The following is a 55667-nucleotide window of genomic DNA, read 5'->3' as shown; positions in this document are numbered from 1 at the left end:
GGGCAGCGCGTCCAGCCCCGTCAGGTGCTCCACGATGGGGATGCCCGCCCGCAGCAGGATCGAGTGGGCGGGGCGTTCGCCGTGCGGCGGGGTGTCGTCGATGTTGAGCGAGTCGATGCCGACCAGTGCCGGGCCCTGCCCGGCCAGCCAGGCGGCCGACTCGGGCGCGAGGTGAGGGTGTCCGTGGGCGTAGGCGTCGGTGCCGAAGTGGCGGTCCCATCCCGTGTGGATCAGCACGGCCCGGCCGCGTACGTCCAGCGCCCGGTCGAGGCTCACCACGCGCTGCCCCGCGGACCGCACCACCAGGCCGGGAAGGTCGGCCAGCTTCGACAGCGGCACCTGCGACAGGTCGCCGCCGCCGGCGTACCGGTGGAACGGGGTGTCGACGTAGGTGCCGGTGTTGGCGGCCATCGTGATCATGCCGATGTGGAACTCCGTGCCCGGCGCGTACATCCCGCGTGAGTCCTCCCGGCTCAGGTGCACCCCGAGCTTCGGACCCGGGATGCCGGGGAAGGTCGTCATTCCCTCGACGACACGGTGGCTGAGTTCGACGATCACCGGCGCCTCCTCAGTCGGTCACCTGCGGGCCGCTGACCTTGTCCAGCAGCCTGGCCAGGCGCTCGCGCAGCCCCAGGCGCCGCTCCACCTCGCCGGCCGCCGCGCTCACCAGGTGCTGCGCGCCGTCGAACGTCACCGGCCCGCTGCGGGGCACCGCGATCGCGTCATGGGCGAGGCCCGTCAGCTCGGCGTCGCCGCCCTCGATCGCCAGGATCGTCGCGCCCGTGCGCCGGGCGTCGTCGACGCGTTCGAGCAGCGGGACAGGGGCCTGCTGCTCGGCCAGCACGAACAACGTCTCGCCCCGCGCCGCCCGCTCCAGGCGGTCGAAGCCGACGCGCAGGTGGGCGGGAGCGTCGCTCGGCGGGGCCCAGCGCACCAGGGTGGGCGTGAGCTGCGTGAGCCCGGAGTAGCGTGCCTCGTCGCTGAGATGCGCGGTCAGGTGCCAGGGTTCGTCGTCGGGCGGGCCGACCAGCAGCAGGCCGCCGGGCGAGCGGGTGGCGCGCAGGGCGAGACCCAGCTCGCGCGCGCGGTCGATCCAGCCGGTGTCGGCCAGGAGCTCGCGCAGGAGTGCCACCGATCCTGAGTCCATCCCTCCATGGTGCCCGACGTCGTCCTCGCGGGGAGGCTGATTCGGGAGTGGTGTACGGACACCAGGTGGCCGCCACCCGCCAGAACGGGCCTTGACAAGGGGTTACCAGCGAGTAACGATCGGCTCGCGGCGCCGCCCCCCGAGTGCGTGATCCTCAAGAGAGGGGCGGCACATGACCTCACGTGTGCGCGTCAGCATGTCCCTGTTATCGACCCTGTTGCTGGTCCTGTCCCTCGTCACCGCCCCCGCCCGCGCGGCGACCCCCGGCGACGTCGTCTCGGCCCGGCCCACCACCGTCTACCTGCTGCCGGGCAAGCTGCTCGAGGTGCCGGTCAACGCCTGGCACGTCCTCTACCACTCGACCTCCGCCACCGGCTCGCCCAACACCGTCTCCGGCACGCTGCTCGTGCCCAAGAGCCGCTACCCGCTCGGCACCCGCCCGATCGTCGGGTACGCCGTCGGCACCCACGGGCTGGGCGACCAGTGCGCCCCCTCCGTCAGCATGGCCCAGGGCCGCGAGGCCGAGCTCGCGCTGGTGAGCCTGTTGCTGCTCAAGGGGTTCGCGGTGGCGATCACCGACTACGAGGGGCTCGGCACGCCAGGGCCGCACACGTACATGGCGGGGATCTCCCAGGGGCGCGCCGTGCTCGACTCGGTCAGGGCCGCGACCCGCGTGCCGGGCGCGGGGCTGTCCGGCCGGGCGCCCGTCGCCGTCATGGGCTACTCCCAGGGCGGCGCCTCCGCCGGATGGGCCGCCCAGCTGCAGCCCGCGTACGCGCCCGAACTGCGGCTGCGAGCCGTCGCGGCCGGCGGCGTGCCCGCCGACCTGCACGCCGTCGCCGCCCACCTCGACGGCGGCGACGACTTCGGGCTGGCCGCGGCCGCCGGCGTGGGGCTCGACGCCGCCTACCCGGAGCTCGAGCTCGACGCCGACCTCAACGATCGCGGCCGCGCGCTGCTCGCCGACGCCGCCGACGCCTGCGTGGGCGACCTGGACAAGCTCGCCGGGCTCCGCTTCTCCGACCTGAGCCCGGTCGACCTGCTCGGCCAGCCCAAGTGGCGGGCGCGCCTGGCGGAGAACCGGCTCGGGTCCGTGGCCCCGGAGGTGCCGGTGTTCCTCTACCACGCCACTGGGGACCAGATCATTCCGCTCTCGGTGGGGTCGGCGCTGCGCTCGGAGTACTGCCGGGCCGGGGTGAACGTGCGCTGGGCCGGGCTGCCCGCGCCCGACCACGTCACCGGAGCCGTCGAGGGCGGGCCGCTGGCCATCGGGTGGCTGGCGCTTCGGTTGTACGGGCTGCCCGCGTCCGGCAACTGCTGACCCGCCGCCGGATCCGCCTTTCGCCGGTGGGCCGGGCTCGCCCTCGGTGAGCCCGGCTGCCGGTCCGGAGGGGCGGAGCTGGCATGATCTGGTTATGACTGACGTTAACGGCCTTTCCATCGGCATCCTCGGCGGCACCGGCGACCAGGGCAAAGGGCTGGCGCGGCGGTTCGCGCTCGCGGGGCATCCGGTGCTGATCGGATCGCGCAGCGCCCGGCGCGCCCAGGAGGCGGCCGAGTCCGTCGGTGCGGGTGCGACGGGCGACGAGAACGCCGCCGTCGCCTCCCAGGCCGGCCTTGTGATCGTCGCGGTGCCGTACGACGGGCACAAGGCGCTGCTGGAGTCCCTGCGCGCCGAGCTGGCAGGCAAGATCGTGGTCGACTGTGTCAACCCGCTCGGGTTCGACAAGCAGGGCGCGTACGCGCTCCCCGTCGAGGAGGGCAGCGCGGCGCAGCAGGCCGCCGCGGTGCTGACCGAGAGCCGCGTGGTGGCCGCCTTCCACCACGTGTCGGCCGTGGTGCTGATGGACCCGTCGGTGGAGAAGGTGGACCTCGACGTGCTGGTGCTGGGCGACGACCGCGAGGCCACGAGCACGGTGCAGGCCCTCGCCGAGGCCATCCCGGGAGTGCGGGGCGTCTACGGCGGACGGCTGCGCAACGCCTGCCAGGTGGAGGCGCTGACCGCCAACATTATCTCCATCAACCGCCGCTACAAGGCGCACGCCGGCCTGCGCGTCACCGACATCTGACCCGCGTGAGGCACCCGGCTCACAACCAGCCGGCGTCCTCGGCGATGCGGATGGCGTCGATCTTGTTGCGGGCGCCCGTCTTGGTGATGGCTCCGGTCAGATAGTTGCGTACGGTGCCGGGCGACAGGTGCAGGCGCGCGGCGATGTCCTCGGCCGACGCGCCCCCGGCCGCCTCCCTGAGCACGGTCGACTCCCGGGGCGTCAGCGGGCTCTCCCCGTGCTCCATGGCCGAGGCGACGAGCTCGGGGTCCAGCACGCGCAGGCCGGAGGCCGTACGCCTGATGGCGTCGGAGAGCCGGTCGCCGGGCGCGTCCTTGACCAGGAACGCCTCGATGCCGGCGGACAGCGCCCTGCGCACATGACCGGGCTGGCCCATCGCGGTGAGCACGAGGATCCGGCATGACGGCAGGCGTTCGCGCAGCTCGGCGGCGGCGGTGATGCCGTCGACGACCGGCAGGTCGATGTCCACGACGGCGACGTCGGGGCGGATCTCCATGGCCCTGCGCACGATCTCGTCGCCGCGGGTGACCTCCGCGACCACGTCGATGTCGGACTCGAGGCGGAGCAGGGCGGTGAGGGCGGCTCGGATCATGTGCATGTCCTCGGCCAGCAGCACTCTGATCACGTCGCCACCTCCACGGCCAGCAGCCAACCTCCCGCGCCCGTCGGGGCGGCGGCGCAGGAGCCGCCGGCCTGCGCGGCCCGCTCCGCCAGGCCCGTGAGCCCGCCGCCGGCCGGGCGCGAGCCGGTGAGCGCGCCGTCGTTCGCCACCTCGAGACGGAGTGTCGTGTCGTGCAGCGACGTCGTGATCGTGCAGGTCGTGGCCCGGCTGTGGCGCAGGACGTTGGTGACCCCTTCGCGCACCGCCCACGACAGCGCCTCCTCGGACCGCCGGGGGAGCGGCACGTCGGCCAGGTGCGCCTGCGCGTCCACCCCGGACGACTCCAGCAGCGCCACCGCCCTGTCGACCTCGCCGGTCAGCGACAGCGCCCGGTAGCCCTTGGCCACCTGCCGTACGTCCTTGGCCGCCTCCCTGGCCACCAGAACCAGCTCGCCCACCTCCGAGCGGGCTTGGCCGGGATCGCCCTCCATGAGGCGGACGGCCAGGTCGCCCTTGAGCGCGATCGCGGTGAGGCTGCGGCCGAGCCCGTCGTGCAGATCGCGGGAGATGCGCAGGCGTTCCTTCATCACCGCGGCCTCCGCCAGCTCGGCCCTGGCCGCCTCCAGCTCGGCCGTCACCCGGACGAACCGCACCAGCGCGTACGTCATCGCCCCCGTGGTCGGCACGGTGATCACGTAGAAGGCGACGATCACCGGCACCGCACCGGACACGGACAACGCGGCACCCTCGTAGACCATCATGAGCCCCACCAGCGCGCCGCCCCAGCGCAGCGGCAGGTACACCAGCAGGCTCCCGGCCAGCAGCGGGGCCGCCACGGCCGACCAGCCGCCCGGCAGCAGCTCCGGCAGGTACGTCGCGACCACCTGGAGCACGAGCGTGGCAGGGAAGAGCGGCGGGCGCGCATCGCGCAGCGCCGCCCGCATGTTGAGGGAGTAGGTGGTGATGACGGCGCTGATCGCCATGGTGGCCAGCACGCCGTAGACCGCGCCGTGCTGGAAGTAGAGCAGCGCGATCATCGTGTAGGCGCATGAGACGCCGACGATCAGCCCGGTCGCGAGCCGCCTGGCGGTTGACGAGGTCACGGTGACGATTATGACCTGCGGGGTTCCCAGCGGAACCACAGCCGGATCGCGGCCAGCCCGGCCAGCGTCCATCCGGCCAGGATCAGCAGGGGGACGACGAGCTCGCCGGTCCTGACGGCGTCGACGACGGCCGTGGTCGGCAGCAGGTCGAGCACGGGAGGCAGCCACGAGGGCAGCGGGATGGGGCCCATCGCGCCCGCGGAGACGCCCGCCACCAGGAACACCGGCGTGGTGAACGCCGCCGCCAGCTCCGCGCGCGGGACGGCGGCCGTGTACGCGGCGCCGAGCAGGGACAACACGGCCGAGCCTGCGATCACGACGGCGGCGAAGCCGACGGGGTCGGCCGGCAGCGGAACATCCGCCACGAGGTGCACGGCCAGCGTGCACGACACGGTCACGATCACGGTCTGGGTCGCCGTGCCGGCGATCTGGCCGGTGAGGATCTGCGCGTCGGTCAGCCGGCTCGCCCGCAGCCGTTTCAGCACGAGCTGGTCGCGGCGGCCGGCCAGGACGACGGTGACGTTCATGAACGCGGTGATCGCCAGCAGCAGCGCGAGCGCGCCCTGGAAAACGTGGGTGGCCGCGGCGACGCCGGTCACGTTCCGCATGAGGGCGGGCATCCCGACGGCCAGCCCGACGGGGGTGACCACAGAGGCGAACACCATGGACTTGTCCCGCCAGAACAGGCGGGTGGCGAGACGGCAGGTGGCGGCCATGTTCCTCGGGCCGGTCATCGGGCCGGTCATCGGGCCGGTCATCGGGCTGGTCATCGGGCTGGTCATCGGGCGCTCCTGGACAGGTCGAGGAAGAGGTCTTCGAGGGTGGCCGTACGGACCTCCAAGCCGGCCAGGCGCACGCCGCGCGCCGCCGCCCAGCTGAGGAGCGTCTGCGCGGCGAGATCGGGATCCTCGGCCCGGCAGACGGCGAGGTCGCCCTCCAGGGTGACCGCCAGCGGCAGGTCCGCGGGACGGACCTCGGCGGGCATCCGGAACGCCACCCGCCCGCGCCGCGCCGCGAGCGTCTCCGCCATCCCGCCGGAGGCCACGATCTCGCCCTGGTCCATGACGGCGAGGGCGGAGGCCAGGCGCTGCGCCTCCTCCAGGTAGTGGGTCGTCAGCAGGACCGTGGTGCCCTGACCGGCCAGGTCGCGGACCACCTCCCAGGTCCTCGACCGCGCCTCGGGGTCCATGCCGGTCGTCGGCTCGTCGAGGAACAGCACGTCGGGGCGGCCCAGCAGGGCGAGCGCGAGGTCGAGCCTGCGCTTCTCGCCGCCCGAGAGCTGGCGCACCCGCGTGCCCGACCGGTCCTCCAGCCCGGCCAGCTCCAGCGCCTCGTCGCGCGGGCGCGGCGCGGCGGTGAAGTCGCGCCAGATGCCGACGGTCTGGGCGACCGTCAGCTCAGGGAAGAACCCGGCCTCCTGCAACATGATCCCGACGCGCTGACGCAGGGCCGCCCTGTCGGACCAGGGGTCGAGGCCGAGCACCCGCACGGTGCCGCTGCCGGCGCGCTGGAAGCCGGCGAGCACCTCGACCGTCGTGGTCTTGCCCGCGCCGTTCCTGCCGAGCAGCGCGAAGACCGTGCCCTCGGCGACCTCGAACGAGACGTCCCTGACCGCGGGGAAACCCTGGTGGCTCTTGCTGAGCCCGCTGACTTCTATCGCTCTCATGGGTCCGACTATCGCGGGGCGCGATCACGGACGGCAGTGAAGAATTCACGACTTCCCGGACAACTTGAGCAGCGCGTCGGTGACACCCTCCGGATCGATCACCTGGTGCAGGTGCTGACCGGGCAGCCGGGTCACGGGCCAGCCGCGCCGCGCGGCCTCCTCGGCGACCGTGTCGTACGGCGGGCCGTACCACAACATGGAGCACCTGACGTCGTCCCACCCGGTGGGCACCGGCAGGGACTGCGTGTAGTAGTCGAGCGGCAGCCGGGGCTGCTCGGCCGCCACCCGCACGCGCGTCGCGGGGTCGGGCAGCAGGGCCACGACGTCCTCCTCGTCCCACCAGTCGGTCCAGCGCGGCAACATGCCGTCGGGGCCCGCCAGATCGCGCAGGAACGGCAGGAAGCCGTCGTCGGCGGCCTTGACCAGCCCGTCGCGCGGCGGGAGGTGCGCGTCGACGAACACGCAGGCCACCACCCGCCCGTCGAGCCCTTCCTTGATCAACGGCAGGAAGAGCCCGGCGTTGCTGTGCCCGGCGAGCACCACGCGGGTGGCGGGAGTGGCCGCGCGCACCGTCTCCACCACGCGCGGCCAGTAGGGCGCCTCTCCCGCGGTCACGCCGGTCAGGTCGGGCACCACCGCCGCGTGCCCGCGGCGTTCCAGCGACTCGGCCACGGGAGCCCACGTCGAGGGCCCGACGGAAGGGCTGTGCACGAGTACGAAGGTTGAATCCATGAGCCCACCCTGTCAGACGACCAGGGCCCGACGGGAGCCCGATTTGTCCGACCCGTCGTAGACGGCCCAGGCCGCGGCCAGGTTGTTCACCGCCCGCGAAAGCTCGTCCTCGGGGAGCAGGAAGTGCAGCCGCATGTGGCCGGCGTGCCCGCCCGCGGGGTCGAACGACCGGCCGGGCGCCACCGCGACCCCGTGACGGAGCGCGACCTGGGCGAACGAGCCGGCGTCACCGCGCGGGATGCTTACCCAGAGGGTCTGGCCGCCGAGCGCGGGCTCCAACGTCCACGACGGCAGGCGCTCGCGCAGCCCGGCGCAGAGATGGTCGTGCAGCCGGCGGGACGTGCGCACCCGCGCGGCGCGTACCTCGTCGAGGCGGCGGAGCAGGGCGACGGCGGCGAGCTGGCTGAAGACCTCGCCGCCGAGGTCGCGTACGGCCCGCAGCCTGGACAGCCGCGCCACCAGCGGCGCCGCCGCGCGGATCCAGCCCACGCGCATGCCGCCCCAGACGAGCTTGCTCAGGGAGCCGACCGTGATGACCTGCTCGCCCCGTCCGTACGCCGCCAGCGGCGGCGGCGTCTCGCCCGAGAAGCACAGCTCGGCGCGGGCCTCGTCGTCGATCAGCGGCACGTCGTGCTCCGCGGCCAGCGCGGCCAGCCGCCTGCGCGCCGGACAATCCATGACCGCGCCGTCCGGGTTGCGGGCCGTGGGGACGAAGTACGCCAGCGCGGGACGCTCGCGCATGGAAGCGTCCGCCTGCTCCGCCGTCACCGGCCTGATGGCCGCCGCCGCCTGCCTGAAGCCCTCCAGAGCGCCCGGGTACGTGGGCGTCTCGGCCAGCACGGTGTCCCCGGGGGCCAGCAGCAGCCCGGCGAGCAGGGTGAGCGCCTGCTGCGCGCCTGTCGTCACGATGATCTCCTCGGGCGTCGTCGGCACGCCGCGCCCGGTGTAGTACGTGGCCAGCGCCTCCCGCAGGGCGGGCTCCCCGGCCGGCCGGTACCCCATGGAGCGGGTGCCCGCCAGCCTCGCCCCGGCCTCCGCGTACGCCTCGAACATCGCCTCCGGCGGGTCGGGCGGCGCGGCGCACGTGAGCAGTTGCACGCTGTCCGGCGGGTGCAGGAGGTGCAGCAGCAGCGGGTTGGCCGCCACTCCGTCTGCCGAGCGCGTCGCGGGCAGGCCGAGTGCGGCCACGCGGGTGCCGCTGCCCTGCCGGCGCACGACGAGCCCTTCCTGCTGCAGCAGGTCGTACGCCGCCACCACGGTGCCCCGGCCCACCGCCAGCCGCCTGGCGAGCACGCGGTCCGGCGGGAGCGGCTCGTCTGGCGGCACGACGCCGTCGTCGATCAGTTCCCGCAGTCTGGTGGCGAGCAGCAGGTACAGCGGCCCGCGCCCCGACGCCCAGCGGCCCAGCAGGTCGACCAGGTCATCGTGATTGGCCCCATTCATGGACCAATTCTGTGGCATTGGCCCTCACGGTGAGTCTCATTTGTGAGCGATCCTTGGCCCATGAGCGAATTCCGCCCTGAAACGCGGGCCGTGCACCCGCCTCAGCCGGCCGTCGAGGGCAGCCGTCCGATCAGCGTTCCCATCTACCAGACCTCGGGGTTCGTGTTCGAGGACCCGGCCGTGATGGCCGCGTCGATGGGCCGCCCCGACGGCGCGTACGTCTACGGGCGCTACACCAATCCCACCGTCCGCTCCCTGGAGCTGGCCGTCTCCGGGCTCGAAGGCGGCGCGGGAGCCGTGGCCACCGGGTCGGGCATGGGTGCGATCAACACCGTCCTGCTCGGCCTGCTCAAGCCCGGCGACCACATCGTGGCCCAGCGATCGTTGTACGGGGGGACCGCCGCCATGCTCAACGAGCTGACCGGCCGGTTCGGCATCACGGTGACGTACGTGCCGGAGAACGACCCCGGCGCCCTGCGCGCCGCCGTACGGCCGGAGACCAGGCTCGTCCACCTGGAGACGATCAGCAACCCGATGACGCTCGTGGCCGACCTGCCGGGCATGTGCGCGGTGGCCCGCGAGCTCGGCGTCCTGTCCGTGGTCGACAACACGTTCGCCACGGCCATGCTCTGCCGGCCGATCGAGCACGGCGCGGACATCGTGGTGCATTCCACGACCAAATATCTGTCCGGGCACACCGACGTGGTCGGCGGGCTCGCCGTCTTCGCCGACGCCGCGCTCTACGAGAAGGTGTGGCACTTCTCGGTCGAGCTCGGGGCCTCGGCCGACCCGTTCGCGGCCTGGCTGACGCTGCGCGGGCTGCAGACGCTGGGGCTGCGCATGGAACGCCACTGCTCCAACGCCCACCACCTGGCCGTCCGGCTCGCCGAGCACCCCGCCGTGACGGCCGTGCACTGGCCGGGGCTCGCCTCGCATCCCTCGTACGAGCTGGCGGGCAAGCTGCTGCCGGGGTTCGGCGGGGTGTTCGCGTTCGACCTGGCCGGCGGGCGCGCGGCAGGGGAGAAGTTCATGAGCTCCGTACGCCTGGCGCTGCTCGCCCCCTCGCTGGGCGGCGTCGAGACGCTCATCCTGCACCCCGCCTCCACCTCGCACCGGTCACTCGGCCCCGAGGAACTGGCCCGCAGCGGCATCGGCGAGGGCACGGTGCGCATCGCGGCCGGCATCGAGCACCCGGACGACCTGTGGTCCGACATCTCCCAGGCGCTGCCATAGTGTCGGGTGCTACGACCAGGTATGTCATGAATGAGAGGACGACGTGACCACAGTCTCCCATGAGGACGTGCGGGCCGCCGCCGGCAGGATCGGCGGCCTGGCGCTGCGCACCCCGGTGCTCGAGATCTCGCCCGGACTGTTCCTCAAGCTCGAACTGCTCCAGCACTCGGGCTCCTTCAAGGTACGCGGGGCTTTCAACCGCATCCTGTCGGCCGGCGAGCTGCCCGACGGCGGCGTGATCGCGGCCAGCGGCGGCAACCACGGGCTGGCCGTGGCGTACGCGGCCCGGGAGCTGGGCGTGCGGGCCGAGATCTTCGTGCCCGAGGTGACCAGCCCGGTGAAGGTGGCCGGGCTGAAGGAACTGGGGGCGCACATCACGCAGACCGGCGCCATCTACTCCGAGGCAGCCGAGGCCGCCGCCAAACGCGCCGCCGAGACCGGCGCGCTGACAGTGCACGCCTACGACCAGCCCGAGGTGATCGCCGGGCAGGGGACCACCGGGCTGGAGATCGTGGAGCAGACCGGCGGTGTGGACACCGTGGTGGTGGCCGTCGGGGGCGGCGGCTTCGCCGCCGGCATCACCCTGGGCACGGTGGGTTCCCCGGGACCGGTGGCGGGCGTCTCCGGAGCGGGGCCGCGGATCGTCGCCGTGGAACCCGAGCGGATCCCGACCCTGCGGGCGGCGCTTGAGGCAGGTCGCCCGGTTCCCGTCGAGGTGAGCGGGGTGGGGGCCGACGCGCTGGGTGCCAGCACGATCGGCGGCCTGGCCTTCGAGATCCTCTCCGGGCCCAGGGTCGAGAGCGCCCTCGTGACCGACGAGGCGATCATGGCCGCCCGCCGTACCCTCTGGCAGCGGCACCGGATCGCAGCCGAGCCCGCCGGCGCGGCGGCGTACGCGGCGGTGTTGTCGGGCGTCTGCACGCCGAGCCCGGGGGAGCGGGTGGCGGTCGTCGTCTGCGGCTCCAACACCGATCCCGCGACCCTGACCACCTGACACCGGCCGCGCGAGGCCCGGTGCTCCGTCACCGGACGCGCGCTCCCTCGCGGACGGGTGTCCACGTCCGGCGTTACCCCGGCGGACCCGTGGCCCGCCGGGGTGGCCGGTGCGGGGCGGTCAGCGGTAGGTGTGCTCGGGCGCGGGGAAGGCGCCGGAGGTGACGTCGGCGGCGAAGGCGCGTACGGCGCGGTCCATCTCGCCCGCCATGTCCGCGTACTGCTTGACGAACTTGGCCGGACGAGGCGTCAGCCCCATGAGGTCCTGCCACACCAGCACCTGCGCGTCCGTCGACGGGCCCGCCCCGATGCCGATCGCCGGGATCGCGAGCGACGTCGTCACCCGCTGCGCCAGGTCGGCCGGCACGCACTCCAGCACCACCGAGAACGCCCCGGCACCCTCCAGGTCCTTGGCGTCCGACATGAGCTCGTCGCCCGCCTGACCGCGCCCCTGCACGCGGTAGCCGCCCATGACGTTGACCGACTGCGGCGTCAGGCCCAGGTGCGCCATGACCGGTATGCCCGCCGCGACCAGCGCCGCGACCTGGGGCACGATCCGGCGGCCGCCCTCCAGCTTGACCGCGTGCGCGCCCGCCTCCTTCATGAAGCGCGCCGCCGTCTCGAGCGCCTGCCCCGGTGAGGACTGGTACGACCCGAACGGCAGATCGGCGACCACCAGCGCGCGCGACGAGCCGCGTACGACGGCCGCCGTGAGAGGCATCAGGTCGTCGACCGTGACGGGCAGCGTGGAGTCGTGGCCGTAGACGACCATGGCCGCCGAGTCGCCCACCAGCAGGACCGGGATGCCCGCCGCGTCGAACACCCTCGCCGTCATGGCGTCGTAGGCGGTGACCATGGGCCACCGCTCTCCGCGCTCCTTGGCGGCGGCGAGGTCGCGGACGGTGACGCGGCGCCCGGCGGCGCCGCCGTACAGCGTGGTCGAAGAGGACATGTGTCATCACTCCAGGAAGGGTCTCGAGGCGCCCCTGTGGCGTACCCGGACTCCTCCGATGATGGCATGTGCGGAAAACCGGTGGCGGAACTGTCGGTGCCTCTTGCGAGAATCACCGCGGAGGTAACGAACATCATGGCTCTCGACCCTTACCGGCGGCTGTTCGCGATTCCGGGTGTCCCCACGTTGCTGCTGGTGGGGCTGTTGGCGCGCATCCCGTCCACGGCGGTGGGCCTAACGCTGACCCTGCACGTCGCCACGACGCTGGACCTGGGCTTCGCCCGCGCCGGGCTGGTCACGATGGCCAGCACGGTCGGCATGGCGGTCGGCTCGCCGCTGGCGGGCAGGTTCGTCGACAGGCACGGGCTGCGTCCCGTGGTCACCGTCACCACCGTGGCGCAGGCGGCGTTCTGGGCGTGCGCGTGGGCGCTGCCGTTCCCCGTTCTGCTCGTGGCGGCGGCGGTGGCGGGGCTGCTGGCGCTGCCGGTGTTCAGCGTGACGCGCCAGTGCCTGGCCGCCATGGTGCCCGAGGCCCAGCGGCGCAGCGGCTTCGCGCTCGACTCGATGCTGGTCGAGCTGTCCTACATGACGGGTCCCGCGCTCGCGGTGGCCGGCGTCACGACGCTCGGCAGCGGCCCGACGATGGCCGCCATCGGGGTCGGGGTGACGACCGCGGGCGTGGGGCTCATCGTGTTCAATCCGCCCACCCGCTCGGCCGGCGAAAGCGCGGAGCCGGCGGTCGGGGTGCCCAGGCGGCAGTGGGTCACGCCGGCGTTCGTGGCCCTGCTGGGCACGGTCGCGGCGGCCACGTTCGTGCTCACGGGGGCCGAGCTCGCCCTGGTCGCCGCCATGGAGCACACCGGCCAGACAGCGTGGGCCGGCCTCGCCGTGGCCGTCTGGTCGGTCTCCTCCCTGATCGGCGGTTTCCTGTACGGAGGCCTGTCCCGCGGGTTCTCGCCGCTGCCCCTCATCGGGGCGATGGGCCTGCTGACCGTTCCCGTGGGGTTGGTGGGCGGCGGCTGGCACTGGCTCGTCCTGGCACTGCTTCCCTCGGGCCTGCTCTGCGCGCCGTCCCTCTCGTCCACCGTCGACGTGCTCACCCGCTGGGTGCCCGCGGGAGCGAGGGGAGAGGCGATGGGCTTCCACGGCACCGCGCTGCTGGTGGGTGGAGCCGTCTCGGCGCCGATCGCGGGAGCCGTCATCGACGGGACGGGACCGGCATGGGCGTTCGCCGTGGCCGGCTCCGCGGGGGTGGCCATGGTGGTGGTCGCGCTCCCGTTCTGGCGCCGCCGCCCGGCGGCGGAAGTTCTCACGGCGCCGGTGGCGCAGGCAGCCGTGGTGCCGGTGGAGGGGACGCGCGATGGCGGCGCGGACGAGCCAGGCACGGGCCTGAACGCGGTCCCCTCGTGAGCTGATCTACGGCCGGCTCTGGTGGCGGCTGCCGGCGCGGTCGCGTCCAGCCGGTGTGGCGGCCGAGGGACGGGTGGCCGCCGTGTTTCCGGTGGTTCACGCCGTTCACCCCCTATTTACGAAACGGAACCGTTGCGTATCGGAATGTATTGCGCTACGGTGTCGTTGCGAAACTTGGACGTATCGAAATTAAGGACCTTGCCATGGACCCGAAGACGGGGCATCCACGCCGATGGGCGATCCTCGGTGTGCTGGTGTTCAGCTTGCTGGCCGTCGTGCTGGACAACACGATTCTCAACGTCGCGATGAAGACCATCGCCGACGAGACGGTGGGCTTGGGGGCGACCCAGAGCGAGCTCGAATGGGCGATCAACTCCTACACGCTGGTGTTCGCCGGGTTGTTGTTCACGTTCGGCGTGATCGGTGACCGAACAGGGCGAAAGCGCATGCTGTTCGTCGGCATGGTGTTGTTCGGGCTGGCCTCGCTGGCCAGCGCCTACGCCCAGGATCCGACGCAGTTGATCCTGGCGCGGGCGGCGATGGGCATCGGCGGCGCGGCGATCATGCCGGCCACGCTGGCCATCATCTCCAACGTCTTCCCGCCCGGTGAGCGCGGCAAGGCCATCGGGGTGTGGGCCGGAGGCGTCGGCCTCGCGGTGGCGATCGGCCCGATCACGGGCGGCCTGCTGATCGAGCACTTCTGGTGGGGCTCGGTGTTCCTGATCAACGTGCCCATCGTGCTGGTCAGCCTGGTCCTGATCTCCACGGTCGTGCCCGAGTCGCGTGACCCGAAGCCGTCCAGGCTCGACCCGCTGGGTGTGGCGTTGTCGATCGTCGGTCTGGTGGCCATCGTGTACGGCATCATCCGCGGCGGCGCGCTGGCCACCGTGTTCAGTGCCGAGGTGCTGGTGCCGACGGTGTTCGGCCTGGCGGTGCTGGGTGTGTTCGTGTGGTGGGAACGGCGCATCGACCACCCGGTCTTCGACGTCCGCAACTTCGCCAACGTGCGCTTCAGCTCGGCCATCGGAATGATGGGCATCGTCTTCTTCGCGATGATGGGCGGGATGTTCTTCCTGACCTTCTACCTGCAGATCGTGCTGGGTTTCACGCCGGTGCAGGCGGGGGCGCTGATGATCCCGTTCGCCGCGGCGCAGCTCATCTTCGCGCCGCTCAGCCAGCGGGTGAACGAGCGGTTCGGCGCCAAGCTGTCGGCCACGGTGAGCTTGATCGTGGTGACCATGGCGCTCGGCAGCTACGCTCTGATGGACCAGAACACGCCGATCCTGCTGATCGAGATCGTCTTCTTCGTGCAGGGTGCGGCGATGGCCAACATCATGCCGCCCGCGACCACCGCCATCATGGAGTCGCTGCCCAGGGAGAAGGCCGGTGTGGGGTCCGCGATGAGCAACACCGTCCGACAGCTGGCCGGGGCGCTCGGCGTGGCGGTGCTCGGCTCGGTGCTGTCGTCCAGCTACCGGGGCGAGATGGCACCGGTGCTGGCCGCGCTGCCCGCCGACGCCCAGCACGCCGCCGGAGAGTCGATCATGGGGACGATGACCGTCGCCCAGTCCATGGGCGAGCAGGGGCAGGCGCTGATCCAGCCGGCGTACGCCGCGTTCGTCGAGGGCATGCACGTCACCGCCATGGTGTCGGCGGTGGTGGCCCTGCTCGGCGTCGTGGTCGTGGCACGGTGGATGCCCGGCAAGCCCCGCCCCGTACAGCAGACGGAACAGAGGGAACCCGCTACAGTGTGAGGCCGCGATGACGATCCAGGAACCAGCGGTTGCCCGCCCCGCGGGCCGTCCGCGCAGCGAGAAGGCCGAGAAGGCGATCATCGAGGCGACCCTCGACCTGCTCGGCGAAGGCATGGGTGTCTCCGAGCTGTCCATCGAGGCGATCGCGTCCAGGGCAGGCGTGGGCAAGACCACGATCTACCGGCGCTGGTCCAACAAGGAAGATCTGATCGTCGACGCCCTGGCCACGCTCAAGGCGCCGCTGCCGGAGCTCGGCGGCACCTCCGTACGCGACGACCTGATCAGCCTGCTCGGCGCCATGCGCGCCGAAGCCGGCCAGCCCCGCAGCCGCTGCGTGATGAACATCGCGATGAGCGAGGCCGATCGTTATCCGCGGCTGATGGAGCGGTTCGTCGAGCGGGCCATCACGCCTCGCAGGGAGGCGATGCGCGCGGTGATCGAGCGCGGCATCGCCTCCGGCGAGCTCGACCCCGGCCTGGACGTCGACATGGGCATGGCGTTGCTCTCGGGAACGATGCTCTGGCACACGAAGTGGGGGCCCGAGGGCGAGCTCGACCCCGGCCTGCCCGAACGGGTCGTCGACGTGGTCATGGCAGGGATCGCCGCGCGCCCCTGATTCGTACCGGAGCGGCGCGCCCCTCGGCCCCGGGGCCGTTGCCTCTGTGCCCGGGCCGCACGCTTCGCCGGCCCGGCTAGCCGGCGGTCCTGCGGCGGAAGAGCAGGGCCGCGACCGGTACGCTGACCACCACCGCGCCGGCCAGCCACGCCGCCGCCACCGACGAGCCCACGGGCCGGTCCAGGAGCAGCGCCCGCAGCGTCTCGATGATCGGCGTGGCCGGCTGGTTGTAGGCGAAGTCACGCAGCACCCCCGGCATCGTCTCCGCGGGGACGATCCCGTCCGAGACGTACGGCAGGAAGAGCACCGCGAAGCTGAAGGCCCCCGCCGCCTGGGTCGACTTGACCAGCAGTCCCCACACGGCCGCCAGGGCGGACATCGCCAGGACATATCCCGTGACCAGCCCCGTGGCCTCGCGGGTCGGGGTGGCGGCGGCTATCCCCGCCTCTGGGACCGCGGCGGCTGCTCTGGCTCGACCGCCTGCTCGCCGCACTGGACGGCATGGGCTGGACAACGGTGAGAAGATCAACGTGGCCAGTGTCCTGGCCGGTTACGCGCTGACCGACGCGGCGCTCATCAGCACCGCCGGCGGGGGAGATCCGCAGTTCGGCGACGCGGCCGTCGAAGGGGCAGACGCTTACGGCGAGGTCCTCGCCGGGCTGCTCGACCCCGGGACCTATCCGGCCCTGTCGGCCGCGGTGCGCGGAGGCGCGCTGCGCGGGGGCGAAGGATGGGCCGACGACGGCGACTTCCGCTTCGGCCTCGAGTTGCTGCTCGACGGCGTCGAGGCGCTGATCGCGCGGCGCGCGTCAGGGGGCGATGTCGGCGGGAAGTAGCTGCTCGGTGAGCAGGCGGCGGACCCGGTCGCGGGTGGTCGCCCACGACCGCAGGAGCTCCCATCCGTGGAAATATGCCAACAGGTACGGGCTGGTCGGCGACGGCTGGATCAGCCCCATCGCCAGCGCCACCTCGCTCTCGCCGTACAACGCCCACCGGCGCAGGTACGCGGCCAGCTCCGCCTCGCTCCTGCCCTCGTGCGCCATGAACACGGCGTTGCCCCACACGCCCCACAACACGTTCTTCGCGTGGTGGATCGCGGCCAGGTCGCTCCCGTCGGGCCGGACGCCCGCCTCGGGCAGGATGTGCTCGTCCAGCCACGTCCGCGCCTCGTCGCCAGGGAAGACGATCTCCTCGGCCAGCAGACCGAGCCCCTCGCTGAGCGCGAACGACGGCGACAACATGAACCGTACGCGCTGGTCGTCCAGGTCCTCCTTGAGCATCGACTCGGCGATGTGCCCGGGATGGCCCTCATGCGCGATGACGTACAGCAGGTCGGCGACGTTGAACGGGATCGCCTTGTTGACGTGGATCGTGGACTTCCGCCCGCCCTCGTAGTCGCCGGCCGCGTGGAAGGCCACCCCCTCCACGAGCCGGACCTCCACTTTCTCCGCCGGCAGCGGGACGATCGCGCTCGTCCGCGCCCGCGTCTCGGCCACCGCCCTGGCCGCCAGCTCCGGCAGCCGCTCGATCGGCTCCAGGGTGTGCGCCGCCTGCCACGTCCGCATCCGGCCGGCCAGCGAACCACCCGTCTTCGGCAGGGCCGCGTCCAACTCCGCGTGCGCCTGCTCGAACACCTCCTCGGGCAGACGCCGGGGCTCCAGGCCCAGGCACTCGCGCGCGTACTCGGACAGGGGCAGCCGCTCGCCGTCCAGCCGCCGGGCGACGGCCCGCAACGCGCGCACCTGCGCGGCCAGGTACGCCGACGGGGCCGGCTCCAGCAGCCGGTCCGCCTCCGCGGCCAGCTCACCCGGGTCGGCGGGCGGCTCCGACTCCGCCGCCGCCCTCCACTCCTGCGGACCCGAGTAGATGAGCATGCCGCCGCCCAGCAGCCGGTTCACCCGCAACGCCAGCATCGTGTGGTCGTGCTGCCACTGCTGTTCTTTCATGACTTTTCCTCCTTCGTGCCGGGTGGCCTAAGCTAGCCGTACGGTTTTCCGTACAGTGCACGGAAGGGTTGGAGCATGCCGGAGTCCATCTGGTTCCGCGACGACGCCCGGCCGCGCGCACCACGCCTGTCACGCGAGCGCATCGTCGAGGCCGCCGTCGCGCTGCTCGACGCCGAGGGCGTGGCCGGGTTCTCGATGCGGGCGCTCGCCGCACGCCTGCGCGCCGGCACGATGTCGCTGTACGAGTACGTCAAGAGCAAGGAGGACGTCCTCGACCTGGCCCTCGACGAGGTGATCGGCGAGATCGAACCTCCCGGGGCCGGACCATGGCGGGAACTCCTGGTGCGCCAGCTCACCCAGAGCAGGCAGGTCATGCGGCGACACTCCTGGGTGCCGGCGCTCACCGCCACCCGCCCCCTGCTCGGGCCGAACGCGCTGGCGCGCTCCCGGGGGTTCTACTCCGCACTGGCCGACGCCGGGCTGAGCGGCGCCACACTGACAGCCGCCGTCGGCACGCTGAGCTCGTACGTCAACGGCTTCGTCGCCTCGGAGAACACCTGGTGGGACACCGTACGCACGCCCGAAGCCGACGCCGAGATCCGCGGCAAGGTCACCCGGCACCTCGATGACCACGTCGGCGAGCTGGCCCGGCACGCGCAGGTCGACGACGGCGACTTCGACGCCCAGTTCCTGCTCGGGCTCGACCTCGTCCTCGACGGCATCGCGACTCGCCTGCCACCCGGTTGAGTCGGCCGATGCCGGGTTTCCGACCCCGATCGCCAAGCCTCCGAGGCGGCCGCCGTGGACCGCACGGCGCGCGCCTGCGCGGCCGGCGTCTCTGACCCGCGATCATCCAGGCGTAGTGACCGACGGCCGCCCTGACGGGGTGGGCCGGGCCGGACTCGCCCTGACGGGGTGGGTCCGGCTGGACCCGTCCTGACGGGACGGCTCGGGCTGGAGCCGTTCGATGCTCTCGGCGATGCGCCGGCGCTCCCTCCGCAGGTTGCCGGCCATGCCCTGGCAGCCGGACGGCACCATCCGCCCGCCGTCGTCATGCACGCAGTCGAGCAACTGCGCGATCACCGACGTCGGCAGGCCCGCCGCCGGCATCACCCGGATGTGGCGGACGGCGGCCACGTCCGCGTCGCCGTAGTCGCGGTAGTCGGCGCAGGACCGGGTATCGGGCGGTCCGTCGCCCGCCGGTTCGCGAAGGAGGGCATGGAGGTCGCCCTCGTCTCACGGTCAGGGACGGTGCTGGATATGGACGGGGCGCGCGCCTACCGGGCCCACAGCGCCGACGAGGACGAACTGCGCCCGGCACGGACTTCGACCCGGACGACATCGCCGAGCACTACTGGCGCCTGCACACCCAGCCGAGGTCCCGCTGGAACCGGGAGGCCCTGCACGCAGGCGGCACCGGCGGGTGAGCCCCGGAACGGGTGTCCGTGTGTGGAGGTGGTGCCGTCCGTTCGGAACTCGGGCGGGGTGTCGGCGGGGTCGTGTCAGCGGGTGAGCTTCCACAACCAGCCGATGGCGCGGAGCCCGAGCCGGGCCGCCACCCGCTGCGAGGAGTGGTTGTCCGCGCTCGTGCTGTAGAACAGGCGGGTGCCCGGCAGGAGGCCGGCCCAGGCGGCGGTGGTGGCCGCGGCGAGGCCGCGGCCACGGAACGCGGGTGCAGTCCACACCCCGGCCTCGGCGCCGGCCGGTGTCAGACGCGCGGTGTGGCAGACGGCGGCCACCTGGTCGTCCGCCACGGCCATCGCCCAGGGCGCGCCGTCGCGGCCGTCGAGGAGGTCGTCCCACTCATCGCAGGCCCAGTTCTGGGGGCGCAGAGAGCGTACGCGCTCAGCGTGCGCCGGGTCGTCCGACCGAAGCACCACGGCCACAGGAGCGTCGAAGAGCACCGGTGGAGGCGGGATCAGGTAGCACGGCCCGCCGGACACCGTCGTCTCTCCGAGGAGCGCGCGGCACCGCTCCAGCACTTCCGGCGGCTGACCTGGGGATGAAGGGACGCCGCGGGCGACCAGGTCGAGCAGCCGGGCGGCGAGCGCGCCGGGCACGTCACGTCCCACCACCGCGGTCATGCCGTCGGCCGCCACACCCATCACCAGGTCTTCCGGCCCGGGCAGACGGCCGCGGTCGTCGAGGCGCCAGATGACACCGATCTCGATGGCCAGCAGGTCGACGTCGAGGGTCACGGTAGGTCGGCCTCCAGGTCGGTGCGGTGCACGGACGGCTCTCGCGGGCCGTACTGACCGGGCAATCTATTTGAAGGCCGCCCGTACTGCCCCTGCCTGCCGGCGAGCTCGTCGCGCACCAGACCGCTCTCCCTCAGCACGCGCAGGTGCCGGCTCACGGCCGGTCTGCTGATCGCGAACCGCTCGGCGATCTGCCCGGCGGACAACCGCCCGTCGCGCAGCATCACCATGATCCTCCGCCGCACCGGGTCGGCGATCGCTCCAGCCACGTCGTCCACCAGAAAAGCGTAACGCACTGGTTACGCTTTTGCCGGTCAATGTCCGCACGACCGGTGTGGGCAAGGATCTCCACGGCCGTGCGCGGCTGTGAGCCACGGCGGCGGCTCATCCGGACCTGTGAGCCAGGGTGACGGCTCGCCAGGCCGCGTCCTGGGTGACGGGTCAGGTCGTGCTCTCGCGCCACCTGTTGGTGATCGGCAGGCGGCGGTCACGGCCGAAGTTCTTGGGGGTGATCTTGGGGCCGGGCGGATACTGCCTGCGCTTGTACTCCGCCATGTCAACCAGCCTGATCACCCGCGTCACCAGCTCGGGATCGTGCCCGGCCGCGATGAGCTCCTGCGAGCCCATGTCCTTCTCCACGTAGTCGTCCAGCAGCCGGTCCAGCACCTCGTACGGCGGTAGCGAGTCGGTGTCGCGCTGTCCGGGCCGCAACTCGGCGCTCGGCTCCTTGGCGATCGAGTTCTCCGGGATCGGCCGCTCGGCCTCCATCAGGAGGAAGGGGTCGCGGTGGGCGTTGCGCCACCTCGACAACTCCCACACCATCGTCTTCGGCACGTCCTTGATCGGGGCGAAGCCGCCCGCCGAGTCGCCGTACAGCGTGGAGTAGCCCGTCGCGAGCTCGCTCTTGTTGCCCGTCGTCAGCACCAGGTGGCCGTGTTGGTTGGACAGCCCCATGAGGATCATGCCGCGCACTCTGGCCTGGATGTTCTCGGCGGCCAGGCCGGACAGCTCGATCTCCTTCTCATAGGCGTTGACGATCTCCGCGATCGGCACGATCCTCGACCTGACGCCCTGCCTGCGCACCAGCTCCTCCGCGTCGGTCAGCGAGTGGTCGGAGGAGTAGCGGGACGGCATGAGCACGACGTGGACCCGCGAGGGGCCGATGGCGTCAGAGGCGATGGTGGCCGTCAGCGCCGAGTCGATCCCTCCCGACAGAGCCAGAATGACCGACTCGAAGCCGTTCTTGGCCACGTAGTCGCGGACGGCGAGTACGAGCGCGGAGTAGACCTCGGCACACGGGTCCAGCCGTTCGGCGACGTGGGCGGGCTCGGGGGCGTAGGGCTCGACCGGGTCCTGCGACAACACCAGGCGCTCGACCGTGATCGTGGTGCCGTCGCCCGCGTCGTACGGGAACGTCCCCGTCTCCGCCTGCGAGGCCGGCAGGTCGAGGTCGGCGACCAGCAGCTCCTCCTTGAACTGGCCGGCCCGCGCCAGCAGCTCGCCCGAGCCGTCCACCACGATCGAGTCGCCGTCGAAGACCAGCTCGTCCTGCCCGCCGACCTGGTTGACGTAGACGAGCGCGCATCCCGCCTCGCGCGCCCTGCGCGCGCACAGCTCCAGGCGGACGTCGTCCTTCTCCTTCTCGTACGGCGAGGCGTTCGGCACGACGAGCAGCCCGGCTCCCGACTGCCCGACGACGGACACGGGGCCGCCGTCCTGCCAGAGGTCCTCGCACACCGCGATGGCCACGTCGACCCCGTGCAGCCGGAAGACGGGCAGCCGGTCGCCGCGCACGAAGTAGCGGTATTCGTCGAACACCCCGTAGTTGGGCAGGTGGTGCTTGGCCGTGCGGGTGACCACCTCGCCCTTGTGGAGCAGCGCGGCGGCGTCGAGGGGCGCGCCCTTCGGCTGGCCGGTACGGGGAGCCAGGCCGGCGCGGTCGACGTAGCCGACGACCACGGGAATCTCGCCGAGCCCTTCCCGCTCCAGCCTGCGCGCCACCTCCTCCAGGGTCCTGATGCTGGCGTCCACGAACGACGTGCGCAGCACGAGGTCCTCGACGGGATAGCCGGTGAGGGACATCTCGGTGAAGACGACGAGGTGGGCGCCGCGCCCGGCGGCGTCCCGGGTCCACGCGACCAGCCGGTCCGCGTTGGCCGCCAGATCGCCGACGGTCGGGTTGGTCTGTGCCAGGGCAATCCGCAGTTGAGCCACGCGCTCAGCCTAATACGTCACGCTATTTATCGTCCTGGAGACGAAAAGTGACTTATGCCGCTTGCCGGTGCCGGACCGCCGGTCCGAGGGCCAGCATGCCGAGCGCCGCGGCCGCGCCGACGCCGCCCATCGTGAACCACAACGCCTTCGGCCCCAGCTCCAGCAGCGGACCGCCGAGCAGCGGCGCCAGCACCGCGGCCAGCGACCATGCGAAGCCGAACACTCCCGAGTACCGCCCGCGCAGGTGCGTGGGAGCGAGCGCCGCGACGACGGCACCGGGGACGCCGGCGACGATGATCTCCCCGGTCGTCCACACCGCGATCGACACGGCCAGCCCGGTGGTGCTGGTGACGTACGCCGTCATCGCGAACCCCAAGCCCATCACGGCCACTCCCATCGCGAACGTGCGGGCGGCGTCCCTGCGCCCCAGCCAGGCCGACACCAGCGGCTGCACGAGGACGATGAGCACCCCGTTCAGCGCCATGGCCAGGCCGAACTGCCCGGGTGAGAGCTTCACGACCTCCGTCATCGCCACCGGCAGCATGGTCATCGTCTGCGCGTAGAGCAGTGCGTGGCCCAGCACGACCAGTGTGAACCCCACCATCACGCGGTCGCGCAGCACCATGCCGAAGCCGCCGGCGGACTTCTTCGCCTCCGGCCTGGTCTCCGGCACCGCCCGCCACACCAGCGCCGCGAAGACCACGCAGGAGATCGCGTCGATCCAGAACAACCAGACGAACCCGAGCTCCGCCAGCCGGCCGCCGGCCGTCATGCCGACCGCGTAGCCGAGGTTGATCCCCCAGAACAGCAGCCCGTACGCCCGGGGGCGTTCCGCGGGGAAGACCAGGTCGGCGACCAGGGCGTTCGAGGCGGGCCTGTAGACGTCGATCACCAGGCCGAGCGCGAACATGGCGGCCAGGATCGCCGGCAGCGTGGAGCTGTAGCCGAGCGCCAGCATGCTCACGGCGGTGGCCAGCATGCCGCCCGACAGCGTGGCCCGGCGGCCGATCCGGTCCGTGAGCACCCCGGCGAGCAGCTGCGACAGCAGCGAGCCCGCCCCGAAGACGCCCATCACGAGACCGGCCGCGGCCAGCGACAGGCCGCGGCTCTGCGTCAGGTAGACGCCGGTGAAGGGGACGACCATGGTGCCCAGGCGGTTCACCAGTGTGCCGCCCCACAGGGCCCAGAACGGGCGGGGCAGCCCGCCCACCATGGCATGGAGGAAGGACCGCTTCAGCGGCGGGTCCGACGGCTTCTGAACAACGATTCGTGACACGCAAGGAATAGTGATATTTCCACTTATGGGCGGCGAACGATTTAGGGCACACTAAAACCATGACGGTCACCTGGGTGCTCACGCCGGAGGACGTCGCCCGCATCCGTTTCGCGTTCTCCCCCATGTGGGAGCTCGTCGCGAGCCTGCGCACCCTCCAGAAACCCGCCCGGCAGTCACTCCACCTGCCCTGGATCAAGGCCGTCCGGCCCCGGCTGGCCGGGCTCGACCTGAGCGAGCTGTTCGCGCTCGTCCCGCCGACCGGCTACCTCGCCGACTTCATCACCCCGCCGCCCGACACGCCCTTGCCCGACTTCGCCGCCGAACTCGACCGGGTCAGGCGTACGCTGCCCGAGACGGCCCGGCGGGAGGCCCTGCGGATCGAGGGGACCGACCGGGCGGTGATCGAGCGGTTCACGGCCGACCCCGAGGCCGGCGTGGCGAGGATCGCGCGGGCGCTGGAGGCGTACTGGGAGACGTGCTTCGCGGAGTTCTGGCCCCGCGTGTACGGGCTGCTGGAACGCGACGTGCTGCGCCGCTCCCGCCACCTGGCCGAGGGAGGCGCGCGCCGGCTGTTCGCCACGCTCGACCCCGGCGTCACCTGGACGGGGGAGCGGCTGGTCATCGACCGGCCGTGGTGCGCGGTCGAAGGCGTGCGCGGCGACGGCCTGGTGCTGGTGCCCAGCGCGTTCTGGTGGCCGTCGGTCGGGGTGATCACGGCGCCGTACCAGCCGATGCTCGTCTATCCCGTGCTCGGCGCGGGCACGTTGTGGGAGCAGGGCCCGCCGCCCGCGCCCGGCGCGCTCGCCGCGCTGATCGGGCGGAGCAGGGCGCAGATCCTGCTCGCGCTCGCCGAGCCCGCCACCACCTCAGCCCTGGCCGCCCGCATGTCGCTCACCCCGGGCGCGGTCAGCCAGCACCTCGGCGTGCTCAGCGGCAGCGGGCTCACGGTCGGGATGCGGGTCGGCAAGCAGGTCGTCTACCGCCGCACCCCCACGGGCGACACGCTCGCGTGCGGCGGCTCGTGACAACCCGGCGCAACGTCCGACCGCGGTGAGGTCAGGCGTAGCGCTGGGACTCCATGAGCCAGTCGAGGTGGGCGCGCGGCGCCGCCAGATAGGCGCAGGCGACCTTGCTGACGTCCCTGGCGGCCTTCGGCGCGAGATCGGCGAGCGGCAGCAGCCTGGCCGCCTCCTGCATGTCCTGACATCGGTCGGCGATCCGGTCCAGCACCCACGCGGTCGCCTCCCGCTCGCCCAACCCGAGCTGGCGCATCGCGAGCACGACGAAGTTGTGCACGTCGCCGCGCTCCTTCGGCCGTGAGGCCACGTCGTTGCACCAGGCCGTGACGTCGCTGCAGGCGTCCACCAGCCGGCGCCAGGGCTCGCCGTCATGGACCCAGCCCGGCACCTCCACCCGCAGGCACGGCTCCACCAGGTCGTACAGGTAAGGCCCCACCGTGCCCCTGCGCAGTTCCGGATATTCCTCCAGCGTCGGCATCCGGCCGGCCGCCCTGTTGTCGGCCTCCGTACGGCAGGCGTCGTGCTGGCGCTGCAACCCCACCGCGAACCTCGACCGCCACCGGTCGCTCATCCGCGCGCTCGTCACCCGCCACAGGTCGGCGAAGGCCGCCTCCAGCGGGTGGCCGGCCGCGCCCCTCAGCATGCCGTCGAAGACGTCGAGCCGGCACGACCCCTCGTCCAACTCGTCGTCCAGGTGGAACAGCCACGTCAGCCACTGCGCGAACAACGCCGCCGCGGCCGCGTCGAACTCGGCGAAGGCCCGGCCCGCCATCCGGTGGAACCCGACGCCGGGATCGGCGCGCAGGCCGGTGCGCCTGGCCCAGTCGATGACCGCGGCCTCGATCGCGTACACGGCCGGGTGCATGCGGCACGGCGCCGCCATCGCGGGCACCCGCTCGGTCAGCGGCAGCAGCGCCACGGCGGCCGAGCCGCCCCTGCGCGGCAGGGGCAGCATGGACGTCAGGGCCGAACGCAACGCGGTGCGCACCGTGGCGAACACGGTGGTGCTCGTGGTGGTGTTCACGGTCGTCTTCACCGTCGTCTTCACGGTCGTTCTCACCGGGGTTCTCACAGCGGCCCGAAGAGCCAGTTGCCCGCGGCGTTGGGGTCGTCGCTCCTGTAGTACTCGGCAGCGGCCCTGACCAGCCCGTCCACGGTGAGCGTGCCCCTGCCCTCCCGGTCGAGCCGGTCGAACGCCTCGTCCACGTCGTCGTAGGCCACGCCGAACGCGCACAACAGCGTGCGGAACTCGGCGGGGCCGACATTCCCGTCGCCGTCGGCGTCGCACAACTCCGCCACCGCCACCGTCGCCGGCCTGAACACCGGGTCGTAACGGTCGCCGGTGACGAACGCCGCCGTCATCCCCTTACGGAAATCCTCCCGCGTGACACCGGAGTCTCCGTCGCGCTCCAGCGCCAGCGACAAGGTCGACCAGATGCCGTCGAAGCTGCCGACGAGGCTCGCCCCGGTGACCGAGGTGGGGGACTCCCCGAAGCCCACCAGAATGCGGGCGCCCAGACCCAGCAGGTCCTCACGCTCGACGACGCCGTTGCCGTTCGCGTCGATGTGGTCGAACGCTCGATCGAGCTTGTGATTGAGCAGGTCGATAGCCACCAATGCCTCCCCCGAGACTGACTGCGTGATCACAGTAAGTCGGGGCGGGCCCTTTGTCAGCGAGGCTCGCACCGGCTTGTTCCCCGGCGGCCCCCCGGTCGCCCTCACCGGCACCCCTCGTAACGTGTGCGAAACACGGACACGGCATCCTGGGTACGAGACCCGTACTGTCGTCTTGAGGGGATGCCGTGGACCGCCAGCAGGAGTTCGTGCTCCGCACGCTCGAGGAACGCGACATCCGGTTCATCCGGCTGTGGTTCACCGACGTGCTCGGCTTCCTCAAGTCCGTCGCGATAGCCCCCGCCGAGCTGGAGGGCGCCTTCGCCGAGGGCATCGGCTTCGACGGCTCGGCCATCGAGGGCTTCGCCCGCGTCTACGAGTCCGACATGCTGGCCAAGCCCGATCCGGCCACGTTCCAGATCCTGCCCTGGCGCAGCGAGACGCCGGGCGCGGCGCGCATCTTCTGCGACATCCTCATGCCCGACGGCTCGCCGTCGCACGCCGACCCCCGCTGGGTGCTCAAGCGCACGCTCGCCAAGTGCGCCGACATGGGTTTCACCTTCTACACCCACCCCGAGATCGAGTTCTTCCTGCTGAAGAACCGGCCGGAGCCGGGCGGGCGGCCCGAGCCGATCGACTCGGGCGGCTACTTCGACCACACCCCCCACAGCTCCGGCCACGACTTCCGGCGCCAGGCGATCATGATGCTGGAGTCGATGGGCATCTCGGTGGAGTTCAGCCACCACGAGGGCGCGCCCGGCCAGCAGGAGATCGACCTGCGCTACGCCGACGCGCTCACCACAGCCGACAACATCATGACCTTCCGCCTGGTCATGAAGGAGGTCGCGCTGGAGCAGGGCATCTGGGCCTCGTTCATGCCCAAGCCGTTCACCGAGCACCCGGGCTCCGGCATGCACACCCACATGTCGCTGTTCGAGGGCGACCGCAACGCCTTCTACGAAGCCGGCGTCGACTACCGCCTGTCCAAGATCGGGCGCTCGTTCATCGCCGGGCTGCTCAGGCACGCCGCCGAGATCACCGCCATCACCAACCAGTGGGTCAACTCCTACAAGCGGCTCTGGGGCGGTGCCGAGTTCATCGCCGGCCAGGGCGGCGAGGCGCCCTCCTACGTGTGCTGGGGCCACAACAACCGCTCCGCGCTGGTCCGGGTGCCGATGTACAAACCGCACAAGGGCGGCTCGACGCGCATCGAGTTCCGCTCGCTCGACTCGGCGTGCAACCCCTACCTGTCGTTCGCGCTGATCCTGGCCGCCGGACTGAAGGGCATCGAGGAGAGCTACGAGCTGCCCACCGCCGCCGAGGACAACGTGTGGACGCTGACCAGCGCCGAACGGCGGGCCCTCGGCATCCAGCCGCTGCCCGGGTCGCTGGACGAGGCGATCGCCGTCATGGAACGCAGCGAGCTGGTGGCCGAGACACTGGGCGAGCACGTCTTCGACTTCTTCCTGCGCAACAAGCGGGCCGAGTGGAACGAATACCGCCGCACCGTGACCGAGTTCGAGCTCGGCCGCTACCTGCCCGTGTTGTGAAGGGGCCTGTTCGCCCGCGCGGCGCAGAGGGGTAGGCCCGCCCTCAGCGGGCGCGAACCCCCGGAGCGGATCGGCATGACCGCGATTGGGGATGTCCCGCGGTCACCCGTCGTGGTCGGGCGCCGACCCGATGGTCCGGATCTCCCGCGGGCGCTCGCCGTCGTCGAAGGTGATCGCCTCCAGCAGGGCCGCCTCCGAGCGGTCGACGATGAGCGCGCCCGCCGCGGGCCCGGGATCTCCGTTCTTCACCCGCGCCACCAGACCGGCCCACCGCCGCTGGTGTCGCGCGAACGTGCGCGACGCCACCACCCGGCCCCTGGTCCGCTGCCCGGCCAGCGCCGCCTCCGGCGACGCGTCCAGCAGCAGCAGGTACAGGCGGGTCCGGTGCCGCCGCGCCAGCCACGCGAACCCCCTCAGCACGTACGGCCCGCAGCCGCGGTTGTGGGCGATGACCGAACGCCCGCCGGTGAGCGCCCGCCGGATGCGGCCCACATGGGTGGCGAACACCAGGGCGCGGCGCACCGAGCCCGGCACCCGGCGCAGCCTGCCGTGCCAGTGCCGCTTGGCCTGCGCCGAGTCGATCACCACGGCCGTGCCCACCGTGACGGGCCCGCTCTCGGTGCCGCTCAGGGCGTACAGGCGGCGGAGCAGGGTCGTCTTGCCGGCGCCCGGCAGCCCGGTCAGGATGACCAGGGATCCGGGCGGGAACCGTAATCTCGCGCCCCGCACAGGCCCACCCCCGCATGATCAACATACCCGTCCCGTGCCCTTCGGGCGAGGGGACCGCGTGCCTTGCACACTGGCGGACGCCGGGCCGTGACGCGCGTCCTGGAGGCCAGGCATGTCGTGAGAGTAAGCCGGACGGGACGACCTGTGGCTTGCGGCCGGTATCGGCGGATTGGTCGCGGGAGGCGGAGAAGCCGGGATAGGGTACGGCCTGACGCCTTGATCGGCCTCACTCCCGGCAGTGGTCCGGGGTGAGGCCGATTTTCGTTCCTTCTCACTTCCCGCTCACGTCCGCGCGATGTGAGACACCTAACGTCCCTGGCAGGCGTGACCGCGCGGCCGGTGGGAAGCAACGGACCTCGTCAAGGCGTTGTAGGTCGTGTCGATCAGCCGCGAGACCCCCGGCATCTGCGGGAATCGGGAGTCTGGTTAAAATCGGCCTGCTTCTATTGACATTTACGGACTCTTCGCCATAGGCGGCGATATAGGAGGGTGTGGCATGACGACGGCTGCCTTGCAGACCGTGCTGACCGTTCCCGAGCGCTTCCGCGGCCCGGTGGGGATCGCCAACGGCGGCTGGATAGCGGGCACCATGGCGGAGGCCCTGAACGGTGGCCGATCAGCCGTCGAGGTCACACTCCACGCTCCCACCCCGCTGGAGACCGAGCTGCGCCTCGAACACGTGGCCAACTCCGTCTCCCTCTCCCACGGCGAGCGGCTCCTGGTCGAGGCGATCCCCGTGGCGGAAGACCTGGAAGGGCCCGGCTTCGTGCCGTTCACCGACGCCGCCCGCGCCGAGGCGGGGTTCGTCGGGTTGCGGGCGCACCCGTTCGCCGAGTGCTTCGCCTGCGGCATGCGCGAGCCCGGCGACGGCCTGCGCATCTTCCCCGGGCCCGTGGAGGGCACCGACATGGTGGCGGCCGGATGGCGGGTGCCGTTCACCGTGACGGGCGAGGACGGCGTTCGGGCCTCGATCGTCGGGGCGGTGCTCGACTGCATCACCGGCTGGGCCCACTTCGGCCCGGGGGAGACCGCGCTGCTCGGGCGGCTCGCCGTGCAGATCCACCGCCCGGTCCACCCTGGCGGCCGCTACTCCGTGGTGGCCCGGCCGACCGGCCGCGACGGGCGCAAGATGTTCGGGCAGAGCGCCATCTACGAGGACGACGGCACCCTGGTGGCCGCCGCCCGCGCCACCTGGATCGCTTCACGCTGACACCACGCCGTCACCGGCGCGCGGCCCGCCTGAGGGGGATCGCGGTCACAGGCGGGAGACGTGCCGCTGCGCGGCCAGGTCGCCCTCGCGCAGCCGTACACCGTGGCCGGGCTCGCGGCCCGGCGTGACGACGCCGTTCACGATGACCGGCAGGCCGGTGACGAGCTCGCCGTACCAGGTGTGCAGGAAGGCTCTGACCGTCTCCTGGATGAGCCCGTTGGGCTGGCCGCACACGAAATGCACGCAGCCGGCCAGTGTGGCGGGCCCGGTGCAGTCGTGCGGCGCCACCGGCACGCCGTAGGCGTCGGCGAGTGAGGCGACCTTGCGGGCCTCGCTCAGCCCGCCGGTCCACTGGACGTCGAGGGTGAGGACGTCGACGGCGCCCGAGTCGAGCAGTGGCTTGAAGCCGCGCCGCCCGACGCACGTCTCGCCGGCCGCGATCGGCACGGGGGAGTCGAGGCGGGCGTAGGCGTCGGTGGCGTCCGGGCGCAGCGGGTCCTCCACCCAGAACGGCCGGTACGGCTCCAGCGCGCCCAGGATCGTCTCGGCGGCCGGCCGGCTCCACAGGCCGTGCAACTCGACCATCAGCTTCATGTCCATGCCGGCCTCCTCCCGGATCGCCTCGACCACCTTGAGCCCCTGCTCCAGGTCGGCCCGGGAGATGCCGGCTCCGCCCGTGCGCTCGGCCGCGCCGTCGAAAGGCCACACCTTCATGCCGCCGATCCCCTGCTCACACAGGTCACGGGCGAGCCCGGCGGGGTCGGTGAGGAAGGCGGTCAGGTCCTCGTACCGGCCGGCGGCCAGGCCCCAGTTGCCGCTCTCCTGCCGGGTCGAGACGGCGATGTACCCGGGTCCCGCGCAGGTGTTGTAGATGGGCATGCCGTCGTGGACGGCGCCGCCGAGCAGGTCGACGAGCGGCAGCCCGGCGGCCTTCCCGAGCAGGTCCCACAGGGCCAGGTCGACCGCGCCGTTGCCGCGCGTCTCCGCGCCGGAACCCTGGTAGCCGGTGTACGGGGTCAGCAGGCGGGCGACCCGTTCCGGCGTGGGACGGGCCAGGCCGAGCAGGACGGGGGCGACGCTCTCGTGCAGGTACGCCTCCACCGTCCGCGCGCCGAAGAACGCCTCGCCGAGCCCGGTCAGCCCGGTGTCGGTGTGCAGGCGGACGAACAGCAGGTTGGGTTGTACGGCGGGCCGTACGGTCTCGAGAGCGACGATCTTCACGAGTTCCCCTTCCGGTGCTTCAGACCGGATATGCGCGGCCGGGCAGGCGTTCAAACGTGCCGCCGACCCGGACGGTTCCTCCCGACATGTAGCATCTTGCTCCGAAATTTCCGGATAATGGGCTGGTATGAGCGTTACCGTCATCCAGCACGAGGCCGACGCCGGGCTCGGACACCTGGAGGCCTGGCTGGGACTCGACTGCGACGTCGTACGGCCGTACCTGGGCGACGAGGTCCCCGCACGCCCGGGAGACGGGCTGATCGTGCTCGGCGGCGCGGCGGCCGCGTGGGAGGACGAGCGCAGCCCCTGGCAGCCCGCCACCCGAGACCTGCTGCGGCGGGCGGCCGAGGAGGGCACGCCGACGCTGGCGATCTGCCTGGGGGCGCAGCTGCTGACCATGGCCTGCGGCGGAGCCGTCGAGCGTGGCTCCCACGGGCTGGAGGTGGGCGCCCGCGAGGTGCGCGCCCTGCCCGGTGCCGCCTCCGACCGGCTCTTCTCCGGGATCGGCACGGCCGTGGCCGTCCAGTACCACCAGGACGTCATCACGCGGCCGCCCGACGGCGCGGTGCCGTTGATGACCGGCTCGCCCTACCCCCACCAGGCCTACCGGCTCGGCGAGGCCGCGTGGGCGGTGCAGTTCCACCCGGAGGCCACACCGGAGATCTTCGCGTCCTGGACCAGGGAGACGGCCCTGGAAGGGGCCGAGGAGCTGAACACGGAGGTCAAGGAGGCCGAGAGCGACCTCGTCGCGATCTGGCGTCCGGTGGCCAGGGCGTTCGCGGACGTGGTGCGGACCTCCGCCCGCTGACTGGTGTGCGGCCACCGGCCGAAACGACAGAGAGCCTGCTACGGCCCGCGGTGGGGGAACTGCCACTATGGAGGGGTGCCCAGGATCGAATCCACCGCCGCCAGGCTCGCCAAGCTCGGTTTCGCCGACGGCGCCAGGGCCGCCAGGCTCGTCGGCCAGGCGGGAGGCGAGCTGGACGACCTGCTGGAGTCCCTGGTCGACGTGGCCGACCCCGACCTGGCGCTGGCCTCGCTGGCCCGCCTGGCCGAGCGAGAGCCGTCCGTGCCCCGCGTGCTCCGGGAGAACGCCGAGCTGAGGGCCGGGCTCGTCGCCGTGCTCGGCGTCAGCGCGGCGCTCGGCGAACACCTCGTACGCCACCCGAAGCAGGTGGCTCTGCTGGCCGAGCCCCGCCTGGGCGACCCGCGCGAAGAGCTCCTCCGCGCGGTCGGCGCCGATCCGGGGTGCGAGGCGCGCACGCCGCCGGCCGACGCGCTGACGGCGTTGCGGGTGGCCTACCGCGGCAGGCTGATGCACCTGGCCGCGCGCGACCTCACCGGCCAGGCCACGCCTGCGGAGGTCATGGCGGAGCTGTCCGACCTGGCGGGCGCGGCGCTGGAGGCCGCGCTGGCCATCGCGCGGGCCGAGGTCGACGCCGCAGACGTACGCCTGGCCGTGATCGGCATGGGCAAGTGCGGCGCCCGCGAGCTCAACTACATCAGCGACGTCGACGTGGTCTTCGTGGCGGAGCCCAGGGAGGGCGCCGACGAGGCCAAGGCGCTGCGCTCGGCGACCCGGCTGGCCCAGGCCATGATGCGGGCCTGCAGCACGACCACCCCCGAGGGCTCGCTGTGGGAGGTGGACGCCGGGTTGCGGCCGGAGGGCCGGTCGGGCCCGCTGGTGCGCACGCTCGCCAGCCATTTGGCCTACTACCGGCGCTGGGCGAAGACGTGGGAGTTCCAGGCGCTGCTCAAGGCCCGGCCGGTGGCCGGCGACCTGGAGCTGGGCGCGGCCTACGTCGAGGCGGTCAACGAGCTGGTCTGGTCGGCGGCCACCCGCGAGCACTTCGTCGAGGACGTGCAGGCGATGCGCCGCCGGGTGGAGTCGCACGTGCGCGCCGAGGGCGAGCGCCAGCTCAAGCTGGGTCCCGGTGGGCTGCGCGACATCGAGTTCGCGGTGCAGTTGCTGCAGCTCGTGCACGGCAGGCTCGACCCGCTGCTGCGCCGCAGGGGCACGCTGCCCGCCCTGGCCGCGCTCTCCCGCGGCGGCTATGTCGGTCGTGACGACTCGCGCGGCCTGGCGGAGGCGTACACGTTCCTGCGCCAGGTCGAGCACCTGCTGCAGCTGCACCGGCTGCGGCGTACGCACATCGTGCCGGAGGACGAGGCCGACCTGCGCCGGCTGGGCCGGGCGATGGGAATGCAGGCCGACCCGGTGGGGGAGTTCACCGCCAGGTGGCGGCGGCACGCGATGGAGGCGCGGCGGCTGCACGAGAAGCTGTTCTACCGCCCGCTGCTGCAGGCCGTGGCCCGGCTGCCGGAGTCGGGGGCGCGTCTGTCGGCGTCGGCGGCGGCGGCCAGGCTGGAGGCGCTCGGCTACGACGACCCCACCGGCGCGCTGCGCCACATCGCCGCGCTGACCACGGGGGTGTCCAGGAGGGCCGCGATCCAGCGCACGCTGCTGCCGGTCATGCTCGGCTGGTTCGCCGACACGCCCGACCCGGACGCGGCGCTGCTGGGGTTCCGGCAGGTCAGCGACAAGCTGGGCAGCACGCCGTGGTATCTGCGGCTGCTGCGCGACGAGACGGCGGTGGCGGCCAGGATGGCGCGCGTACTCGGGACCAGCCGCTACGCGACCGGCCTGCTCATGCACGCGCCCGACGCCGTGGCGATGCTGGGCTCGGACGAGGAGCTGGCCGTGCGCTCGCGGGAGTCGCTGCTGGGCGAGGCGTCCGCCGCGGTGTCGCGGCACGCGGGCGACCCGGAGACCGCCGTCTCGGCCGTGCGGGCGCTGCGGCGCAAGGAGCTGTTCCGTACGGCCGTCGCCGACATCTTCGCGCTCGTCGACATCGAGACGGTGGGCACGGCGCTGTCGCGGCTGACCGACGTGACCCTCCAGGCCGCGCTCCAGGCCGCGCTCCAGGCCGCGCTCCAGGCCGCGCTCCACGCCGCGCTGGGCACCTCCGCGCCGCCCACCTCGTTCGCCATCATCGCCATGGGCCGGCTGGGCGGCATGGAGTGCTCCTACGCCAGCGACGCCGACGTCATGTTCGTGCACTCGCCGCTGCCGGGCGTGGACGAGCGGGAGGCCACCGACGCCGCCCACGCCGTGGCCAACGAGCTGCGCAGGCTGCTGTCGCTGCCCGCCCCCGACCCGCCGCTGGCCATCGACCCCGACCTGCGGCCGGAGGGGCGGCAGGGCCCGCTGGTGCGCACGCTGGCCTCCTACCGCGCCTACTACGCGCGCTGGTCGTCGCCGTGGGAGGCGCAGGCGCTGCTGCGGGCCAGGTTCTCGGCCGGCGACCCGGAACTGGGCGCCGCGTTCGTGGCGATGGCCGACGAGCTGCGCTATCCGCAGGACGGCCTGCGCGACGACGCCGTCAGGGAGATCAGGCGGCTCAAGGCCCGCATGGAGGCCGAGCGGCTGCCGCGCGGCGCGGACCCGGCCCTGCACACCAAGCTCGGCCCCGGCGGGTTGTCCGACGTGGAGTGGGTGGCCCAGCTCCTGCAACTGCGCCACGCGGGCGCCCTGCCTGCCCTGCGCACCACCCGTACGCTGGAGGCGTTGCGCGCGGCCGTGTCCGAGGGGCTGCTCGATCCTGCGGACGAGGAGGTGCTCGCCGAGTCGTGGCGGTTCGCCTCCCGCATCCGCGACGCGATCATGCTGGTCAAGGCGCGGCCGGGCGACAGCGTGCCGCGCGACTCGAGGGAGCGCGCCCTGATCGCGCAGGCGCTCGGCTACCCGCCGGACGGCTCGGAGGACTTCCTCGACGACTACCGCCGGGTGACCCGCCGCGCCCGGCAGGTGATGGAGCGCGTCTTCTACGCGTGACGGGCCACCGGCGTCCGCGGGACGTCCCTGACGGAACGGGGATCAGGGCGGGGCGCCGAGCGAGCCCGTGGCCGCCAGCGCGATCACGTCGGCCAGCTCCGCGAGCTCGCCGGGGTCGTCGGTGAGCCGGGCGGTGGCCAGGCGCAGGTGGTGGGCGGGCACGGGGCCGATGACGTAGCGGCTGCCCGGGGCCGCCGAGATCCCGTGCGCCGCGAGGGTGACCAGGGCCGCGGGCTCGTCGCGTACCGGCACCCACAACACCAGGCCGTCGCGCCCGCCCGTGCGCACGCCGCGGGCGGACAGCTCCGCGGCCAGCCGCGCACGCCGCCCGGCGTAGGCGGCGCGGGCGCGCTCGACGCCGGCCCGCGTCCCGGGGTCGTCGAGCAGGTGGGCCAGCGCGTCCTGGAGGATCCTGCTGGTCCAGCCGGTGCCGAAGCTGCGCAGCACGCGCACCCGCTCCACGGCCTCTGCCGCCCCGCCGACGACCGCGATGCGCAGGTCGGGGCCGTGGGACTTGGAGTACGACCGCACCAGCACCGTACGGTCGGGGAACCGCGCTCCCATGCTCACCGTCGGCGAGACCGACAGCGCGCCGATCCCGTCGTCCTCGACGATGAGGGTCGCCGTGGGCTCCAGCAGGGCGGCCAGTTCGGCGGAGCGCTCAGGGGTGACGGCGTGGCCGCAGGGCGACTGGCCGCGCGGCTGGTAGACGAACGCCACCGGCCTGGCCCGCAGCGCCTTGGCCAGTGCGCCGGGCAGCGGGCCGTCCTCGTCGCAGGCGACCGGGACGATCTGCACGCCGATCGTCTCCAGGATGTCCAGCAGCCGCGCGGCCGTCGGCTCCTCGATGGCGATCCGGTCGCCGGGCAGCGCCGCGGTCTGGCAGAGGAGCTGCACGCCCTCGTAGCCGCCGCCGACCGCGAGCCAGCCCTGCGCGGGGAACGGCCAGTCCGGCTCCACGGCGGCGCGCAGCCGTGGGGTGATCGTCTCGCGCGTGTAGTCGTTGAGCCGGTCGGCGTGTGCGGCTGCGGACAGCGCCGCCTCCAGCGGCGGCAGCAGCGCCGGGTCGGGGGAGGCGATCGCCAGGTCGATGGCCAGCCGGTCGCCGAAGTGGCCGATGCGCTCGTACCGGATGGGGCGCGGCACGTCGGGCGGGCCGAGCACCACCGTGCCCCTGCGGCGGTCGGTGCGGATCATGCCGTGCCGGCGCAGCTCCGACCACGCCTCGGCGACGGTGCCGGAGCTGACCCTCAGCTCCCTGGCCAGGGCGCGCACGGTGGGCAGGCGGGTGTCGGCGGTCACCGTGCCCTCCCTGATCAGATCGGTCAGGACGGTCGCGATCCCGCGTGCGCTCGGTTCGCCGATGCGTTCCGCCAGCCATGCGGCGTCCACTCCACCCCCATGAGTTCCGCAAATCTTTGTTCAGCAACAAAGATCGTCTTGTGTTCACCTTTCCCCTGAACATATGGTTCATCGCAATTCGCGGCAACTAATGTCGTTTGGGGGGTTTGTGGCGGAGATTCGGATTCGGCTGGCGGCGCGGGACTGGGACCACCTCGTGCCGATCGTGACGGGGCAGGTCAGGCCCGAGGGCTTCGCCCTCGACCTCGACTCGCGCCGCGTCACACCCGACGTGCTGGGCGAGCCCGGCCTGGACGGCGGCGAGACCTCGTTCAGCAGGTACGTGCTCGGCCGCGCCGCCGGCGACGACCGGCTGGTGGGCCTGCCCGTCTTCGTCATGCGCGGCTTCCGTCACCGGTGCGTCCTCGTCCGCCGCGACAGCGAGCCGGCCTCGCTGGAGGAGCTCAAGGGCGCCCGCATCGGGCTCACCGGCTGGCCCGACTCGGGCAACACCTGGACCCGGGCGCTGCTGAGAGCCGCGGGCGTGGACCTCGGCGGTATCGACTGGACGGTGGGCCCGCTGGTCGCCGGCGAAAACGGCAAGGAAAGGACCGGCCCCGGCCCGCTCCCCGGCAACGTCTCGCTGACCGGCGACGGGCTCGCGGAAGGGCTCGCGGCCGGCCGCTTCGACGCGATCATGACGCCGTTCATGCCGCCGGAGCTGTTCACCCCGGACAGCCGCCTGCGCCACCTGCTGCCCGACCACCGCGCCGCCGAGCTCGCCTACTACCGGCGAACCGGTTTCGTGCCCGGCATCCACCTGGTGACGCTCAAACGCGAGAGCGTCGAGCGCCACCCGTGGCTGCCGCGGGCCGTACAGGACGTGTTCGAGCGCTCCAAGCGGCACTGGCTGGCCCGGCGGCGGCTGCTCGCCGACACCACGCCGTGGTTGCTGTCCGACCTGACCACGACCGCGCTGACCTTCGGCCACGACTGGATGCCGTACGGCGCCGCCCCCAACGCGGCCATGGTCGCCGCCTTCTGCGACGAACTGCACGCCCAGGGCATCTCGTCCCGACCCATCGGAGCCGAGGAGGTCTTCGCCGCATGAGAATCGCCGTCGGGCAGTTCGCCTCCGCGGAGGACTGGACCCAGAATCTCAGAACCTGCCAGGCCTTGATCGACCAGGCCGTGGCGGGCGACGCAGGCCTGCTGGTGCTGCCCGAGGGCTCGCTCGCGCTCTTCGTCGACGAGCCCGCCCGCATCAGGCAGGCCGCGCAGCCCCTGGACGGGCCGTTCGTCAGCGGGCTGGTCGAGCGTACGCGCGGCTCGGCCACCACCGTGATCGCCGGCGTGCACGTCCCCGCCGGCGACGGCCGCGTGCACAACGTCCTGGTCGCCGCCAGGGACGGCGAGCTCGTCGCCACCTACACCAAGCTGCACCTGTACGACGCCTTCGGCCGGCGCGAGTCCGACAACGTCGTCCCCGGCACGAACGCCCCCGTCGTGATCGACTGCGCGGGCTGGAAGGTCGGCATGATGACCTGCTACGACGTGCGCTTCCCCGAGATGGCCAGGCTGCTGGCCGACCAGGGCGCCCAGATCATCGCGCTGCCCACCGCGTGGGTGCGCGGCCCGGCCAAGGAATGGCACTGGGAGGTCATGGTCACCGCCCGCGCTCTGGAGAACACCTGCTACGTGGCCGCCTCCGGCGAGTGCGGCCGGCGCAACATCGGGGCCAGCATGGTCGTCGACCCGCTCGGCATCATCCGCTCCCGGCTCGGGGACGCCCCGGGGATGCTCTGGGCCGACGCCTCGGCCGGTGAGCTGGCCGACGCCCGGCTCACCCTGCCCGTCCTCGAGAACCGGCGCTTCGCCGTCGACCCACGATTGGAGCGACATGTCTAAGCACGCGACGCGGGTGACGGCCGCCCTGCTCGGCGCGGCCCTCCTGGCGGCCGGATGCGGCGCCAACCCGGAGGAGGCGGAGGGGGTGCTCGACTCCCAGCAGCCCAAGGGCACGACCGCCGCCCAGGCCAAGGACCAGGCGCTGCACGACCGCCTGCCCGGCAAGGTCAAGCAGGCGGGCAAACTCGTCTCGGTGAACAATGGCTCCTTCCCGCCGTACGAGATCGCCGGACCCGACGGCAGGTCGCTGACCGGTGCCGCCGCCGACATGTCCGAGGCGCTCGGCCAGGTGCTCGGGGTCAAGATCGAGCACGTCACGGTGGACGGCCTGCCCAGCTCGCTCACCGGCATCGCCTCCGGGCGCTACGACTTCGCCATCGGGCCCGTCGGCGACTTCCGCGACCGGCAGAAGTCCAACGACTTCGTCGACTGGGTCAAGGAGTTCGTGGTCTTCGCGGTGCCGAAGGGAAACCCGAACAAGATCGGCTCGCTGACGGACACGTGCGGGCTGAAGATCTCCGTCATGGCCGGCGGCTCCGCCGAGAGCGTGATCAAGGGCCAGTCGCGGACGTGTGCCGAGGAGGGCAAGCCGAAGATCAACGTGCAGTCGTACAAGGACCAGCCCACCTCCGTGCTGGCGGTCAGCTCCGGACGGGCCGACGCGTTCTTCTCTTCCCAGGCGCCGCTCACCTACTTCGTGGACCAGGCCGGCGGCGAGCTCGAACTCGCCGGCAAGGGGCAGTCCAACGGGTTCGACGACCTCTACCAGGGCGCCGTCGTGGCCAAGGACTCGCCGCTGCGCGACGTGCTCAAGGACGGCATCCAGAAGCTGATGGACAACGGTGCGTACGACAAGATCATGGACAAATGGGGCACGTCCGACAACAAGTTGGACCAGGCCGGCGTGAACCTGGCGAAGTCATGAGCCTGCCCGACGTCGACGTCGCGGGCGCCGCCCGCACCCGCCACCCGCTGCGCTGGGTCGCCTCGATCGTCCTGCTCGTGCTCGGGGCCCAGCTCGTGAGCCTGCTGGTCACCAACCCCAACTTCCAGTGGGACGTGGTCGGCCGGTACGTCAACGCCCAGATCATCGGCCAGGGCATCTTCACCACGCTGCTGCTCACCGTGATCGCCATGGCCGTGGGCGTCGTCCTCGGCGTGCTGCTCGCCATCGGCCGGCTGTCGGAGAACCCGGTCGCGCGGGCCGCCTGCGGCCTGTACGTGTGGTTCTTCCGCGGCACCCCGGTGCTGGTGCAGCTCGTGCTCTGGTACAACCTGTCGTACCTGCTGCCGGAGATCTCGTTCGGTGTCCCGTTCGGGCCCGAGTTCGTCAGCGCCGACACCAACGTGCTCATCACACCGCTGCTCGCCGCCATCCTCGGCCTCGGCCTGAACGAGGGCGCGTACATGGCGGAGATCATCCGCGGCGGTCTCATGTCGGTCGACCACGGCCAGACCGAGGCGGCCTCCGCGCTCGGCATGAGCGGCGCCAGGACCTTCCGCAGGATCGTGCTGCCCCAGGCGATGCGCTTCATCATCCCCCCGACCGGCAGCCAGGTCATCAGCATGCTGAAGGCCACGTCGCTGGTCAGCGTCATCGCGCTGGCCGACCTGCTCTACACCGTGCAGTCCATCTACAACCGTACGTTCCAGACCATCCCGCTGCTGATCGTCGCCTGCCTCTGGTACCTGATGATCACCTCGATCCTGTACGTCGGCCAGTCGTTCATCGAGCGCCACTACGCACGCGGCGCCACCAGGAACGCCCCGCAGAGCTTCTGGTCGTTCCTGACCTTCCGCCGCCGCCCGACCCCGGAGGTGCCCTCGTGACCGTTCCCATGGTCCGCGCCCGCGGCGTGCGCAAACACTTCGGTCACCTGGAGGTGCTCAAGGGCATCGACCTGGAGGTGTGGCAGGGGGAGGTCGTGGTCGTCCTGGGGCCGTCCGGGTCGGGCAAGTCGACGTTCCTGCGCTGCGTCAACCACCTGGAGACCATCGACGGCGGCTCCATCCACGTCGACGGGGAGCTGATCGGGTTCGAGGCGTCCGGTGGCCGCGTACGGCACCTGCGCCGGCGGCAGGTCACCCGCCAGCGCAGGGAGATCGGCATGGTCTTCCAGCAGTTCAACCTCTTCCCGCACTACACCGTGGTGCAGAACGTCATCGAGGCCCCCGTCGGCGTCCGTGGCGAACCCCGCGACCAGGCCAAGGAGCGCGCGCACGCGCTGCTGCGCAGGGTCGGGCTGGAGGAGAAGGCGCACGTCTACCCCCGCCAGCTGTCCGGCGGGCAGCAGCAGCGCGTGGCCATCGCCCGCGCGCTGGCGATGCGGCCCAAGCTCATGTTGTTCGACGAGCCGACCAGCGCCCTCGACCCCGAGCTCGTCGGCGAGGTGCTCGCCGTGATGAAGGGCCTCGCGGAGGACGGCCTCACCATGATCGTGGTGACCCACGAGATCGGGTTCGCGCGGGAGGTGGCCGACCGGGTGGTGTTCATGGACGACGGCGTCGTGGTCGAGTCGGGCGTCCCCTCCGACGTGCTGGACCGCCCGCAAAGCCCGCGCACGAAGGCCTTTCTGGGGCGCGTACTCTGACCGGGTGGAGACCGAGCGACTGATCATGCGAAGGTGGCGCGAGAGCGACCACGTGCCCTTCGCGGCCATGAACGCCGACCCCGAGGTCATGGAGCACTTCCCCGCGACGCTCACCCGGGAACAGAGCGACACCATGGTCGGCCGGATCGAGGAGGGTTTCGACCGGCACGGCTTCGGGTTGTGGGCACTGGAGGTGCGCGGGAGCGGGCTCTTCATCGGCTTCGCCGGGCTGGTCTGGCAGAGGTTCGACGCCCCCTTCCTGCCCGCCGTCGAGGTCGGCTGGCGGCTGGCCCGCCCGGCGTGGGGGCACGGCTACGCCACCGAGGCGGCCGGGCGGGCCGTCACGTTCGCCTTCGCCGAGGCGGGGCTCGACGCCCTCATCTCCATGACGGCCGTGGGCAACGTGCGCTCGCGTGCCGTGATGGAGCGGCTCGGCATGACCCGCGACCCCGCCGAGGACTTCGACCACCCCGGCGTCCCCGAGGGCGGCCCGCTGCGCCGTCACGTCCTCTACCGGCTCAGGCGCGGAACCCCGTGAAGATGATCTCCAGCGTGCGGCCGCGCCGGAGATGGGCGAGGCCACGGTGCACGACACCGCCGACCCCGGCACGATCATCGTCGAGTACGCATTGGGGGCCGTCCTGCCCGGGACGGGGGAGGGTGTCGGCGTCCTTCATCGGCGTGCTCAGGGTCCGCGACGGGCGGATCATGCTGTGGCGCGAATACCAGGACGTGCTGCGGGTCGCCGCCGCCACCGGCCGCCTGCCCGACCTTCTCGCCTCGCTACCCGCCGCCTGACGACGGCGCAGGCAGTGCGCCTCGTGCCTTCCCCGTTCCGGCGCCGGAGAGCGAGTATCGTGATCGGCCCGTTCTTCCTGGCCGCGATGACGAGGTGACCGTGCACTTCCAGCATGCGAGTGAGATCTGGCGTGATTTTCCCGAGCTCGTCCCGGGGGTGATGTCCATGGCCGGCGTCACCGCCGACGTCCACGTGGACGACCGGCTCGCGAACTACGGTGAGATCGCCGCCAAGCGCCTGGCCACCTGCTCCGAGGGCGAGCTGCCGGAGATCCAGGCGTGGCGCCGGGCGTTCTCGGCGATGGGCCTGAAGCCGACGCGGTACCGCTGCGCGTCGGAGTCGCTGCTGCGCCGCTTCAGAAAGGAGGGCGCTCTGCCGCGGCTGCACCCGCTGATCGACCTGTGCAACGCGATGTCCCTCGCGTACGCGATCCCGGTGGCCGTCTTCGACGTCTCGCGGATCTCCTCCTGCGTCGAGGTCCGGTACGCGGCGGGCGACGAGACGTACGTGACCTTCTCCGGCGAGACGGAGCATCCGCCGCCCGGCGAGGTCGTCTTCGCCGACGCCGAGGCGATGGCGCACGCCCGCCGCTGGACCAACCGCCAGAGCGGCCACTCAGCCGTGCGCGGCACCACGAGCGACGTCCTGATCGTCGCGGAGGCCCTGCACGACACGGCCCGCGCCGACGTCGAGGCGCTCGTCGCCGCACTGGCCGGCGAGGCGCGCGACCTCTGGCCGGTCAGCCCGGAGCCCGCGGTCCTGACCGCCTCCTCACCGCGCTACAACTTCTGAGCGGTAAACGAAGCTCAGATCATTATTGGACGTTTAGGTTTTGACGGGACGTTTGGGTTTATAGAGGTAGCTGAGAATATCTGCATGGGTACGTCTGCTTCCATCCGAGCATCTGACGAGTGGGTGCCGGGTTCGGCTGATCTATCCATGAATGGAAACGAGCGCGTGAATACTAGAAGTCGGCAACCGCGAACGCCGCGCCATGGGCGGTTCGCGATACTAGCTCTGACCGGCGTCGTCGCCGGTGCCATGTTCCTTCCCGTGGGCCAAGGGGTGGCCAGCGCGAGCGCGGGTTACGTCGCCGTGGAGGCGGGAGGCCCGCCGTCCGCACCGGTTCGGCACGTCTCGAAGCCGAGGCGCGTCTCGAAGGAGAAGCCGATCCTGCGCAGCCCGCGCTGGCGCCCGCCGAAGATCGACATCATCGTCCACAACCTCAACCGCAACAAGAACAAGCATCGCCGCCACCACCGCGACGACGTCAGGGTCGAGCAGGTCCAGCCGCCGGTGGTCGAGAATGAGGACACCGAGCGCGAAGACCGCGACCACCGTGACTTCGACCACCGTGACTTCGACCACCGTGACCACGAGCGCGACGGCTTCGGCCACGACCGCGACGGCTGGTGGCCGATCGACGGTGATCTCACCGGATGGTGACTGCCAGGGCGGCTGACCCCAGGGCGGCGCTCGCCGCCACAGGTTGAGGCCCGCACGCAGGTCCCGCGGGAAAGGCCATCGACTGAGCAGCCGATGGCCTTTTCACGCGGCGCGCGTGATCGAGGTATACGGGTTCGGCTTCCTCGACACGATCGCCGCGCGCAACGTGCGCGGCTCCCAGGCCGCCGCGGGATAGCGCATCACCCCTGGTCCGACTCGCGTGGGCAGCAACGCCGGAGCATGCGCCGTTATTGACACCCGCCTGCGGGTTCCACCGTGGTGGCGCGTTCTCCAGCGACCTGGCGAGTTCTCCCTTCTCGACGCGAGTGGGCGCGGGATTCTCAACGGATGTGGCGGGGACAGGGCCCCACCCCCAGCCACCAAGAGCGGTTGCTGTGATGGGCCGCAAAGTGGCAGTGAGTAATGGCCACCGCGCCCGCGAGGTGCAGGACCAGCGCGAAGGCGACGATGCCCCCACGGCCCTTCCCACACGGCCCGACGTCGCGACCGGCGCCTGTTAAGGGGGCAGTTGGACCGGTTTTGGGGCGGATCCAGGATGGGCGTTACCCACGCCGGGTAGAGCTGACCGGTGACCGCACGAAACGGCAGACCGGCCGCGCACATGGAGCCGCGGCCCTGACACGCCAGCGACGCGACAGATCCCACCCGTCTCGAGCCGCGGGCCGCGACGGAACCTGCCCCCGGCCGACGGTGCTCACAGAGGCGTCCGGCGCAGCGCGGCCGTCCGCGCCGGCGAGGTCCATCCACGGAGGTCCATCCACGGAGGAGGCTCGCGCGACCGTATCCGCGGCAGGGTGTCCCCACGCGGAACTGGTGGAGCAGGTATCCGCTCGTAGACGGGGGAGAGGCGACGTCATGATCTCGTTTTTGCTCGCGGCCCAGCTCGGGCTGGCATCCGTGGTGTCCGCGCCCTCCCCGACGCCCATGCCATCGGAGTTGACCGACGCGCCCCGAGGTGGCTGCGCGTACACGCAGACAGGCGTGTACTGCAGCAACATCAACGGCATCGACGGCTACCTCAAGGCCAACTGCACCTGGCAGGGAGGCGGGGAGTTCTTGTGTGACAAGCCGCGCAAGCAGACCTGCACCAGCCCGGCCGACCAGGACACCGGCACGGCGGCCCTGGACTGCCGCCCGGTGGACGACTAGCACGATTCGGGGGAATGCTCGCCATGCTTCACCTGCGCACCATCATCGCCCGCGTCTTTCCTGCCGTCCTGGCCGGAGGCGCCGTCATCGCCATCGGTGGCCCGGCCGAGGCCGCGTCCGCCGGGGAGCCGCCGGCCCTGACCACGGGGAGCGCTCTGCCCACGGGGAGCGCCCTGCGCGTGCCCGGTACCCTCCGCGACAATTTCGCCTGCGGGCATGGGCCGGGCGGCCTCAAGATGACCATGCAGAGCGATCGGGAGATGGCCCAGGCGTGCGCCATGGCCGGCCAGGTCGCCAACGCCTACACCGCCGCGCCCCGGCAAGCCGGCGCCGATCGGGCCGTCTCGGTGACGGTCGACGGCGCGAGCTGGGCCTGCGTCCAGAAGAAGCAGGGCGACGACGACTACGTCGAATGCTCGCACGGCGGCGAGATGCTCTCACTGTCCACGTTCCACTCCGTGAGTTGAGCAGATCGCCGGGGTGAGGGGATCTCTGCGGTGAGGAGCTCCCGCATCCGTTCGATGCGGCCCGTGCCCGCGCTGAAAACCGCGTCTCGACTCGACTCCGGACCTATGGAGGGAGTGTTTCAGATGGACAGGATTTCGACCCGCGCCTCGATCGCGTTCATGGTGGCGGGGGCCTTGGCCACCGTCACCGTCGGCGGACTCGCCTCGGCCGCGTTCGCGAGCCGGCCGAGCGCCACCTCGCCTGCCGCCCACCTCGCCCCGGCGCTGGACCCGGCACCCGCCGATGCCGCCATCCGGGAGTACCAATGCGGCAGCCTCGGGCTGGCCGTGGTGGCGAACAGCTCCGAAGACAAGGAAGCCGCCTGCGAGACCGCCATGAAGGTGGCGAAAGCCGCCATCGAAGGCTCCCCTCCCGGCCCAGCAGGCGAAGCCGCCGGCCTGACGGTCGAGGTCGACGGGCAGACCTGGTGGTGCCGCGACCGCCAGAGCGACGAGGACGTGAACCCGCACGGCATGTGCGTGAACGGCAGCCGCGAGTCCGAAACGGTGCGCCTGTATTCGTGACCGTCCGAACGCGCTCCTGCGGGACTTCGCCCTCGACGACGCGATGCCCGGCACCGTCGCGACGGTGCCGGGCTCGACCGAGGTCGGCTACGACATCTAGGGCGACCACGCGGTCCTGGTCGCCCAGCGGCTGGTCCGGCTTCGGTTCAGCAACGGCGTGGAGAAGCGCGTTCCCGCTTCTGGGACGAGCTTTGCCGATGGCCTTCGGGTGTCAGGCCTGGATGGATCTCCAGGACTCCACAGTCGCTTCGGCAATGGTCTCGATGCGGTGTCCGTATGCCGGATGTCCATCAAATACGAAGCTGCCGTCCCTGACCGGGAGAGCGCAGAACGTAGCCCGGAAGTGCCCAGGCGGTCCGCCCGGCGGGAGCGGTGCGTATGCCGCCAATGGCGCCATGTCGTAGCCCGGCCTCGCCCCGTGCTTGTTCCGCGCTACCTGACGGGCCGCCACGCGAAGCAGCGCGTCAAGGCCCTGGTCCACGTAAAGCTGCAGCTGGCGGAACTGACCGTCGAGGTACTTCTCATGAGCTCTGGAAGGATGCTGCACGAGATACGCACAGACCACCAGCGCGTGCCACCTGTACATCCGGGCATCGGCCTGCTCTTCGGAGAGAATGGCATGGTAGTAGTCCACGCATGTGCCCAACGGGCCGGCAACTGCACCGCACTCGCACCGATCCACGACAGGGCTGTCCGCCATGATCTGCACCATAGGCGGCCAGTAGCAGCGCTGTCGACGAGATTTCGGCGCCGGTACATGTCCATACGAACGACCTGGCCTACCTTGCCGCCATGGTCCTCTGGACCAGCTCTTGGCGAAGCGCGCCCCAGCGACACAAGAGAAGCGGATTCGTGATCGCATGTGTGATCATGAAGCCACCTCTGTTTGATCTACTCCGCCAACAGTGTCCCTTCGGGAGGGGCGGGGCGTTCTCGGCCAGCGGATGAAAGTGCACCGCCAGCGCAAGCCGGGGGCGCGGATAGACAGCGGTGGATGGTACGACTAGGGCGGTGAAGAGGAAGGGTTGTGTATGGACGTCTTACAGCACTGTGTGGACTACGATGTGATCGGCTCCGGTAAGTTCAGCTCCGCCGCAGTCATCGGGCTGGACGGCGAACTCCTGGCTGCGTCCGAGGGGTACGCGCCCAGCCCCCAGGAGCGGCACGCAATCGTCGATGGATTCGAGGACCTCTCGCGGGTCGAGGCCGCCGGCCTGAAGCTGTGCGGCCAGAAGTTCTTCTTCATCTCGTTCACCGGTCGCTCCCTCTACCTCAAGAGGGGACCCGACGGCGCGATCGTGGTGAAGATCAAACGAAGTATCATCGTCGCGCAGTATGTCGCCCCGATACAGGCACCCGAAGCAGGCCCCATCCTCGAGTCCATTGCCGACGAACTGATCAGCGCTGGGTACTGATCACAGAGCAGGGCGGATGCGGGAGGTCGTCGCGTACACCACGTGGCCACACTGGTCGCGGGATAGCGGCACGTGCGGCCTGACCTTCCGCACGGATTCCCACGTGCGTCTGCACCGGGATCGGGCGCGGTGCGCGAATACGGTTCCCCTCCCGGCGTGCACGGCCCGGATCGTCGTTCACCCTCCCGGTCGTTGATCGCCTCAGAGCTTCGTGGCGACCGGATGCGGAGTCGTCACCACGGACGCCCTTCGTCGCGTGCTGCTGCAGGACCTGGACCAGCCGCTCCGGCTTGTCCAGGTGTTCGAGAACTTCAACCGCCGCGAACCGGTCGAAGTCTCTGGATGGCGTCCACTGGTTCAGGTCGACGCCGGGCGAGCCAGGCATCCACAGGCACGTACCTGCCTTGCCATCCCCAGTCGACCCGCAGGCACACGTCCAGCTCCGTCCATCCCGCTCCCACAGCTACGAGGATGAGCAGGACGGCCCGGCACCGAAATCGGTGCCGGGCCGTTCTGTTCGGTCTCTGTTCGGGCGGACGTTGCCCAGCAACTGCAAACGACGACAACTAACGACAAGGTTTTCCCAGCTCAGCGCCCGTTTCCCGGAAGATCGACGAGGCCGGGAAACCGCGCCGTCACACGTCGTAGTAGAGCTCGAACTCGTGCGGGTGCGGGCGCAGCCGGATCGGGTCGACCTCGTTCTCGCGCTTGTACGCCACCCACGTCTCGATCAGGTCGGGCGTGAACACGCCGCCCTCGAGCAGGTAGTCGTGGTCGTCCTCCAGCGCGTTGAGCACGTCGGTGAGCGAGCCGGGCACCTGCGGCACCTGGCGGGCCTCCTCCGGCGGGAGCTCGTAGAGATCCTTGTCGACCGGCTCCGGCGGTTCGATCTTGTTGCGGATGCCGTCTACGCCGGCCATCATCATCGCCGAGAACGCGAAGTAGGGGTTGCACGACGGGTCGGGCACCCGGAACTCGATGCGCTTGGCCTTCGGGTTGGAGCCCGTGATCGGGATGCGTACGCAGGCCGAGCGGTTGCGCTGGGAGTAGACCAGGTTGACCGGGGCCTCGTAGCCGGGCACCAGACGGTGGTAGGAGTTGACCGTCGGGTTGGTGAAGGCCAGGAGCGACGGCGCGTGCTTGAGCAGGCCGCCGATGTAGTAGCGGGCGGTGTCGGACAGGCCCGCGTAGCCGACCTCGTCGTAGAAGAGCGGCGAGCCGTCCTTCCACAGCGACTGGTGGCAGTGCATGCCGGAGCCGTTGTCACCGAAGATCGGCTTGGGCATGAACGTGACCGTGTGGCCGTATTCGAGCGCCGTGCTCTTGATGATGTACTTGTACAGCATCAGGTTGTCGGCGGTCCTGAGCAGCGTGCCGAACTTGAAGTCGATCTCCGCCTGACCGGCCGTGCCGACCTCGTGGTGCTGCATCTCGACCTCGATGCCGCACTCGATGAGGTTGCGCACCATCTCGGAGCGCAGGTCGGTGAAGTGGTCCATCGGCGGCACCGGGAAATAGCCGCCCTTGTAACGCGGCTTGTAACCGAGGTTGCCGCCCTCGGTCGCCTTGCCGGTGTTCCAGGCGCCCTCGATCGAGTCGATGTAGTAGTAGCCGGCGTTCTGCCTCGTCTCGAAGCGCACGTCGTCAAAGATGTAGAACTCGGCCTCGGGGCCGAAATAGACCGTGTCGGCGATGCCGGTGCCCTTGAGATATTCCTCGGCCTTGCGCGCGACGTTGCGCGGGTCACGGCTGTAGGCCTCGCCGGTCAGCGGGTCGTGCACGAAGAAGTTGATGTTGAGCGTCTTGTGCTGCCGGAACGGGTCGACCACGGCGCTGGTCGGGTCGGGCAGCAGCAGCATGTCGGACTCGTGGATCGCCTGGAATCCACGGATCGACGATCCGTCGAACATGAGTCCGTCGGTGAAGACGCTCGCACTGAAGTTCTCTACCGGAAAGGTGAAGTGGTGAGTCGTCCCCGGCAGGTCGGTGAACCTGACATCGACGAACTGCACCCCTTCGTCACTGATGAACTTCAGGACGTCGTCGGCGGAGTTGAACACTCTCGAACCTCCCTGGGGACTGGCTATCACGCCGACGCTAGAACTCGGCCGTTTCCACCCGGTGTCTCGATTGTTTCGCACGTGTTACGCGGAGTCACGTGGGCTTCGACGCCTCGCACTGTCCGTGTGCCGGACGGGACGTCCTCCAGCGCGTACGGGTCCGGACACGCCGGTGGGCGGCTCGGCCGTCTTGAGGAAAGCTGCGGGGTCGCCGCCGAACAGCGTCCGCCTGTCGAGGCAGGCAGCGCCCGCGTCCGCTTCAGGCTTCCCGGGATCCGGGCCGTCCGGGGACGACGGCCATGCACCCGGTGGGGACCAGCACCGTGACGCGGCCGGGTCACGAAGCGGACCGCCTCATCGGGCGGCTACCGTTGACTCCATGAGCGGCAAGGAACCTCGGTGGACACAGACGTGGCTGGGCGGGCTCCGCTCCGCCGGGGTCGATCTCGGATACCCGGGTGAGCGCCTCGGGCTGCCGGAGGAGGGCAGCGGGTCGATCGCCGGCTGGGGCCGCAGGATCGCCGCGCTCGTCATCGACTGGATGATCTGCACGTGGGTCGTCGTGCAGTTGCTGTTCGGGATGAACCCGGCCGAGTCGCCGTGGGCGCCGGCGCTCGCCTTCGCCGTGCAGTATCTGCTCCTGGTCGGCCTCATGGGGCAGACCTTCGGGCACCGTCTGGCGGGCATCAGGGTCGCCGCAATGGACGGCGGCGATCCGCGGCTGCTGCCCGTGCTGGTGCGCACCGTGCTGCTCGCCCTGGCCCTGCCTGCCCTGATCTGGGACCGCGACCACCGAGGGGTGCACGACCGCGTGTCCAACACCATGGTCGTGCGCATGTGAGCAAGCAAAAGCCTTACCGGGTAGGTAATTGAACTCGGTATGGTTTATGCTGTCCGCATGATGATGGCGGGGCTCAGGGAGCGGAAGAAGGAGCAGACGCGCCGGCGCATCTCCCAGGTGGCGCTGCGGCTGTTCGACGAGCGTGGTTACGATCAGGTGACCGTCAACGAGATCGCCGAGGCGGCCGGAGTCGCCAAGGTGACGCTGTTCAGCTATTTCCCCACCAAGGAGTGCCTGGCCACCGACGGGGTGCAGGACGACATGGCCGCCGTCGTGACCGGCCGCCCTGAGGGGTGCTCGCCGATCGGGGCCCTGCGCGCGCACTGCCGGGCGACGGCCGTGCCGTTGGCCAAGGACATGGACGTCGAGACGCTGATCACCAGGATTCGCGTGATCTCGTCCAACCCCGCCCTGCTGGCCGCGGTGCACGGAGCTCAGATGAGCCAGCGTCACGAGCTGGCCGCGGCCCTCGCGGACGGCCGTGAGCCGGATCTGACGGCGCACCTGATGGCCGCGCAGATCACCGCCGCCATCACCACCCTCCAGGAGGCCTTCTTCCATCGGCTCGCCGCGGACGCGTCGCTGGAGCAGGCGGCCGGCCGGTTGGCCGCAGACGTCGAGGTGGCCTTCGACCTCCTGGAGCACGGGCTGACGCACGTAAAAGGAGAAGCATGAAGAAGGGCATCAACTATGACACGGGGTTCCTCCCGGGCGACGACCTGAGCCGCAGGTCGTTCGACCTCGAAGACGTCGAGCGCGACATGCGCACCATCGCCCGCGACCTGCGCTGCGACTCGGTCCGCGTCTCCGGCCGCGACCCCGGGCGCATCACCGCCGCCGCCGAACGCGCCGTCGCGGCCGGCCTGGAGGTCTGGTACGCCCCCTTCCCCGTCGACCTGACGGAGGACGAGATGCTGGCGCTGTTCACCGAGTCGGCCGAGCGTGCCGAGGCCCTGCGCCGCGCCGGCGGCGACGTGGTGCTGGTCACCGGCTGCGAGCTCACCGTCTTCGGCCACGGTTTCATGGAGGGGGCGGCCTACCGCGACCGGCTCGACACGATCATGACCGCCGACGTGCAGTGGTGGACGACGCTCATGCAGGTCATGCCGCGCTTCAACGCCTACCTGGCGAAGGTGGCCGAGACCGTGCGGCCGAGGTTCGGAGGCCGGCTCAGCTACGCCGCCGGGCCGTGGGAGCCGGTCGACTGGGCGCCGTTCGACGTGGCGGGCGTGGACGCCTACCGCGCGGCGTACAACGCGCACGACTTCACCGGCGAGCTGCGGGCGCACTTCAAGCAGGGCAAGCCGGTCGCGGTCACCGAGTTCGGCACCTGCCCCTACCAGGGGGCGGGCGAGCGGGGCGGCTCGGCCTGGGTGGTGCCGGAAGGCGCGGTGCGCGACGAGGGGGAGCAGGTCCGCTATTACACCGAACTGATGGACATCTTCGAGCAGGAGGGCGTCGACACCGCCCTGTGGTTCACCTTCGCCGCCTACAACAGGACCGGCGAGGACGACCTCGGCTCCTACGGCGTGGTCAGGATGCTCGACGAGAAGAGGTGGAAGCCCAAGGAGATCTTCCACACCATGGCCGCTAGGAACGCGAGCAGCTGAAGATGGCCGTGCCCGGGAGGTGACGGCCGCGCAGCGGGCTCCAGCCGCCCCACACCCGCTCGTGCCCCTCGGGCCATTCGGGCTCCAGCAGCCCGGTGACGGTCAGCCCCGACTCCACCAGCAGATTCACCCAGTCGCCCATCGTGCGGTGGTGCTCGGCGTACGTCACGGCGCCGTGCTCGTCGCGCTCCACGTAGGGGGAGCGGTCGAAGTACGGCCGGTCGGACGTGAGACCGCGCGGCCCGGGATCGTCGGGGAACGCCCACCGGACGGGATGGCTCACCGAGAACACGAACCGGCCGCCCGGCCGCAGCACCCTGCGCACCTCGCGGAACACGGCGAGGGGATCGGCCGCGAACGGCAGCGCTCCGTACGCCGAGCAGGCCAGGTCGAAGGAGCCTGCGGCGAACGGCAGCGACTCGGCGTCGGCCTGGAGCACGGGAACGCGCAGGCCGGTGCCGAGGTCGATGCGCCTGGCGTGGAGCAACTGCCGGTAAGAAAGGTCGAACGCGGCGACCTCGGCACCCTGTGACACCAGCCACCGGGCGCACTGCGCCGCCCCGCAGCCGATCTCCAGCACCCGCCGGCCCCGCACCTCTCCGAGCAGGTGCGCGTCGGCCTCGTCCACACCTTCAGGGCACCAGACGAACCCGCTGTCGCGCAGGAAGCCGCCGTGCTCGGCCTGGTAGTCGTCGGCGTTGCCGTCCCACCAGCCGCGATTGGCCCGCGAGGAGACCGACGACACTAGCGCATCTTGGGGCCGCGCGGCATGCGGGCGCCCTTGGGCATCGGCCCCTTGGGCATCGGCATGTTCTTCGGGAGTGACCGCAGGCGGTCCTTGACCTCGTTGACCGCGGGCTTCTTCAGGTTGCGCGGCAGCTTCATGATGTGGCGCTGCAACTTGCTGATCGGCACCTGGCCTTCGCCGTCGCCGCACTGGATGTCGTAGATCTCGACGCCCAGCACCACCCGCGCGACCCGCTTCTTCTCCGCCGCCAGCATCTTCGCCACCCGGTTGCCCGGCCCCTCCGACACCAGCACGACGCCCGGATAGCCCACCACGAGGTGGATGAGGTCCTGGTCGCGGTTGACCGCGATGGCCGGGGTGACCTGCCAGTTGCCCCGCATGCCCTCCAGCACCGCCGCCGCGGCGCCCGTCTGGCCGTGCAGGATCGAATATTGCGCCTTCTGCGCCAGCTGGCCGAACACCACCAGCCCGACGGTGAACGCGGCCAGCACGCCGATGAACACCGAATACCACAAGTAGTCCGTGACCAGGCCGATCACGACGACCACGGCCAGCGTGCCCACCGCCGAAAGGAAGACGATCGGCATCCCCTTGGGATTGGCCTGCTTGATGATCTTCGCGATCATGCGGAGCTGCTTGATGCGCCCCGGCTTCTCTGGGTCCTCGGACTTTGCCATGCTCAGAAGGATACAAACCAACTGGTGCAGGAGGGAAAACGCGGCCCGGCCATTTTCGCTTCCGGTCTGGATCGTGACCTTGGCCGCCCGCCGGCTCGCCCTCCACCGCCTGCCCGCGCGAGCCATGCACGGGGACCGGCCTCGCCGTTGCGCACGAGCGCCGGCTGGGTGCGCGTCGCCGGCCGGCGGGCAGCCGGTTGCCCGGCCCCAGCACGTCCACCTCGGGGGCGAGAGTGTCCGCGACCGCCTCCACCGGCGCCCAGGACGGCGCGGCCACCGCCCTGCGCTCCTGTCCGGAACAGCCGGTACGGGTGATGGACGGCGACGGTGGCTGGTAAGCCGCTGGTGCGGATGAGAACGCCCGTGCCTCGTGGTCCTCCCGTCGGCGGCCCGGCCGTGCGGCCATGCAGGTCATGCTGACAGCCGCCGGACACGGCGGGGCCCCGGGCGGCGCGCACCCGGGGCCCCGTCTGTGCCGATCAAGCGGTCTGGCGTGCCTCGATGGCCTGCTTGTAGAGCCTGCCCGCCCGGTAGGACGAGCGGACCAGCGGACCGGACAGCACACCGGCGAACCCGATGGTCTCGGCCTCGGCCTGCAGCTCGACGAACTCCTCCGGCTTCACCCATCGCTCCACCGGGTGGTGGCGCGGCGTGGGCCGCAGGTATTGGGTGATCGTCAGCAGGTCGGTGCCGGCGGCGTGGAGGTCGCGCATGGCCTCGGTGATCTCTTCCCGCGTCTCGCCCATGCCCAGGATCAGGTTGGACTTGGTGACCAGTCCGGCCTCGCGGGCCGTCGTGATCACCTGGAGGGAACGCTCGTAGCGGAAGGCCGGGCGGATGCGCTTGAAGATCCGCGGCACCGTCTCGACGTTGTGCGCGAACACCTCAGGCTTGCTGGAGAAGACCTCCTCCAGCTGGTCGCGGTTGCCGTTGAAGTCGGGCACCAGCAGCTCGACGCCGCAGCCGGGCAGCAGCGCGTGGATCTGCCGCGCGGTCTCGGCGTAGAGCCAGGCGCCGCCGTCGGGCAGGTCGTCGCGGGCCACGCCCGTGACGGTCGCGTAGCGCAGGCCCATCTGCTGGACGGACTCGGCCACCCTGCGCGGCTCGTCGCGGTCGTATTCCTTGGGTTTGCCCGTGTCGATCTGGCAGAAGTCGCAGCGGCGCGTGCACTGGTCGCCGCCGATGAGGAAGGTCGCCTCGCGGTCTTCCCAGCACTCGTAGATGTTGGGGCAGCCCGCCTCTTCACAGACCGTGTGCAGGCCCTCCCGGCGCACCAGCGACTTGAGCTCGGTGTATTCGGGGCCCGTCTTGAGCTTGGTCTTGATCCACGGGGGCTTGCGCTCGATAGGGGTTTCGGCGTTGCGCACCTCCAGGCGGAGGAGCTTTCGGCCTTCAGGAGCAACGGTCACGTTCTCAGCTTACGTCTCCCGCGAAGCGCGCCGTCCGAGGGGGCGTACGCGCTCACGTGACCAGGCCGAACCCGCCGATCGCCCGCGTTGCGGCCGGGGCGCGGCCCTCGTCGGCAGGCCAGGGTCGCGGGGCGCGGCCAGGTCCACGACCGCCACCGTCGCGGGGCGCTCGACGCCCGCCCGACGGCCGCGCACCGGGGAACCCGGGATGATCCACGGGCGTGACGCCGGCGTTCCCGGCACGGTCAGGTGCCGGTCCGGTCACCGGCGGAGCAGGTCTTCCTCGTGCAGGTCGTACGGCTCCATGCCGAGCGCCTCGGCCAGCCGCTTCTCCGCGATCGGCATGACCTCCTCGACCACGATGCGCCGGCCAGTCTCCGCCGACAACGAGGAGACGCCCACGCCGGGGATGCCGCACGGCGCGATGCGGTTGAACCAGCGCGGGTCGTTGGCGCAGTTGAGGGCGAAGCCGTGCATGGTGACGCCGCGCGTGACCCGCAGCCCGACCGCGCCGAGCTGGCGGTCGGGCAGGCCGAGAGTGGGGTCGCCGACCGCCCAGACGCCGCCGCGTCCGCGTATGCGCCTGGCCGTGACGCCGAAGTCGGCGCAGATCTGGATCATCACGTCTTCCAGGCGGCAGGCGTAGGCGACCACGTCGGTGATTGCCACGATGGGGTAGGCGACGAGCTGCCCTGGGCCGTGCCAGGTGAGCCGGCCACCCCGGTCGACGTCGATGACCGGGGTGCCGTCGGCAGGCCGCTCGTGCGGGGCGGTGCGCTTGCCCGCGGTGTAGACGGGCGCGTGCTCCAGGAGCAGGACGGTGTCGGTCAGCGCGCCGGCGACCCGTTTGTCGTGCACCCAGCGCTGCAGCGACCAGGCCTGCTCGTAGGGGACGTCGACACCTAGGCGGACGATGGCGAGTGCGTGGGGATCGTCCCCGTGGATGGGGCGCATGAGCCTATTGTGCCGTTCCCGAACCTTCGAAGGGTAATCAGGGGGTCAGCAACCGTGGCTCGATCCTGACCTCCTTGACCCCGCTGGCGCCGTCGTGCTCCAGCTTGTACGCGTAGCCGGCCGGCTCGACGGTCACGGCCTGGATGAACTCGGTGCCCACGTAGTGCAGCCCCACGCCCTCGTCGGCGGCGTAACCGCCGGGCAGTTCGCCGTCGGCCACCGACCTCTGCAGCAGCTCGCGGCGCTGCGGGTCGGAGTCGTAGTGGACGCCGCACGAGTAGGGCAGCAGGGCCATGCCCTCGGCCCACACCTGCAGTTCGGGGCCGAAGGAGTCGGTGTTGCCCCCGACGTGCCAGCACAACGCGCCCGCGCTCTGTCCGGACAGCACCACGCCCGCCTGCCACGCCTCGGCGAACGCTTCGTCGAGGCCGTGCAGCCGCCACAGCGCCATGAGGTTGGCGACGCTGCCGCCGCTGACGTAGATCATGTCCTGTTCGAGCATCCAGGCCCGGGGATCGGCCACGTTCGGCATCGGGAAGACCGTCAGGTGGCTCAGCTCGACGTCCCAGCCGGCGAAGGCGCCGTACATCTTGAGCAGCCAGTCGCTCGAGTCGCCGAGCGCCGTGGCGACCAGGCCGAGCTTCGGGCGGTCCTGTCCGGTCAGGTCGAGACCGTAGCGCAGCAGCGGGCTCGCCTCGATGAAGCTGTAGCGGCTGCTCGGGCGGAACGATCCACCGCCGATGGCGAGGATGTGCGACTGTCCTGACCGGCTCATGTCAAGGTTCTCCCGACGTGCTGAAAGAAGTGGAACGGCATCCTAGAGTACGGCGCTGAGCGCCTCGTCGAGACTGGTATGCGCGAAGCGGTAGCCCGAGGCGGTCAGCTTCGCCGGCAGGATCCGGTGGCCCGGGAGCAGCGCCTCGCGGGCGAACTCGCCGAGCCCCGCGGACAGCGCGAACGCCGGCACGGGGATCGGCATCGTGCTTCTGCGCAGGGTTTTCCCGAGTGTCCTCGTGAACTCGGCGTTGGTGACGGGGGAGGGCGAGGTGAAGTTGACCGGCCCCTCCACATCCTGATTTTTCAGGACATGTAGTGCGGCTCCCACCCAGTCGTCCACGCTGATCCACGACCAGTAC

General features: G+C 71.4%; 59 protein-coding genes (1 of these 59 running past the window's edge). 30 read left to right on the top strand and 29 right to left on the bottom strand.

The genetic code is table 11. From position 1 onward, the window contains the following. Both E1267_RS05265 and E1267_RS05260 read right to left on the bottom strand, forming a co-directional pair. Positions 1–558 carry the 5' portion of a cyclase family protein gene (locus E1267_RS05265; RefSeq protein WP_132330324.1) on the bottom strand. The gene continues 87 nt to the left of window position 1, outside the view, so only the first 558 of its 645 coding nucleotides appear in the window; the start codon lies at positions 556–558; its stop codon lies beyond the left edge, outside the window. A 10-nt stretch (positions 559–568) separates the two neighbouring features. Continuing rightward, on the bottom strand, positions 569–1147 hold the full coding sequence (locus E1267_RS05260) for a hypothetical protein (RefSeq protein WP_132330322.1): 579 nt from the start codon (positions 1145–1147) through the stop codon (positions 569–571). A gap of 172 nt (positions 1148–1319) precedes the next feature. On the opposite strand from E1267_RS05260, the gene E1267_RS05255 reads away from it, so the two are divergent. Further along, the gene (locus E1267_RS05255; RefSeq protein ID WP_220449347.1) at positions 1320–2468 is read left to right on the top strand and encodes a lipase family protein; all 1149 of its coding nucleotides are present in this window, start codon (positions 1320–1322) and stop codon (positions 2466–2468) included. 94 nt (positions 2469–2562) lie between these two features. Then, positions 2563–3216 (top strand): NADPH-dependent F420 reductase, encoded by a 654-nt coding sequence (npdG, locus tag E1267_RS05250; protein WP_132330320.1) that lies wholly within the window; start codon positions 2563–2565, stop codon positions 3214–3216. Positions 3217–3235: 19 nt separating this feature from the next. Here npdG and E1267_RS05245 read toward each other — a convergent pair whose 3' ends face one another. Genes E1267_RS05245 through E1267_RS05220 form a run of 6 tightly spaced genes read right to left on the bottom strand, consistent with a single transcriptional unit; the run spans position 3236 to position 8761 of the window. Then, positions 3236–3841 (bottom strand): response regulator transcription factor, encoded by a 606-nt coding sequence (locus E1267_RS05245; RefSeq protein WP_132330318.1) that lies wholly within the window; start codon positions 3839–3841, stop codon positions 3236–3238. Then, complete coding sequence (locus E1267_RS05240) at positions 3838–4920, bottom strand: sensor histidine kinase (protein WP_132330316.1); 1083 nt, start codon at positions 4918–4920, stop codon at positions 3838–3840. The genes E1267_RS05245 and E1267_RS05240 overlap by 4 nt, the downstream gene beginning before the upstream one ends. A gap of 8 nt (positions 4921–4928) precedes the next feature. Next, entirely contained in the window at positions 4929–5702 is a 774-nt protein-coding gene (locus tag E1267_RS05235) for an ABC transporter permease (protein ID WP_132330314.1), read from the bottom strand. Continuing rightward, positions 5699–6586: an ABC transporter ATP-binding protein gene (locus tag E1267_RS05230; protein ID WP_132330312.1), complete on the bottom strand. Its 888-nt coding sequence runs from the start codon at positions 6584–6586 to the stop codon at positions 5699–5701. Before E1267_RS05230 ends, E1267_RS05235 begins: the two co-directional genes overlap by 4 nt. A gap of 45 nt (positions 6587–6631) precedes the next feature. Further along, entirely contained in the window at positions 6632–7318 is a 687-nt protein-coding gene (locus E1267_RS05225) for an alpha/beta fold hydrolase (RefSeq protein ID WP_132330311.1), read from the bottom strand. Positions 7319–7330: 12 nt separating this feature from the next. Beyond that, entirely contained in the window at positions 7331–8761 is a 1431-nt protein-coding gene (locus E1267_RS05220; RefSeq protein ID WP_132330309.1) for an aminotransferase-like domain-containing protein, read from the bottom strand. A 60-nt stretch (positions 8762–8821) separates the two neighbouring features. Here E1267_RS05220 and E1267_RS05215 point away from each other — a divergent pair, with 60 nt between their 5' ends. Further along, complete coding sequence (locus E1267_RS05215) at positions 8822–9994, top strand: trans-sulfuration enzyme family protein (RefSeq protein WP_132330307.1); 1173 nt, start codon at positions 8822–8824, stop codon at positions 9992–9994. 43 nt (positions 9995–10037) lie between these two features. Further along, a complete protein-coding gene (locus tag E1267_RS05210) occupies positions 10038–10988 on the top strand; it encodes a serine/threonine dehydratase (protein ID WP_132330305.1) in 951 nt (316 codons plus the stop codon). A gap of 120 nt (positions 10989–11108) precedes the next feature. On the opposite strand, the gene panB is transcribed toward E1267_RS05210, so the two are convergent. Beyond that, on the bottom strand, positions 11109–11939 hold the full coding sequence (gene panB / locus E1267_RS05205) for a 3-methyl-2-oxobutanoate hydroxymethyltransferase (RefSeq protein WP_132330303.1): 831 nt from the start codon (positions 11937–11939) through the stop codon (positions 11109–11111). Positions 11940–12074: 135 nt separating this feature from the next. Between panB and E1267_RS05200 the strand changes: the two genes are divergently transcribed. From E1267_RS05200 to E1267_RS05190, 3 genes are all read left to right on the top strand, one after another. Next, complete coding sequence (locus tag E1267_RS05200) at positions 12075–13349, top strand: MFS transporter (protein WP_132330301.1); 1275 nt, start codon at positions 12075–12077, stop codon at positions 13347–13349. Between the two features lie 203 nt (positions 13350–13552). After that, positions 13553–15103 (top strand): MFS transporter, encoded by a 1551-nt coding sequence (locus tag E1267_RS05195; protein WP_132330299.1) that lies wholly within the window; start codon positions 13553–13555, stop codon positions 15101–15103. 7 nt (positions 15104–15110) lie between these two features. After that, the gene (locus E1267_RS05190) at positions 15111–15719 is read left to right on the top strand and encodes a TetR/AcrR family transcriptional regulator (protein ID WP_132330297.1); all 609 of its coding nucleotides are present in this window, start codon (positions 15111–15113) and stop codon (positions 15717–15719) included. A 76-nt stretch (positions 15720–15795) separates the two neighbouring features. Here the strand turns inward: E1267_RS05190 and E1267_RS05185 are convergent, their stop codons facing one another. Continuing rightward, positions 15796–16212 (bottom strand): ABC transporter permease, encoded by a 417-nt coding sequence (locus E1267_RS05185; RefSeq protein WP_181957745.1) that lies wholly within the window; start codon positions 16210–16212, stop codon positions 15796–15798. A gap of 37 nt (positions 16213–16249) precedes the next feature. Here E1267_RS05185 and E1267_RS05180 point away from each other — a divergent pair, with 37 nt between their 5' ends. Further along, on the top strand, positions 16250–16555 hold the full coding sequence (locus tag E1267_RS05180) for a TetR/AcrR family transcriptional regulator C-terminal domain-containing protein (RefSeq protein WP_220449346.1): 306 nt from the start codon (positions 16250–16252) through the stop codon (positions 16553–16555). On the opposite strand, the gene E1267_RS05175 is transcribed toward E1267_RS05180, so the two are convergent. After that, a complete protein-coding gene (locus tag E1267_RS05175; RefSeq protein ID WP_132330295.1) occupies positions 16529–17665 on the bottom strand; it encodes a DUF885 domain-containing protein in 1137 nt (378 codons plus the stop codon). The genes E1267_RS05180 and E1267_RS05175 overlap by 27 nt on opposite strands. 75 nt (positions 17666–17740) lie before the next feature. Here E1267_RS05175 and E1267_RS05170 point away from each other — a divergent pair, with 75 nt between their 5' ends. Beyond that, positions 17741–18412 (top strand): TetR/AcrR family transcriptional regulator, encoded by a 672-nt coding sequence (locus E1267_RS05170; RefSeq protein WP_132330294.1) that lies wholly within the window; start codon positions 17741–17743, stop codon positions 18410–18412. 102 nt (positions 18413–18514) lie between these two features. On the opposite strand, the gene E1267_RS45280 is transcribed toward E1267_RS05170, so the two are convergent. The 5 genes from E1267_RS45280 to E1267_RS05135 form a co-directional block, all read right to left on the bottom strand. Further along, on the bottom strand, positions 18515–18802 hold the full coding sequence (locus tag E1267_RS45280) for a MerR family transcriptional regulator (RefSeq protein WP_181957744.1): 288 nt from the start codon (positions 18800–18802) through the stop codon (positions 18515–18517). A gap of 365 nt (positions 18803–19167) precedes the next feature. Next, complete coding sequence (locus E1267_RS05150; RefSeq protein ID WP_220449345.1) at positions 19168–19863, bottom strand: GNAT family N-acetyltransferase; 696 nt, start codon at positions 19861–19863, stop codon at positions 19168–19170. Continuing rightward, positions 19860–20141 (bottom strand): metalloregulator ArsR/SmtB family transcription factor, encoded by a 282-nt coding sequence (locus E1267_RS05145; RefSeq protein ID WP_132330292.1) that lies wholly within the window; start codon positions 20139–20141, stop codon positions 19860–19862. Before E1267_RS05145 ends, E1267_RS05150 begins: the two co-directional genes overlap by 4 nt. 163 nt (positions 20142–20304) lie before the next feature. Next, positions 20305–22077, bottom strand: a complete 1773-nt coding sequence (locus E1267_RS05140) for an NAD+ synthase (RefSeq protein ID WP_132330290.1) — start codon at positions 22075–22077, stop codon at positions 20305–20307. Positions 22078–22129: 52 nt separating this feature from the next. Next, complete coding sequence (locus tag E1267_RS05135; protein WP_246063484.1) at positions 22130–23353, bottom strand: MDR family MFS transporter; 1224 nt, start codon at positions 23351–23353, stop codon at positions 22130–22132. Positions 23354–23412: 59 nt separating this feature from the next. On the opposite strand from E1267_RS05135, the gene E1267_RS05130 reads away from it, so the two are divergent. Beyond that, the gene (locus tag E1267_RS05130) at positions 23413–24378 is read left to right on the top strand and encodes an ArsR/SmtB family transcription factor (RefSeq protein WP_132330288.1); all 966 of its coding nucleotides are present in this window, start codon (positions 23413–23415) and stop codon (positions 24376–24378) included. A gap of 31 nt (positions 24379–24409) precedes the next feature. Here E1267_RS05130 and E1267_RS05125 read toward each other — a convergent pair whose 3' ends face one another. Together E1267_RS05125 and E1267_RS05120 are read right to left on the bottom strand one after the other, a co-directional pair. After that, entirely contained in the window at positions 24410–25408 is a 999-nt protein-coding gene (locus tag E1267_RS05125) for a terpene synthase family protein (RefSeq protein ID WP_246063483.1), read from the bottom strand. A gap of 32 nt (positions 25409–25440) precedes the next feature. Further along, on the bottom strand, positions 25441–25986 hold the full coding sequence (locus E1267_RS05120) for an EF-hand domain-containing protein (RefSeq protein WP_132330284.1): 546 nt from the start codon (positions 25984–25986) through the stop codon (positions 25441–25443). 188 nt (positions 25987–26174) lie between these two features. Between E1267_RS05120 and glnA (E1267_RS05115) the strand changes: the two genes are divergently transcribed. Beyond that, on the top strand, positions 26175–27536 hold the full coding sequence (glnA, locus tag E1267_RS05115; protein ID WP_132330282.1) for a type I glutamate--ammonia ligase: 1362 nt from the start codon (positions 26175–26177) through the stop codon (positions 27534–27536). A 102-nt stretch (positions 27537–27638) separates the two neighbouring features. Here the strand turns inward: glnA (E1267_RS05115) and E1267_RS05110 are convergent, their stop codons facing one another. Further along, entirely contained in the window at positions 27639–28265 is a 627-nt protein-coding gene (locus tag E1267_RS05110) for an AAA family ATPase (RefSeq protein WP_132330280.1), read from the bottom strand. 496 nt (positions 28266–28761) lie between these two features. Here E1267_RS05110 and E1267_RS05105 point away from each other — a divergent pair, with 496 nt between their 5' ends. Then, entirely contained in the window at positions 28762–29475 is a 714-nt protein-coding gene (locus tag E1267_RS05105) for a PaaI family thioesterase (RefSeq protein ID WP_132330278.1), read from the top strand. Positions 29476–29520: 45 nt separating this feature from the next. Here E1267_RS05105 and E1267_RS05100 read toward each other — a convergent pair whose 3' ends face one another. Next, entirely contained in the window at positions 29521–30696 is a 1176-nt protein-coding gene (locus E1267_RS05100; protein ID WP_220449344.1) for a mandelate racemase/muconate lactonizing enzyme family protein, read from the bottom strand. Between the two features lie 127 nt (positions 30697–30823). Between E1267_RS05100 and E1267_RS05095 the strand changes: the two genes are divergently transcribed. Together E1267_RS05095 and E1267_RS05090 are read left to right on the top strand one after the other, a co-directional pair. Further along, positions 30824–31504, top strand: coding sequence for a type 1 glutamine amidotransferase (locus tag E1267_RS05095; protein ID WP_132330274.1), 681 nt, complete (start codon positions 30824–30826; stop codon positions 31502–31504). Positions 31505–31579: 75 nt separating this feature from the next. After that, positions 31580–34531, top strand: a complete 2952-nt coding sequence (locus tag E1267_RS05090; protein ID WP_132330272.1) for a bifunctional [glutamine synthetase] adenylyltransferase/[glutamine synthetase]-adenylyl-L-tyrosine phosphorylase — start codon at positions 31580–31582, stop codon at positions 34529–34531. A 42-nt stretch (positions 34532–34573) separates the two neighbouring features. Here E1267_RS05090 and E1267_RS05085 read toward each other — a convergent pair whose 3' ends face one another. Continuing rightward, on the bottom strand, positions 34574–35923 hold the full coding sequence (locus E1267_RS05085; protein WP_132330270.1) for an aminotransferase class I/II-fold pyridoxal phosphate-dependent enzyme: 1350 nt from the start codon (positions 35921–35923) through the stop codon (positions 34574–34576). 118 nt (positions 35924–36041) lie between these two features. Between E1267_RS05085 and E1267_RS05080 the strand changes: the two genes are divergently transcribed. The 12 genes from E1267_RS05080 to E1267_RS05025 all read left to right on the top strand — a co-directional run bounded on the left by E1267_RS05080 (position 36042) and on the right by E1267_RS05025 (position 44817). Further along, a complete protein-coding gene (locus E1267_RS05080; protein ID WP_132330268.1) occupies positions 36042–36983 on the top strand; it encodes a substrate-binding domain-containing protein in 942 nt (313 codons plus the stop codon). Then, positions 36980–37780, top strand: coding sequence for a deaminated glutathione amidase (locus E1267_RS05075; RefSeq protein ID WP_132330266.1), 801 nt, complete (start codon positions 36980–36982; stop codon positions 37778–37780). Before E1267_RS05080 ends, E1267_RS05075 begins: the two co-directional genes overlap by 4 nt. Further along, complete coding sequence (locus E1267_RS05070) at positions 37773–38705, top strand: ABC transporter substrate-binding protein (protein ID WP_132330264.1); 933 nt, start codon at positions 37773–37775, stop codon at positions 38703–38705. Before E1267_RS05075 ends, E1267_RS05070 begins: the two co-directional genes overlap by 8 nt. Then, a complete protein-coding gene (locus E1267_RS05065; RefSeq protein ID WP_132330262.1) occupies positions 38702–39610 on the top strand; it encodes an amino acid ABC transporter permease in 909 nt (302 codons plus the stop codon). The genes E1267_RS05070 and E1267_RS05065 overlap by 4 nt, the downstream gene beginning before the upstream one ends. A gap of 8 nt (positions 39611–39618) precedes the next feature. After that, on the top strand, positions 39619–40371 hold the full coding sequence (locus tag E1267_RS05060; protein WP_132330370.1) for an amino acid ABC transporter ATP-binding protein: 753 nt from the start codon (positions 39619–39621) through the stop codon (positions 40369–40371). A gap of 4 nt (positions 40372–40375) precedes the next feature. Continuing rightward, positions 40376–40909, top strand: a complete 534-nt coding sequence (locus E1267_RS05055) for a GNAT family N-acetyltransferase (protein ID WP_246063480.1) — start codon at positions 40376–40378, stop codon at positions 40907–40909. A gap of 122 nt (positions 40910–41031) precedes the next feature. Beyond that, complete coding sequence (locus E1267_RS46175) at positions 41032–41169, top strand: limonene-1,2-epoxide hydrolase family protein (RefSeq protein WP_246063478.1); 138 nt, start codon at positions 41032–41034, stop codon at positions 41167–41169. Positions 41170–41269: 100 nt separating this feature from the next. Next, the gene (locus tag E1267_RS05045; protein WP_132330260.1) at positions 41270–41962 is read left to right on the top strand and encodes a B3/B4 domain-containing protein; all 693 of its coding nucleotides are present in this window, start codon (positions 41270–41272) and stop codon (positions 41960–41962) included. A gap of 261 nt (positions 41963–42223) precedes the next feature. After that, complete coding sequence (locus E1267_RS05040) at positions 42224–42616, top strand: hypothetical protein (RefSeq protein WP_132330258.1); 393 nt, start codon at positions 42224–42226, stop codon at positions 42614–42616. Positions 42617–43492: 876 nt separating this feature from the next. Beyond that, positions 43493–43786 carry a hypothetical protein gene (locus tag E1267_RS05035; RefSeq protein WP_132330256.1) on the top strand — a complete coding sequence of 98 codons (294 nt, stop codon included), beginning with the start codon at positions 43493–43495 and terminating at the stop codon, positions 43784–43786. A gap of 14 nt (positions 43787–43800) precedes the next feature. Continuing rightward, complete coding sequence (locus E1267_RS05030; protein ID WP_132330254.1) at positions 43801–44253, top strand: hypothetical protein; 453 nt, start codon at positions 43801–43803, stop codon at positions 44251–44253. Between the two features lie 123 nt (positions 44254–44376). Further along, positions 44377–44817: a hypothetical protein gene (locus tag E1267_RS05025; RefSeq protein WP_132330252.1), complete on the top strand. Its 441-nt coding sequence runs from the start codon at positions 44377–44379 to the stop codon at positions 44815–44817. A 211-nt stretch (positions 44818–45028) separates the two neighbouring features. On the opposite strand, the gene E1267_RS05020 is transcribed toward E1267_RS05025, so the two are convergent. Further along, complete coding sequence (locus tag E1267_RS05020; RefSeq protein ID WP_132330250.1) at positions 45029–45529, bottom strand: DUF5946 family protein; 501 nt, start codon at positions 45527–45529, stop codon at positions 45029–45031. Between the two features lie 319 nt (positions 45530–45848). On the opposite strand from E1267_RS05020, the gene E1267_RS05015 reads away from it, so the two are divergent. Next, on the top strand, positions 45849–46232 hold the full coding sequence (locus E1267_RS05015; protein WP_132330248.1) for a profilin: 384 nt from the start codon (positions 45849–45851) through the stop codon (positions 46230–46232). A 635-nt stretch (positions 46233–46867) separates the two neighbouring features. On the opposite strand, the gene glnA (E1267_RS05010) is transcribed toward E1267_RS05015, so the two are convergent. Continuing rightward, positions 46868–48292 (bottom strand): type I glutamate--ammonia ligase, encoded by a 1425-nt coding sequence (gene glnA / locus E1267_RS05010; protein WP_132330246.1) that lies wholly within the window; start codon positions 48290–48292, stop codon positions 46868–46870. Positions 48293–48671: 379 nt separating this feature from the next. Between glnA (E1267_RS05010) and E1267_RS05005 the strand changes: the two genes are divergently transcribed. The 3 genes from E1267_RS05005 to E1267_RS04995 are packed head-to-tail and all read left to right on the top strand — an operon-like array spanning position 48672 to position 50743. Continuing rightward, a complete protein-coding gene (locus E1267_RS05005) occupies positions 48672–49133 on the top strand; it encodes an RDD family protein (protein WP_132330244.1) in 462 nt (153 codons plus the stop codon). 57 nt (positions 49134–49190) lie between these two features. Then, entirely contained in the window at positions 49191–49808 is a 618-nt protein-coding gene (locus E1267_RS05000; RefSeq protein ID WP_246063476.1) for a TetR/AcrR family transcriptional regulator, read from the top strand. Then, complete coding sequence (locus E1267_RS04995; protein ID WP_132330242.1) at positions 49805–50743, top strand: glycoside hydrolase family 113 protein; 939 nt, start codon at positions 49805–49807, stop codon at positions 50741–50743. Before E1267_RS05000 ends, E1267_RS04995 begins: the two co-directional genes overlap by 4 nt. Here E1267_RS04995 and E1267_RS04990 read toward each other — a convergent pair. The 6 genes from E1267_RS04990 to E1267_RS04965 form a co-directional block, all read right to left on the bottom strand. Next, complete coding sequence (locus E1267_RS04990) at positions 50724–51488, bottom strand: class I SAM-dependent methyltransferase (RefSeq protein WP_132330240.1); 765 nt, start codon at positions 51486–51488, stop codon at positions 50724–50726. The two genes, E1267_RS04995 and E1267_RS04990, sit on opposite strands and share 20 nt — an antisense overlap. Next, on the bottom strand, positions 51488–52168 hold the full coding sequence (locus E1267_RS04985; RefSeq protein ID WP_132330238.1) for a DUF4191 domain-containing protein: 681 nt from the start codon (positions 52166–52168) through the stop codon (positions 51488–51490). Before E1267_RS04985 ends, E1267_RS04990 begins: the two co-directional genes overlap by 1 nt. A 479-nt stretch (positions 52169–52647) precedes the next feature. After that, complete coding sequence (gene lipA / locus E1267_RS04980; RefSeq protein ID WP_132330236.1) at positions 52648–53577, bottom strand: lipoyl synthase; 930 nt, start codon at positions 53575–53577, stop codon at positions 52648–52650. A gap of 261 nt (positions 53578–53838) precedes the next feature. Further along, positions 53839–54531, bottom strand: coding sequence for a lipoyl(octanoyl) transferase LipB (lipB, locus tag E1267_RS04975; protein WP_132330234.1), 693 nt, complete (start codon positions 54529–54531; stop codon positions 53839–53841). A 37-nt stretch (positions 54532–54568) separates the two neighbouring features. Beyond that, positions 54569–55306, bottom strand: a complete 738-nt coding sequence (locus E1267_RS04970) for a Type 1 glutamine amidotransferase-like domain-containing protein (protein WP_132330232.1) — start codon at positions 55304–55306, stop codon at positions 54569–54571. 42 nt (positions 55307–55348) lie between these two features. Further along, a partial coding sequence (locus E1267_RS04965) for a DUF1731 domain-containing protein (RefSeq protein WP_132330230.1) occupies positions 55349–55667 on the bottom strand: 319 nt, incomplete at its 5' end.

Source organism: Nonomuraea longispora, assembly GCF_004348345.1.
GTDB classification, from domain to species: domain Bacteria; phylum Actinomycetota; class Actinomycetes; order Streptosporangiales; family Streptosporangiaceae; genus Nonomuraea; species Nonomuraea longispora.
This window is presented reverse-complemented; position numbering and strand designations above follow the sequence as displayed.

Coding starts and splice junctions, on each gene's coding strand:
- E1267_RS05260 (WP_132330322.1), bottom strand. CDS start 1,147: ATGGACTCAGGATCGGTGGCACTCCTGCGCGAGCTCCTGGCCGACACC.
- E1267_RS05200 (WP_132330301.1), top strand. CDS start 12,075: ATGGCTCTCGACCCTTACCGGCGGCTGTTCGCGATTCCGGGTGTCCCC.
- E1267_RS05230 (WP_132330312.1), bottom strand. CDS start 6,586: ATGAGAGCGATAGAAGTCAGCGGGCTCAGCAAGAGCCACCAGGGTTTC.
- E1267_RS05215 (WP_132330307.1), top strand. CDS start 8,822: ATGAGCGAATTCCGCCCTGAAACGCGGGCCGTGCACCCGCCTCAGCCG.
- E1267_RS05170 (WP_132330294.1), top strand. CDS start 17,741: ATGCCGGAGTCCATCTGGTTCCGCGACGACGCCCGGCCGCGCGCACCA.
- npdG (WP_132330320.1), top strand. CDS start 2,563: ATGACTGACGTTAACGGCCTTTCCATCGGCATCCTCGGCGGCACCGGC.
- E1267_RS05220 (WP_132330309.1), bottom strand. CDS start 8,761: ATGAATGGGGCCAATCACGATGACCTGGTCGACCTGCTGGGCCGCTGG.
- E1267_RS04995 (WP_132330242.1), top strand. CDS start 49,805: ATGAAGAAGGGCATCAACTATGACACGGGGTTCCTCCCGGGCGACGAC.
- E1267_RS05175 (WP_132330295.1), bottom strand. CDS start 17,665: ATGAAAGAACAGCAGTGGCAGCACGACCACACGATGCTGGCGTTGCGG.
- E1267_RS05195 (WP_132330299.1), top strand. CDS start 13,553: ATGGACCCGAAGACGGGGCATCCACGCCGATGGGCGATCCTCGGTGTG.
- E1267_RS05015 (WP_132330248.1), top strand. CDS start 45,849: ATGGACGTCTTACAGCACTGTGTGGACTACGATGTGATCGGCTCCGGT.
- E1267_RS05095 (WP_132330274.1), top strand. CDS start 30,824: ATGAGCGTTACCGTCATCCAGCACGAGGCCGACGCCGGGCTCGGACAC.
- E1267_RS05235 (WP_132330314.1), bottom strand. CDS start 5,702: ATGACCAGCCCGATGACCAGCCCGATGACCGGCCCGATGACCGGCCCG.
- E1267_RS05000 (WP_246063476.1), top strand. CDS start 49,191: ATGATGATGGCGGGGCTCAGGGAGCGGAAGAAGGAGCAGACGCGCCGG.
- E1267_RS05105 (WP_132330278.1), top strand. CDS start 28,762: ATGACGACGGCTGCCTTGCAGACCGTGCTGACCGTTCCCGAGCGCTTC.
- E1267_RS05130 (WP_132330288.1), top strand. CDS start 23,413: ATGACGGTCACCTGGGTGCTCACGCCGGAGGACGTCGCCCGCATCCGT.
- E1267_RS05025 (WP_132330252.1), top strand. CDS start 44,377: ATGGACAGGATTTCGACCCGCGCCTCGATCGCGTTCATGGTGGCGGGG.
- panB (WP_132330303.1), bottom strand. CDS start 11,939: ATGTCCTCTTCGACCACGCTGTACGGCGGCGCCGCCGGGCGCCGCGTC.
- E1267_RS05035 (WP_132330256.1), top strand. CDS start 43,493: ATGATCTCGTTTTTGCTCGCGGCCCAGCTCGGGCTGGCATCCGTGGTG.
- E1267_RS05075 (WP_132330266.1), top strand. CDS start 36,980: ATGAGAATCGCCGTCGGGCAGTTCGCCTCCGCGGAGGACTGGACCCAG.
- E1267_RS05060 (WP_132330370.1), top strand. CDS start 39,619: ATGGTCCGCGCCCGCGGCGTGCGCAAACACTTCGGTCACCTGGAGGTG.
- E1267_RS05065 (WP_132330262.1), top strand. CDS start 38,702: ATGAGCCTGCCCGACGTCGACGTCGCGGGCGCCGCCCGCACCCGCCAC.
- E1267_RS04985 (WP_132330238.1), bottom strand. CDS start 52,168: ATGGCAAAGTCCGAGGACCCAGAGAAGCCGGGGCGCATCAAGCAGCTC.
- E1267_RS05005 (WP_132330244.1), top strand. CDS start 48,672: ATGAGCGGCAAGGAACCTCGGTGGACACAGACGTGGCTGGGCGGGCTC.
- E1267_RS05255 (WP_220449347.1), top strand. CDS start 1,320: ATGACCTCACGTGTGCGCGTCAGCATGTCCCTGTTATCGACCCTGTTG.
- E1267_RS04970 (WP_132330232.1), bottom strand. CDS start 55,306: ATGAGCCGGTCAGGACAGTCGCACATCCTCGCCATCGGCGGTGGATCG.
- E1267_RS05190 (WP_132330297.1), top strand. CDS start 15,111: ATGACGATCCAGGAACCAGCGGTTGCCCGCCCCGCGGGCCGTCCGCGC.
- E1267_RS05225 (WP_132330311.1), bottom strand. CDS start 7,318: ATGGATTCAACCTTCGTACTCGTGCACAGCCCTTCCGTCGGGCCCTCG.
- E1267_RS05030 (WP_132330254.1), top strand. CDS start 43,801: ATGCTCGCCATGCTTCACCTGCGCACCATCATCGCCCGCGTCTTTCCT.
- E1267_RS05070 (WP_132330264.1), top strand. CDS start 37,773: ATGTCTAAGCACGCGACGCGGGTGACGGCCGCCCTGCTCGGCGCGGCC.
- lipB (WP_132330234.1), bottom strand. CDS start 54,531: ATGCGCCCCATCCACGGGGACGATCCCCACGCACTCGCCATCGTCCGC.
- E1267_RS05020 (WP_132330250.1), bottom strand. CDS start 45,529: ATGGTGCAGATCATGGCGGACAGCCCTGTCGTGGATCGGTGCGAGTGC.